A 53,031-nucleotide genomic window follows, 5' to 3' on the forward strand; every position below is an offset into this window, starting at 1 on the left:
AGGATAGCTACCGTCAGCGGTCACGTTTACCCGCCAGCGTTGAGGATGAGCACCGTCAGCGGTCACGTTTACACGCCAGCGTTGAGGATGAGCACAATCAGCGGATCCGTTTGCCCGCCAGCGTTGAGGATGAGCACCGGCAGCGGCCACGTTTACCCGCCAGCGTTGAGGATAGCCACCGTCAGCGGCCACGCTTACCCGCCAGCGTTGAGGATAGCTACCGTCAGCGGTCACGTTTACCCGCCAGCGTTGAGGATGAGCACCGGCAGCGGTCCTGTTTGCCCGCCAGCGTTGAGGATGAGCACCGGTAGCGGATCCGTTTACCCGCCAGCGTTGAGAATGATTCCCCTCTACCGACCCCGTTAACACGCCAGCTTTGACACTACCAGCGACTACAGTCGACATTAAAATCGCCGTGACCTGCTGCAGCGTGATATACGCCCGGCTGGCATCAAAAGAATCTTAACCAAACAGCACACATCCAGCGGTACAGGAGGCCAGGTTTAACCCGGGGCAGAAACAGATTGATCTATAGCGACTTGTTAGGATCATTTAGCAAAAACCAATCCCGAAAGGCCTGCTTGCTATCGAAGGTGGGAAGGTTATGTATGGACAAGTTCCAGTTAATGATTTTCACTATAAAAGACAAAAATTCAATTTCAGCCTCATTCAGTACACCCTCTCCTTTTTTCCGTATATAGAAGTCATACCATCGTTCGTAGGCGGATACATTGATAGATTCAGATGCTTCCAGAAGCCGGGGGATATAATAAACCAGTTCTTCAAAGGCAATACTGCCTTGAGGGATATCAGAACGGCTCAGGCGACAAAGAAGGTTAATCGTGGCTCGAAGGTGATGCCACTGCTGTGCCGGGGAGGATGGGAGGGCGTTCATGCTTATCGGAAGTTCATGAGGAATTAAAGCAAGGATCTGATTTCCACTGGTAGACAGCTCACGCCGGTACTGGTGTAAAGTATGGTGTTTAACCTTCTTCATCATAGGATGGTAGATCCATTTTTTCGCTTCCTCAGAAACGAAAAGTAACTTTTCTATCGCATCCATCATCTTTATGCCTTCCCCATTCTCACGATATGGAGCGATGATACTTTCAATCCGAACGGCATCGATCTCCACCAGCGCCAGCTGGTCTGTTTGCGCTAACAGGTCTGGATTGGGCTGGATATCCTCCGACGTATCATTAATAAATATCCCGATTGTCGTATCGTTACATAACCCTGTGAGGTCAGCATTAAGGCCACAAACAATCCCACCACCAGCGAGATTTTTGAGGTTAACTATCCCTTTCTCCTTACCCTGCAGAAGATGAGGGAGAGCAAGGTATTTTTTTTCCTGTATTTTCACCTTTATGTATTTTTTTATATGTTGTAGTGTGAGCTCACTACAAACCCCTTTTACTTCTGTGCTGTGGGTAAAATGCCATTTTTTATTTTGACCCTGTTTGGCAATCAGGGAGGTCCCACAGATGAGGCAGATACAGTTACACGAAAGCCCATTTTCAACGCTGGCGATATCAACAATTTTATTTGAATCCGTATCAAATCCAAACGGGATCCATTTTTGTGCATTACGTCGCATGTATATTCCTCGTTAAAAATGAGTAAAGGAATTCTACATCATCCGTTTTTATCAAACCTGGAATAACAGCGTCTAATTACATTATTCATATCTCATCGGGGATGAGATGCCACACGGAAGCAGGTATTTTGTCATAGTTTTTTTTCATGTAGATCTCAGCCCTGCGGTGATCATAAGCTCCGTTCAGGCTGGTTATCTTATTTATATCCCCACCTTCATCATTTAATTTATCCAGGATACGCTCAAACACTCGGTCAAGGGTTTCAGTCGTACTGCACTTTCTGAACTTCAGGAGATAGGTTTCTCTCAGGCTACTGTGCGCATTTGGGCTTTTCAACAACGACGCTCCGGGGCATGTTCAAAAACACTGGCTATTTTCGAAAACAGTAAACGAAGTTCCACGCACAGGCAAGAGAAGCCATTTGATTAATTCACGTTCTGCCTGGATTTGAAAAAAAACAATGTTACTATACTGGTTATAAAAACAGTATCAGTGAAAAGACATGAGATCTTCCCATGACAGATAAAACCAAACTGGTTGCTATCTCACGAACCGATGACATGAGTGCTCTGGATGCACTCAAGCTGTTGCGGTTTCGCCGGTACAATACGGCCAGAAGTCAGTTAAGGGTCACGAGTGTCTGGTCTGCATGGTGCGCCAGGCACGGTCTGACCCCCTTCCCCGTCACAGCGGTTGATGTCGAGCGCTATATTAATGGGCTGAATGGATCCGTTAAAATGGCGACTATCTCTCATTTTATTGCATGCCTTTCAAGCGTTAACAGCAGCCTGGGTTTTCCAGACTTCCGCAACGTTCTGATAAAAGCACTGGTTCAGGTATGGCGGGCGCGGGAGAATGAGAAAAAAATCGTCACCGGTCAGGCCCTGCCATTTCTTATATCCGATCTCAATATTCTTCGCCGGTCGCTGCATAAAAGCGACGACCTGAGAGACATACGGGACCTTGCAATGATATGGGTTGGGTTTGAAACCCTGCTGCGTAACGTGGAAATTCGAAGGATTAAAACCGGCGACCTGAAATGGCAAAATGACACGTCCTGTTACCTTCTGGATGTCATGCGGACCAAGACAAGCCTTTCAAGTAACCTGACATTTCAGCTCTCACCACAATGCAGTCAGCATGTCAGACGGTTGATTGAGACGGTGGAATACACCGATACCGAAACCTTCGGGCACCGTTTTCTTTTTCAGCCTGTAAACATCCATACGAACCGATATTTCCCGTCCACCAGCAGTAAGCTATCCCGGGGTAAATCCATAGACAGGATGCTGGTCAAAGCAGGATTCAGTGAGGGGTTACTGACGCAGTTACAGAATGAATCAAAGGTATCACGGGAAGATGTTGGTATGCTGTCGTCTAATTCACTGAACCAGGCATTTGCACGCCTCTGGGGGATTGCCGGAAAGGTCAGCGACAGTAACCGACAGTCCGGGCGGTACCGGACATGGACAGGACACAGTGTGCGTGTGGGGGGAGCCATAGAGCTGTTTAAGGCCGGGTACTCCCTGGAAAAGATTACCGAGATGGGGAACTGGTCTGATCCAAAGATGGTCTTCCGTTATATCCGGGGATATCTTGCCAGTGAAAAAGCCATGGTAAGCTTTATGCGTAATCATCTGGACGACATATAGATTTTACGGAGAGAAACACCAGCACTCAGCAACATGTTTCTGAGCGCTGGTCACTTATGAACTTTTCAGATATTCAGTTCTTTCAAATCTGTCACAACAAAATCCCCTTTACCTGAAAGACTGTCAAAATCATCGAGTGTAAATTCATGGGTGTGATACCAAATGACCCTGCATGTGGGGCAGGTAACAGGTAACAAATCTTCCGCTAATTTTTCGCTGTTATGGATAACCTCACCCATCTCGTTATGTTCGACAATATAACCGCTTATGCAAAGGGTTTCGTACCCATGAGCACCGGTAACAATATGGGTTGCTGTTCTCTCACGAATTTCCCCATTAATTTTAATCTGCTCTCGAGTGGTAATCGTTCTTTTATTATTCATGAAAACTCCGGATGATATTTAAAAACGGCTGACATTGCTCCCTGCTTCGGAATAATTGTGAAGGCAGGCAGGAAACCGGAAAATGCGTTACCCTGTGCCTGAATCAGTTCTGGTGCGTCTCACGAAGGAAAATGAGAGGCGATATCATGGATTATCCTTTTTGAGCAGCTTTTTCTTCTTTTCTTTGTTTTTTTAATCTCCGTTTTGCCCGGAAATTTGCAACGGTATAGAGAGTGACAGATGCAATGAAATTCACCAGTGCAGCAAACTCTACTGCCAGATTGATCACGGCAGGTTTGACAGGAAGCCAGAGTGAGACAAGGAGAAGGAGGAACGATGTGATACACCGTAAGGCGTGTACATTAGAGCCTCCACTCTGGTTAATCATACCCGTACCGGAACAGATTTTGTTTGTCAGATAATTTAATCCGAATGCACAAACAGCAGATACTAACAAGAAAATCGCGTAAGTCATTTTTCCTCCAGAGGTTTTAATCTTAATTTGACCACGTTAACCAGTTTCATTATTCCCGCCTCATCCGGTACGAAAATGTAACGACATCTCGGCCATGTTGCGTGCGTAAATATCTTACCAGCGGTGTTGATATTCAGAGGCATAAGCCTTTCGGTCTTGCTCAATGGCATTTTCTCTATCGGGATCAACCCTGACTTAAAACTTTTTATCATTAAGTCGAGAGGGGTTTTACAATCTTTATTGCTCATCGTTTCTGTGTAACGGATCATCCCGGCAATCGTTACCTGTATCGTTCCTATATCAGATTCGAATTTCGGCAGCACCGGCCAGTAAGGAATTTCAAAATCCACACTGGTAAGCGCCTGTTCGTAACCCTGCTCATTTGTTTCTGCAACCGTTTTAAGGCCTGGGAACCGGGCGTGCATAAATTTGATAATCTTTACCACATTGGGCGTGCTGGCCTGACGCTGATATATCTCTGGCAGCCATGTGGACGTGGTGGCCCATGTCGTGGTGCATGCATAAGTTTTTTGCTCCATATGCCATAAAATAGAGGTGTCAGCCAGGAAGTGATGAACAGTCAACAGCTCGGCCAGCAGCCGATCTTCATCTGGATGTGTTATGGCATTTTTGAAACAGACCTGTACGCGGAAACGTTCTTTTGCAGACAGAAAAGTGTTTCCCCTACTGACGGCCACTTTGTATAACCTCCTGGCCGGATCAGCTTCACAAATCCCGGTTAGAATCCGGCTCATTTTGACTCCCTGATGACTTCCACCAGCCCTATACGGGGCAGGACAGAACGATATTTTTCATTAAAATCGCCGCGCTTCTGCCTTTCACCTTTTACGTAATTTTTTAACGGATTAAACCGTCCCGGTTCGCTGAACAAAATTAATGGTAAAGGCGCGCGAAAGTTGAGTTTGTACGGCCCATGAACATCATCTGGATCTTCAGGACTGGTGTACCGGATATTGACGTTAACAGCCGGAAAGTTACTTTCCCGGATGAGCCGAAATTTTCTCGAACTTTCATCGTCATGACTCACTTCATCATTGAGCAACGACAGCATCATGATTTCTTCGGTTCGTTCCTGTTTCAGCCGTTCAATATCCTGTTTTGTCAGACTGATATCCGGCTGGAGCTCAGTTATCTCCCTGCGCAAGCGGTCGATAACCGTTTCCAGCCGGGTAAATTTATGAATGACAGGGATTTGCCAGGTGAACCCCAGGGAGCGAATTTGCTCAGTAACGATCCGGATATTACGGGACACCTGTAAAGTCACCAGCCACGGGTAAACCTGATGCAGAATTTCTGACCGGGAGTCCTGGTAATGAGTGATAGCTTTTACAGCCTCAGCAAATTTGTCGCGAAGCCGGTTGATTTCACCCACCAGCGACATCACCTGATCATGATTGTTTCTGACCACAACGAACCCGGGATATTTTCGGGTGATTTTGGTTGAATAATGCTCATCCCTGACATGGACTTTATCAACCCGCTGCTGCCGGTAAATATCCACCAGGGTGTCGACGTCGGGTACCGAATGAGTCACATTGATTTCCTGTGGAGGATTCAACTCCTCAACACTACGGGGCTCCGGGAGCGTGGCAAGGTAAGATGAGCCGATATCGCTGTGACGGAGTAAACTGTGCAGCTCACCGAGTTTGCGTAGTTGCTCTTCGTTGTAATGGGCAAAGTCAGTATTCATATCGTCTCCCGTATCGTATTCCTGAACGTGCGACGGTAATCGTTAAACAAACTCTGGTAAAGACTTAAACGTCAGCCATACAGGCTGGCGTCGCCCGTCCCTGCATACTCTGACGAGGCGATAACGGTTTTTCTCCATCGTGACCAGCCAGTACCCATCGGAGACAGGGCGATCGAGAGTGAACAGTTTTAACCCGTAAAAACCCATCGAGGTAAACAGACGCCCTTCCCGCTCCCGGAAAGAGACCGTAAAGGACGGGAACAGAAGCCAGAATGCAGTGAAGAAAACATACCAGGTATACGGAACAGTCAGTTGTAGAATTTCATAGTTCCTGACGGTAGCTGTGACCAGGCCAAGGCTGAATACAGCAGCAATGCTGGCATATACTTTGAAAGACGCGCTATCGGAGTTTTTCCAGGTAATACCACTAATACAATGCACTTTGCTCATCGCCTTGCCTCAATGTAGTTGTCTGCGCACTTTCATCCGGGGAAGAATTTCTTTCTCCCACAGAGACCTTGCATTCCCATGCCCCCCCAGGAGTTGCATAGCACAAACCCTGTTAAACACAGTTACTTCTTTCCTGATTGCCTGGGTTTGACTGTCTGTGAGCTCAATGCATTCCGGTACCAGCTGCATAACACCGTTCATCATTTCGGCCTTTATGAGGCCTGGACCGTCTTTTGGGTCAGCCTCACAGGATTCCTTTACATTAAACCCGAATGAACAAAGAAGCTGGCCCTGTGCCTTAGGCCCCATCTGGACCCCCCGGCTATCGACGGTAAAGCGGACGATCGCGTAATCCCCTCCCTGATCGCTGGTTATGTTTCTTACCAGCATGCTGACCGGAGTCATATGAAGCCAGCTGTAGATACCCAAAACAATTTCTTCTTTTAAAATCATATTCAATTTACTGGTTCTCATTTTCTCATTTATGAATATGAAAACATAAAAAAAAGCTCTGTAAAGCCCTAATCTGTAGAAAGCAAAGGTTTGGTGGCTTTTAACTTGTATTCAATAAAAATTCCGGCTGCATCTGCAGCTGTTATTTCAGACAATATGGCATCAATGATTTCCGGCTCCGTGATGTTATTGAACCCCTGCTTACGAACCATCTCTTTAACGCACTCAAAACGTCGGGCTGTTGCCGGGTCGATGACAAATGTATTTAGATGCACATCTTCGCATACGCCAGACGTCTCATTTAGTTTCATGTTCACTCTCCAGATCAGGGATGAAGTCAAAGTTGTACGCAATCGCTTTTTCAGGTGATTCACCCGCGATGAGTTTTAACCAGGAGTAAGAGTCTTGCTGGTTAAGAAAAATAACGAGATACCCTTCATCTGCACTGTTTCGCTGTTTAATGAATTCAATCTCATTATCCATTCCGAAACCAAATGGCCCATGTATAACACGCGACTGCTCTGGAAGCATTGAGCTGAACATTGATACCACGACTTCCCTCAGCTCCAAATTTTGGTGCGCAATAAAAGCCACTCTTTTACCTTCCTTGACGGAAGCTACAATTCGTTTAACACTCGACTTCACGTTATAGCGATACACAATCAACCGGAGCCGGGTCATGCAGAGGAAAATAATACATACGCAGCTGACAAGAGCCCCATAAGCTGAGCCTTCAATGAACCAGTTAAGGAATCCCAAAACAACCAGTCCCAAAAAAGTGACTATACTCAACAGGAAAATATAAAAGTTAATTTTACGGTCTTTTGGATACCAGGTAGATGCAACGGCTATGATAGCCATTACGCCGACTAATGCATACATTGAAAGATCAAACGGGTTACTCATCGATAGTCTCGCAATCGTGCCCAGGGCAGCCCTTGACAGGTGAAAATTCAGGGCATTCTTGAGTAGTTATAAGTCGCTCACCGGCGTTAAAGCGTATTTGTAAGTCACTACGTAAAGCTTCTGCATTCTCCCCCCCCAAAAGGTAGAGCAGAAACTCATCATCAGCCAAAAGTAACTTTTCCAGGTCATAGCACTCATGTTTGTAGTCCATCATTCCTCCTTGAGACTATTAAATCACAGAGGAAAGACAAATTTTCTGTACTAAAGGGCTAAATCTGGAAGATCAAGTAAATTTTTTGGCAAAAAAAAAGCGCATAAAATATGCGCTCTTTTTTTAATAGACAACAATGGGTAATTAGTTCATACGGAGCATATGGTTCTCAACTCTTGCTATGAAGTTACTCATTGAGGGAAGGTTTAACTCGTCTCCTATGCGTTTACAGTCAAAAAGTGACTTTGCAGGGGAAAAGTTAAAGCCTTTATTATTAACAAACTCTAAAATCTCTTTCAGATACGAGTTTTTACTTCCGGCACTGAAGGAGTTGAGTAAAGGCCCACGATCTAAAAGTTCACCTGCTGCTTTTTTGGTCAACTTAATACCTTGTTTACTTATCATCTTACAATGATAGTACTCAAAGCTTTCACTACCTTCCCAGTCTAGAGACCTGGAGGAGTGAAACTCAGAAAGCAAAAGCAACATTGTGCCATGATCACGAACAACATATAAAAATTCAAAATTACCATTTATCAACGCTTGCTTAACTAAGCGCAAATCTATCTCTATGTCGTAGTCATACCAAGGGCTATTAACAAGAGAAGCGGAATGCTTCAGAATGAAGTGTTCCTTAACCCAGTTAAAAACCGATTCGATATCATAATCATAATAAACGTTCATAATTAGCTCTCCTAAAGTAAAAAAGGGAGAGCCCCACAGGGAGCACTCTCCCTGTATGGGTTATGAAATTATTTAATCAAGTCAAAAAATCTTTCTTCCAGTTTGCCTGGGAAAGCTTCATGACCCTTGAGCATTAATACATCATTCCAATCGACACCTTTCGCACCATCAGGTATATCCAGTTCAGGCAAATGAATCTCAACCCGGACTGTTGCTTCAGGATAGCGTTCAGCAAGTAAGGGCTCCATACGGCTCTTGAGAACACGTGCAGCGGACTCACCAGCTGAATTACCGGTGTTTGGATTTACCCGATCTTTATCTGCCCAAATCGACAATTCAATAAATTGGCAATCAGAAGGTGGCATTAAATACTCAGGTATTTCCAGCATTTCCATAAATGTTGAACTTGAAGATGCCCAGCAAGGAATTGAAGTCGCCTCAGTTACTGATAGCGCATTCTCAATACCTTCACTAACCCCCAAAAACCATGATTTTGTTTCATCACAGTAAGTTGGTTTAAATAACTGCATCGAACCACCATTCATCTGGTAGACCGGTTTCATCATTAACTTTGGGTTTTCAACATCAGCTTTTTTAAGTCCATCATCAGTAAGATGAGTTTTATGGATAGTGCAATTGCGACCGAATTTATCGTTAAAAATAGCAACCATCGTTGGATGAAAACTGGCTGGCTTATTAGAACCGGGCCAGTATCTCATCTTAGCATTAAACCCCAGACTAGCTGGAATTTTTGTGAGCATCCGTTTTATACCGCGCCCTGATAGATATCGAGCAACCAATGAATCGGGTGTCACAAACTTTGTGTATTTATACACGGCTTCTAACTTATTTATACGACTAAGTCTCTCTTCCTCACCAATATCTGAAAAAGATTGAGCTTTTTTGTCATAAAGAACAATATTAACACGGTCGGCTTCAGTTAACTTTCTATCCTTGGAAACACCAAGCATTTCAAGAATGTTTTTTGCAGCCTGCGTTTTACTAATGCTTTTTAGTTCAGCAATTAAATCAATGCCATCAATAAAAGTATTATGGGGATAATCCTCATGAATAGCATGAACACTTTCTAGCGTCCTATCTTTAAATCTGAATTTCGTTTTGCCACTACCAGTAAACGGGCATTTGACAGAACGTGGAGCTTTTTCTAAAGCCTCCTGAAACTCAGGATAGTACGTTAATACATTACGCCATCCACCCAGCTGCTGCACATGAGATTTGACAAGGTCAAAAGTTTCTTGCGCGTACTGCATAGGGGTTTTAGCCGGTGAATTATAATTTGTAGAATGACTCATAATACTCTCCTAGCTGACATTGTGGGTTTCACAATGCCTACTGCAATGCAGATAACATTGAGAAACCCACAACGCAGAATGAAAGAAGTGCCACGAAGTGGCACAATCATTTATAAGACTTCGAAACCATTAGCAATATATTTCGCCACCAGTCTTTCAACTGCTGAATCCATTGCTTCGGAATTGTCTTCGGAAAATGTGGCATCACGAACTAATCGTTCAACCGGCATAATTCCATTAACAACTTCCCCTTCTGTGACGTATACCTTGGTTCCAATCATCCCACTGTCTAATTGACGAGAGTCAACGCGAACACGTTTAATATACTTATTACCTTTCATATGTTTGCTCCTTAAAGGCGAGCAAACATACCCATGCGGGTATATAAGCCCGCTTGGGAAGATAATAGAAGTTAAACTAGGCTTCTGATTAAATCTTTATACAAAGAATTTAATTCAGAGATATCGTTTATTTTTTTAAAATAAACACCATCAAAGCCTAGAGGTTTATCAATGCCATAACCGACACAAACAATATCTATGCCATGTTTTTTAGCATTTTTAACTGCTGAGCATACATCATCTATTGATTCAGATGGGTCACCATCAGTCGCAATAAAGATAACTTTACGTGAGAAATTCAAACGTGAGAAATATTCCACGCATGAATTAATCGCTGTCGCAGTTGGGGTATGTAATCCGCTAGAAACATTTTCATAATTTGAAAAGCAACTAGATACAGATTTATTAAAAAACTTAAGTATATCTATATAACCTTCTTTTTGAACTGGATAAACAAGATCAGCAACATCAATATTGTTCACCGATTCACAAGCAAGGGTAAATGCAAGATTTGCTTTTAAGGCTAAAACTGATACGTCATGCATTGATACAGAGATATCACGCAGGTTTATTACACCTACATCAGACCTTTTGTATCCCTCCCCGTTTTTCTTAAACACAGAGGTTGCACCCATAGGTACTTCAACAAGCTTTCTACTATGAATACGAGATCCACGATCAGTTAGCCTGTTGTTACGCCGTACAGTTTGCTTATTTAAAGAAGAAAGTAACTTTCTTAGCTCACGAGAGTGAGCTAGAGCATTATTATAGTCCTCCTCGGTCAGAGTGATAAAACCAAAACGAAAACCAAAGTTTTGAATTTCAGCATCACTGAAAGAAGATGCCATTTGAGATATGGATTTTTTTATAGCTTCATGAAAATCATGAGAATTATCCTGTTCAGCCTCTGTGTCTAGGTATTCATCAAGATCTTCAATCGCCTTTCTTAATTGCGCTGGTGAGAAACTTTGTGTTGTACGTGCAGAAGTTACAGAACCATCAGAACCGTCAGAGCCATCAGAGCCATCAGAGCCATCAGAGCCGTCAGAGTCATCAGAGCCGTCAGAGTCATCAGAGCCGTCAGAGTCATCAGAGCCGTCAGAGCCGTCAGAGCCGTCAGAGTCATCAGAGTCATCAGAGTCATCTAATCGGTTTTGTTCTTCTTTATCTTTTAGATCATCACGTAACTTTTCTAGTTCTTCATATAGTTTCAATCCTAACTCACATGCCATAAGAGTTGAATTAACCCCTGTGGCTTCGAGAATCAAAGAATCAAAACGGTCTTTCATGTCGAATAGAACAGTATCAGCAAGAGCAAAAAAATCATTCAATATTTCAGGAACGCCTTCTTGCCCAAGCTGATTTACACGAAGCTTGTTTAAAATATACATTTCAATGTAGGAAACGATATTAGAACCGTCACCAGTCATGTTTCCATCACTAACCATAAACGAATACATTTCAGCAAGCATTACTTTTGAAAGCGGAAACTGATTACCAGTTTTCTCTTCCATCTGAATGTCTTCGAAGAGGTTAATAGAACGATGAAGCCTCTTAAGTTTTATTTCCGCTTTTTTCTCCTCTTCTTTAGAGGAAAAACTAGCGGTTCCGTCAGGCATTATACATTCGAAGCCAGGTTGTTTTGATAAATATTCATTTTCAAAATCAACAGTAGTTTCGATTTCTGTATAACGATTATGACCACCTTCATGACATATCCAGCCGCTACATAGCTTCCAGTATTTGTCATTACTAAAGTCACCGTTTGGTAAAAAAATAGTTTTAGATCTCATGTTAATGCATGGTGTTGCATGTGGCCCCAAAAAAAGAACATTGAGTTCAGGATCAGCACCAATCACACGAGCAAGATTATCTACAGCCAACTTACTACGAATAGAATTGTTTAGCTTAATAGTCATATAGCACCCATAAAGTTAAATGGGCGCACCCATGTGGGTTTGCCCACAAGGGATTAGAAGATATCAAAAATTAAATGGAGTCGAGAAAGTTACTTTTTTCTGGACTACATCATTATTTGAGACCGGAGTTATCGAAGAATTAGATGTCTTAGCAGGAATACCATTTCCAGTAAAAGGATCAACGAAAATGGAACCAGTATTATTAGCCAAATTATCATCTAAATCGTTAAAACGATTTTTAATTTCGGCAATAAAACCTGTTACAAGATCGTCACCATCCATAATTCTGTTCAAACGATTCGTATCACTTAGCAGTAATAACCATTCGCGAAACAAACTCATGTGAAGGGGGGAATCCAAATTACCAGAAGGAAGATGGTTTAGTACGCTTTGGATAGAGTCAGCAATTTTAGTTGCACGATCATCCAAAAACATAAAACTCACAACCTTATCTTTTAAATTTGACAGTTTTTCTACGAAAGTCTGGTCAATTTTAGGTTTTGTGCAGGAAGCATAGATAGATTCAGCAGTCAGAGCAATATCCTGTATTAAACCAACTGAATAGCGGTCTCCTAAATCCTCTCCATCAATTGACATTGGTGTGAAAGGGATTGGATGGCTAATCTGGAAAAGAAACGATTTTTCGAAGTCATCTTTAGTCATTCTTAATTTTTCAATTAATTCTGCCAATTTAGGACTTCTGTCTTTTTCCATCTGAATGTATTCTTCATAACGCTCTAGAGCATTCTGAATGCCTTCCTTGAAATATTCTCGGACGGCCTCTACTTCAATCAAATACTCTTCCAACTTAGAGGTTGGCAGTATATTCATGGAGCTGAAAGGAATGCAATATTTACGTTTGAGATTACTCAATCTTGTATGAACAGCGCTTTTAAAGTTCAAAGCCTTAGTAGAAATCCATTGGACTTCAACCTTACTCACACTCGATTGGTCCGATACTTCATCTTCATCAAGAAACTGTCGAATTTCATTCGTTCTACGGCGACCCTGACATCCTTCGACATCTACCTTAATAATAACGGCACCATCTTGTAATTCAGGATTGCGGTCGATGAAACTTTTTACAGTGTTACTGATTTGAGTGGTATCAGCAATAGCAGCGATTTTGATATTAGCCATGATATTTCTCCAGTATGCACCGGAAAAATATCTCCCAAAGGGAAAATATTTCCCGGTGGGGGGGGGGGTAGGTAAAATTTAAATAAACGTATCAATTACAATTGTGAAATTGAACGTGATACTTCTTCCGGGAAAAGTTGCTCAAGCAAAATTTCAGCTTTACTACATGCTTCAGAAGATAACTTAGACGTGAATGCAATTTTAAACCCAACAGAAATTTCTTCATCAAGGACTTTGGAGGTAGAAATCCATGAAATCAATTCACGAATATCCATCACCAGTTCGTCATCTTTCAGATTGTTAAGTTCAAAAGCAACTTTTGCAAACATTCTTAAACATGAAGGTTTCAAATCAGGAAAATGAGCCTCAGCTGCACAATACATAGCTTGTTCATCAGGTCGAATCATCGGCAATATTAAAAAACGCTTAATAAATGCAGAGTCTTGGGACTGTGATGAAGCGAAACGCATATCCTCTCCACTCATGTTAGTGTTAGCTGTACCAATAAAGCGGGTGTAGCGATTTGCATAAATCAACTCGCCACCTTCTTTACCGGTTGCCCACGGTTTACGCTCAAGCGGCATATGAAGCTTAGCTGCCGTATCTGGGTTTATTTTATCTATCTCATCAAGAAGAATGATATGCCCATCACGATAGCCTTGCACAAGGTCACTATAAACATACCGTGTATTTCCATTTTCTAGCGTTCTCATACCTTCAAGATCATCAATCGATAACTCATTGTTGATTTGTTTGATGGTGATAGGCCAGTTCAGCATATGGCTGATATATAATGCTAACTCCGTTTTACCAGATCCAGATTCTCCTTGCAGGCAGATGCCAGCAGTTACTTCATTATTTAAAAGTAACTTCACCATACGGCGTAGAGTGATCGGATTTGGACGATATTTACTGTTTAACGGAGCACGAAAAGGAGTAACTCTTTTGAAAATAGGTATAACGTCATTTTCTCCAAAACAGTCAACATTAAAGTGCTCGTTTGCACGGACAATAATGTATTCCTCTTCATCTTGATATTCTATAGCCTTGGTTAACTCATGAGGTTCGAAATATTTAATTTCTAAGTCAGAGTTAACATTCAAAGTTAGAATTTTTGCATTGTTGTTAGCAGTAGTAGCGGGTGTCATATATAACTCCGTTGGATATTTATGAAATTAAAGGTTTTTGATAATGGCTTTCGAAGTGCTGAAAAGTAATCCGTAATCAAAACCGTATACATGAGATATTACCTTACATGCATCGGAATATAACCACTCAACATAATCCACAGCTTCGGTTTTAAGAACATAAGAATCGGTATTCTGATCCAAAGTCCAGGCACCATTTTCACTTAGATTTTCAAGGATAATCATTTGCTCATCGAAAATCTTTTTAAAGAGTTTCAATCTGTCAGCTATTGACCATTTAATGATCAATGATCTCCTTGTATAACAGTATCTATCATCTAAGAAATCTGACCATTTAATCGGGCCTATAATAGGATGAGAAAATGTTAAGTTGTCAGTTTCTAAAGATTTAATAAGATCTTGCCTTGACTCTCTTGAACGTATTGCAAGAAGAAGTCTTGACTTAATAAAATCAATAATTTCATCTGGGTCATATCCGAAGCGATGACACACAATTTGAAATTGTTTAGTACAATACCAATCTAACTCCAATTTTAATTTCGGTGTTAGATATCGAAACCCATTGGCATCAATTTTATAGACCATCGATTGGTCTATATGGTACTGAACGGTTACAAAAGATGACTCCATTATTTTATAGAAGAACGTACATATATGTTCATCTGTCCAAATGAAATCATCTAGCTCTTGATAATCATGGTTCGGTACTTTGTTACCATGATCTTCAACGATTGAGTTTGATTCCACAGGTATATATACCTTTTCTTTAATTCCATCATCCTCAAAGAAGAATCTGAAACTAAGTTGGTTTTCATTCTCAATCTTTCTTAATTTACTACTTAAATGCATGATAGGTTTCTCCATAGGAGAAACCCAAATGGGATTTCTCCCAATAGGGGTTAAAAAATTATTAACGTGTTAAGAACCTTGAACCGCCGAAACCTTCAATAGGCTTAGGAGCTCGGTGAATCAATTTCTGGGCCTGGACTCTAACAACCGTCAATTCACCAGAGTGAACTTTATCAGTCACCAGACAACCAGTTATCATCAGGTTATCGCCTCGAATAATCTCTTTAAACTCCTTATCATACAGGTCTTGAGGTATTTTCACTTGGATCGATGAAACTACCATTTCTATTTTACCATTTCTTTCCATTTCCTGTTTGTTATCCAGTATTAGCATAATAGTGTCATATTCATTACGAACAATCACCTTATTAACCTCGCCGGAAACGCAAACAGTATTTATGTGATTTGTAAACATGTTAGGCCTCTTTTAAAAAATAAAAAGAGACCCAAAAGGAGTCTCTTTTTCTCCTTGTGGATGTATGATTAAACTGCAAAAGTTCGAGATGTCCAGCCCTTATTATTAAGTTCAACTTATAAAGCCACACTTAAGGAATAAGATTGTCATCTGTAATAGCTAATGAAATTCATAACACTGGCAAATCCGATATAGAGAAAAGCAAGACAAGCAGCACCCTTGAGCACTCTTGATACCGTAACATCTAACCTCTTTCCAATGCTATTATTTTCAACAGTTTTAATTTCTTGCGCTTGATTTGTTTCCATAACTGCTTTGGCTTTCAATTCATCATCTTTCAATGATTCTTCAAGCTTAAGCAAGCGTGGCATTAAATCAGCAACTACAAAATCAAAACCATTAACTTTGTGAATCATCATTTCTTTAAAAGTTAAGTCATAATGCTTATCTTTAAGGCCAAACTCCTTCATCAAAGGCTTCAATTTACCATACAGATCATTGAGGTCATGATGACGAGATTCAACTGTTTCAACAAAGTGCTCACGTTTATAAAACACATGCACCTCATCAATAACCAGATCAAGCCATTTGCTTACTTTAACAGCTCCAAGTTTCATCAACTTATCTTTTCCGAAGTTAAGAGTTTCTGACGTAACAATGGAGCTAATATTCAACTCAATAAACTTTTCATCTAGAGATGATAAAAAAGCATCGAGTGTTTTTTCACGTGGAATATCGGGAAACTCTTCAAGAAGTTGTTCAGCCTCATCGAGGTTGATCTCCTTAATGAAAACATCACCGACATTAACGCTGTAGATTACAGAACGTTCACAACCAACTAAATGCTTCAGTTTAGAACTTTCTTCAAGCGCCTTTAACTCGATTACGCGGCTTACAGACTCAGTCATATACCAGACGTAGGTCTTATCGTTATCGGTGCCCTTTTCTATTTTAGAGATATCACTACCAGTATTTGATGGTGGAATTTCTTCACCATAAAATGCTTTGGCATGAGCCATCAAAATTGAATCTTTTTCAATTTTTCTAGCCGCCGGGCGTGATGGTTTAGCTGATGTGGATGTTTTAGCACGAGTAGCAGTTGTAGCGTTAGTTTTAGCAGTAGTCATTTTATATACCTTTAAATTGTTAATTAATTCAATAGAACCGTATGTCAGTTCTGGTTGAAATTGGCGAATGCCGTCGTTTATCACCCTGAAGCAACAAACCGCCTGAGTTTATACTTTTCTGGCATTAGAAAGTCCGTAGAAAGTTACTTTTAAAAAAGCAAATTATCTACGATTTGTTGGAACACAGATGTGAGTCATCGCACCAGCGCCATTCTTTTGTAAAGAGGCTCTGGTGTCGAAACTCAAAAATTGAGCTATCCATTTATGGATATCTTAGAAGAGATAAAGGTATTAAACTAAAGCTATTAACAAATTTATACATCAACCATGATTCATTGTAAACACATATCTTCACTTCCATCAATACATGGGTTTTCTTCTGATAATTCAACTACTTTCGGGAACGACTCCGTGATGAACGCTGATGGTTTTCCATGCCAGGTTATGTAAAGTTCAAGCTCTGCTCTTGTCATACCAACAAAAAATAAACGTCGTTCCTCTTCTACTCCTTCATCACCGATAACTTTTGGTGAGGGTATTTGATCATGGTTGCAGTTAATGATTAGTACTTTTTTCCATTCTAGCCCCTTGGAGCCATGGAGCGTGCAGAGACATATGCCGCTTTGCTCTGTTTCACTTGATTCCTTCTTGTTACCCATGGTCATGCCAGCTGCAATATTTAGCATCTTAAGCCATCCATCTTTCATTGCCCAACGGTAACATGACATTAATGAAATCCGGGTTACTGACGGTTCACCTTTCGTATTGGACATCTTATACCCGGCCATTTCTAACCATTCTCTGATTTTTTTAAATCGGTTTTCAATTTCTTCTTTGATACGTGTATCAGTCATCATCATTGCCATGTGCTTGTGAAGCGTTTTGGTAAGAACTGATACATCAGGGGGTAATTCAATTTGTTGAAAAGTTACTTTTCTGGAACTCATCTGCTTCCAAACAGTGTCCAGAATTTGCTCATCTTCATTGAGGAAAGATAGAACTCGTTTCATAAGGCCGATGTTACTTGGCTGTCGGAAAAAGGAGAAGAGGTGAAGGATGTTGCTTGGTTCTAATGCTTCCCAAAAGGATTTCCCCCCTATCCTCGAAACCGGCACTTCAAGATAACTTTCCATTTTGTCGAGCGTGGTGTTGTTTCGGCTTAAAATAGCCCAATCATGTGGGTTTTTCTCTACCAACCCCTTGATCACTTCAAATTGGTCTTCAGCGTTATCCGATCTTATAAAAGTTACTTTTCCTTTATCCCCATGCCTGCCTGATACAAGACTCTTTTCATAGCGGGCTTTGTTCTTCCTGATCACAGTATCAGCAAATTTTAGTATCAATGGTGCGCACCTGAAACATTTGGTCAGGTGAAAAACGTTTGGGTTATACGTTTTATCGAATTGACGAAAGATTTTAACTCCCCCTGCATCTCTGAAGCTGTAGATTGTCTGGTCATCATCTCCAACGATAGTGGTGTTAATGCCTCTCTTCGCGTGCTCAGATATCCATGTGAACTGAATACCATCAGTGTCCTGTACTTCATCAACAATCAGATGGGTAATACTTAAAGGCCTCATTTTATCTGCACTCAACATGCCCACTACGTACCTTGAAAGCGAGTTAAAATCTGCAACATTATCCTTTTTGCAAAATCTCATGTACTCGTTGTAGAAAGCCACCTGGTCACGAGTATATTTAATCCTGATAATGTCCGGGTTCAGCTCACGGCCAATACCGTCAATGAATGGCATGATGTCGTTCACACTTTCATGATAGTTCAGATGCTTTTGTACACGTGATACCATAGCCATCTGCTTGTGACCTATCAAAAGCCCCCCATTCCAACCGGTCTGGGTTACCATTTTTTTTATAAACCCATGAAATGTATCGACTTCTATACGGTTGATAAACCTTGGTTCTATCATTTTTTGGAGGCTATTTTTTAAAGAGTCAGTTGCTGCACGGGTAAAGGTCACCAGTGATACCCTGGCCAAAGGATGGCGTTGAAAAATTGCTTTTGTTCCCTCCTTCATCGTGAATGATTTGCCACTCCCAGGACAAGCAATCACCATCGTGTTTTTATCCATATTCCGTATAACACGTTCTTGTTCTTCAGTACTTGACGACATCTTAACTCCCTCATGTTTCTGCATAGATCATGTCACATTCAGGAATTTTTTTTTGGATATATAGCCTTTTTTGAGTTTTTTTCATGATTTTATATCACCACCAATACTTATCCTTGTCTATGTCGAGTGTTTATCAATCACTCATGAAATTTATGGCTACTTACACGTCTTAAACACTCATGGCTTATGCCTGTTATTTTTAATGGTATCTAAAATACCCCCTTGCACCGGTGTTTTATTATGAAATAATCAGTTTAAACAAACCACTGGGACGCACTAATGAAAAGAACACTGACAGCTGTACTGGCCTGCTCTCTTCTTGCAGGATGCGCAACACAACCATCGAGTCCAGAAAATCGCATGTTCACTAAAGAACACGGTGTTTATTGGCATGCAGATCAAAAAAAATCCCTCGCCGCGAATGCGTATTCCCTGGCTGGGGTTCAGGTAAATGTCGAGGAAGCGGAGAATGCTTCGGGAGGCGTTGATGAAGGTCTTGCCTCCAAGATGCTTTTGAACACTGCTACTGGAGCAATCACCGGCGGACTTAAAGCAGGTATTGGTATGTTTACGGCCTCACTATACAGTGAGGCGGATGCTGAGTACCTGCAGGTGCCTCAATTTGTTGTTTTTGTAAAGAACCCACACAACCTTCCGATCGACGATTCGACACTAGTTAAGTCTGGCGCATCAATTATTATTGAAGCCCTCAAGGATATACCCAAATATAATAATTCGAATTATGACAGTCAGAAAGTAGCACTCAATCAATGTGTCGTCGTCAAATCTGTCATAAATAAATGGGATACTTGTGATACACCTTCTGCTGTAGCTGGCGCAGGTGGCAGTGGCAAAGAATTTCTCACATTCCAGGTCATACGCCCTGCTACCGGTGATGAACTATCAATTTTAAACTTGCCGAAGGGAAATTATTCAATCATTCGCTATATGGGGTTTGTTCCTAAAGATTTGGTTTTCGATACATCTTCGTTTCCTGGTTTTCGGTTGATGCCTCAAGACTCACGAACGTCTCCTGGCTTCGCAAGCGTAACTATTAACGGAAAAGAGTACTATTTCATTAAAGGTAGTCTTGGAGAAAGAGGTTTCCCTCTCAAAAAACGCATTGGATAAAAATACATAAAAAAGCAAAGCAACTATTAAAAAAACCGGGTTTCCCCGGTTTTTCTTTAATTTATTACAGCTCCGGTAACAGGGTCAGTGTAGACAGTCCCTACTTCACAAATTGCAGGTCTCGGCAAGTACGAGCAGTCGACATTCTCTGCTTTAAGTGCCTGAACATTCTCCTCTCTTGCCTTCGTCATATTGACATTACCACCCATTGATTCTAAAGCTCGCTCTGAAGGTAACTGTGCATTATCATTCTTATAAGGGCCCATATTAGCGACAGAACTCTCGGTGAAGGCCGCGTACTCATCAGGGACTTCTCCAGCTACAACTGCTGATTCAATATATTCAGTCATATCGATTTTATCCCAGTTAAGTTGCCGTACCTGTGAGATAGTCAACCCTACACAACCACTTTCTACAGGATTTATTCCTAATTGCGGATACGCCTGCTGCATAATAACTCTAGATAATAACGAGTTATAGCAACACATATCTGTCGCTTTTTTTATGCATTTCTTTGTGAAACCGACGTTGAGATATTTAACACAACGATCTGTATCAATGACAAAACATGCCCCTTGGTTTTTGTGAATTGATGCTTCCATTTCTTTTTGGTCGCATGCCAATAGCATCTCTAATAACATTTTAGTTATTTGATATGCTGTATAAATCCACCCTATTACGTTTAATGCAAGCATGAAATTTGTTACTGCCGATGAGAATACAGCCTGCCCTCCTGTTTCTGCTGCATTTTTAAAAACAAAGTCTCTGATCGTATCCGGCAACATGTCGTAAGCTTTATTCATCAACTGCTGTTTTATTGCAGCGAGACCGCCGGCCTGTAATCCGTCTTTGGTGAGCTCAGTTGTAACAGCGGAACCTCCACCTTCAACTGTTGATGAGCCAATAAGTCTCGATACGTTTCCTGTTATCGATTCATATGCAGAAGTTAGTGGTTCTGTCACACGTTGCCACATTTGTCCTACACTTGAAGATACACCGGAGGTCCATTGTCCGACGGCGTTCGTCATCGATGCCCACGTACCTGACTCACCACCAGTCCAGGTTGTCAGCTTTGCTGATATTTTTTCCCAGTTTGTGTTTCTGAGCATTGTCCCGGCTAAGATAATTGCCTCTAGTTTTCCGGCTGCACCTTTAGGAGCTTCGCAGCAATCTGTTTTTGCCAACCCGTTTACAAAGCCTACAGAACGGCCACACCATTGCTTCTCTCCGGAGAAGACAATGCAACTATTGGGGTCGTTAGGGTCACTACACATAGCATCGCCCTGCATGTTCTGAACCATGCTGCTATAGGCTGCGACCTTACCGAAATCACTGTTTTGTTCATTCGCACCGGTATTACAAGTACCTCCTGAACATGGGATCATGCCCACGCAGGTGTTTGCTTCGTTTGTTACTGTCACAGTCCTTGTTATTCCTTCATCACAGGTCCACTTTTGTTCGTACATGTAACATTGATTAGTAGCAGAATCGAACCATCCCTCAGCGCATGTTTGGCTGGACATGGTGCATGCAGAGTTTGTCGAGTATTTTGAACATGCATCAGGCATATTCTTTATCTGGTCATAGTTGTAACAAGCCTCATTGCCTTTCTCATCTTTAAGAATATTTCCTGATGAATCATACTGACATAATTTTTCTTTCCCTAACGGATCGCAAAAATATCCTTCTAGATTAGTTTTCCAGGTTAAGTTACCTTGGTCTCCTTCATATAAAGGTGATGCATATTGCAATATCGATTGTGGTAAACGTTTAGTGCCTACATCAAGATCGGCAAAACGATCAAACCTGCAAAATGAACCTGTTTGTTTAACAACATCGTAGCAGCCAGGTGGGTCCTGTATATGTTTATCTTCAAGTTTGATATTTTCAAAAATTAGTTCTACTTCAAAGTACCCTTCACCGTTACCCCCGACCCATACAGTAGATGACATTTCAACTTCGTGGTCACTTTCTTTGTACACGGATTCTGAAACTTGGCGCGTTATATCAATAGGTTCCTTTAATTTATTCGATTTATTTCTCTCCATGCCATTACGTGGTGGGCCATAACCAGGTTCGCGATATTCACCATCGATATGAGCAAAAATCTGCTTGCCATCAAGATTAACTTGCATGTGGTCATCCCACTCAGCATTTACTATGCTTGCTGATTTTAAGATAGCGTCCTGGTGGAAATGAAGCGTCATGCTATTGTCATAAACACCACCAGACCAGTAGTCATTACCACGCTTTCCGAACCAGATACGTATACAATTATCGCCACATACGCTTAGGTCACCATTACCACCAGAGATGTAAACTGGTACACTGAAGTCACGTGTAATAGTGCAACTACCATAATTATCTTTTTTAGGTGCGTTACAGTAATATTCCTTATAATCAGGAATATGTTTTTCTTTTGTTGTAGTTGTGGTCTGTGTTGAACAGTTTTGCAACCATTGACCCGTACCAGCCGCTGCGTTTGCTATTTCATTTCTGCCACTTGTAAACATTGGGTCATTTGGCGAAATATTAGGGGCTGGATTGGATTTTGTTGCAGCCACCAGCGAACGATATGCTTGCCCATCATAACTATTAGCAGTGAATAATTGACTCTTACGAGTTTTTATATCGTTAATGAATCCTTTCTCGTCACCATAACTATCACCGGCATTAAACTGAACATCAGCATTATTTTGCTCTGAACTATACATTTCAGCTGTATTGGTACTAGTGATCGCGCCTCCAGGATTGGGGTTGTTACTTATAGATATACTTCCATCTTGGTTACGTGAAAGTAACTTTCCACCGTTTTCTGAACCTTTTATGTTTATATTATTACCGTTCATGTTGGGTAGCATTACCGTACCAGCTATGTCCGAACCATCAGTTTTGGCATAATTCAAAACATCATCATTTGTGAATGTTTTTCCACCATATTTCTTCAGGTCCATTGACGAACTGTTAGTACTATCAAAACCATTTATTTTGTCGGTATAAGAAGGATTTTCACTATTCTTATATTTTTCTAAAATGTCCTCTGTAGTTACTGTTGAAGTTCTGTTCGCTGCAGGATTAGCAAGATCAAAATTGTTTTCCAGTTGTTCATAAATTTCGTTTGCCGCATAGACTTTCGGTGCCATCACTATATTGATAAGCGTGACATAATACGCCCAACTGAGCGTATTAGTTACGATTGACACAGCTACGGCTAAGGAAACTGCCCTTTTAAATTGCATCTCGACTCCTTAACCCAGCCACCTTACGCAGCAATCGTTATAACGCCAAAGCATGTATACATAGTTATTTACACCTATACGTTTTCGTCCGCCCTTCCGTGTCGACCAGTCATGAACAGAATCACCAAGCCTATGACAACATTCCGGTCCTTCCGCTTCCGGTACGGGATACAGCATCGAAAGCCTGTACTGTGATCTAGGCATGAAATAACTGAATCTGCGTTCGCACATAGCATCCTGGCCCATGGTTTTCATCAACATTCCTTGCCTGTGCAACTTGGTAATCATTCGTTGAGTTAATAATGAGGAAACCCTGACTGAATCGTCGTTTGCAAAAACATGGCCGGTTAGCGGATAGAGGTTACCATCACAACCTGCACAAAAATGGGCACTCAGATTGTCAGCCCCAGCTGTAACCTTCACACAGTCAGCCGCGCACCACATTGAAGCAATAGGATTTGCGAAAACAACTGCCTCAGGATTTAATACGAGCGTAAGCAGGTCATTTTCCCAGAGCGGGTCTACTTCACTAATGTAGGTAAGAGATGGGTCAATATAAGGCTCAGCGGTACAATCCCCCATAATGAGGAGCTTAAGCATCACCAGGATCGGAAACTCCCATAAGTGAACATCATAAAACCCTGCCTCATTACCCCCTTTTGGCCTGTTAGTTGCTCCTTTCCCCATATCGAAGCTGGAAGACTGAAGACTCACCCCTTCAAGGAATGGCGAACACCATGGGGACTGTACAACCTCTACTATTTTTACTGGTTGGAAAAACGACAGTTGCCATCCTACCTCTGGGACCCCATTTTGATCTGTGCAATAGCATACTGGCTGAGATGGTGCAGCCCCTTCTGGTGATGAGCCTACTCCCATAATGCGCATTGGAAAAATACAGCTCCAACAGATGTTTTTAATCAAACCTTTCCAAACACCAGCCGATTGACAGATTCCGCTACCCGTCTCCGCCCCAATCGCCATTCCTGGTAAAGCCAGGCTGAGCATGACAGCAGTGAATGCTGACAAAAGTAACTTTCGAATCATTGAGCGGCCTCTTTTTCTGATTGCTGATTTATACGCGTATACTCGCGTACATCTGCCTGAGCAAACTGCTGTACTTTGAAGTAGGTTCCTTCAACCGATATGATCGTAGGAGTGGACTTAATCAGGAACCGGCTAATTATTTCAGGATTGATTTTGTACATCTGCCCATAGAACTGGCCGCGCAACTCCTCTAAATGCTTCCAGCCATCATCACGTTTGATCCGCGTAAAAATGGGCATCACTTTTCCTTCGCCAAAACGGTGACGAAACTGTATTTTGGCCCATGTCAGCTGCTCGGAATTCATTGGGTCAAAAACGATCATTGTCAGTTTCTGTGGAAATTGAGCAAGAGGATTTCCCTTCTGCCCTGCGGCAGCAATGAGGTTACCTTGGTTATCTCTAATATCTTGGTTTACCTGAATTGTTGGGTCGATATACCAGATTTTATTCTCGTCAGATACGGGAAGGGACGCCATCCACTGATTTTGCCAAGTTGATTTTATTGCGTTCTTTTTGGCCGCCTCCCAGTCATATTTATTACTTCTCTCCTCAAGTTCCTGTACAATACTTTTCTCTTTTATAGGGAATGTTTGGGCTGAAACCGGGAAGGTTGTTTTTTCTGGGTTTTCCTCGATCTGTTTCATGAAATACTTAATGTTAATCGACCCACTAATCTTGTAGGTTTTATCATCTTTTCTGTACACCATCGTTGGAACTTCTTTTACGCTATACTGGGTAAAACTTTCCGGATCGAGGGTGACTAAAGGTTCTTTTTTTATTTTTGCTTTAGATATATAATCACGCAGCACTACCTGCATCTGAATAAGGTTTTCTACACCTTCCTTAAGCCCCCTGAACACCACGCGCGCATTGTTTTCCGATGCTGTTTTAATCAGGTCTATCAATACATAGTCTGGCATGCTGAATGATGCAAATATTGTCAAGCCATTATCAGTCGATAGTTCTTCATTTTTGTTGTTATCTAATTTACGTTCGAAGTCCTGTGCAGTAATCCCCGACTTCCCAAACATTTTTTCAACGTTGGAAGACTGGGTTCGCATTGACTCGTTTTTTGACTTGTTAATTGTGTCTGCCTCTTCAGAGAAGGCCTCTGTAGACTGATTCTTTTTTATGTCCTGCGCAATATCACTCATCGCTTCCGCTTCACGCAGCTTACCTGTGTGTTCTATCACCGCACGCACACTGTCGGAGACAGAGCTGGGATTGTACCGGGGTGTGCCGACAATCGACTCTATGCTTTGAGTCTTTGCATGATCAATAGAGTCATCGGCATATGACAGAGATGTAGCTAACAGGCAGCTAAAAAGTAACTTTTTAATACATTCAGAAGATGGCATATGCTTTTCCTGTGATTGTCGTTTCTGGTATTGTTCCCCAAAAACGGGAATCCCATGAGTAATCGGTCTGGCCAACTACGAAAATGTGTCCAGCTGGAACCGTGATTTCACGGTTCAGAATTTGCGGTTCTATATGGTATTTTTTAGCAATACGCCTTCCGTCAACCCGGAAAATACGGTCGCCATTTTTAACGTATGTTTCTGTAATCTGGATTTTGTCCCCACCCTTACCAGCAACGATTTTTATAACCTTCTCACCAGGTTTAATGAATCGAACATCTCTGTCCATGGTGAAGTTAATCATATCCCCAATTTCATAGCCCTTATCATATTTATCCACCATGTAATAATCAGCTGGAATACAGCCGTGCAAGAGTCCATGCCCCAGAGTGAAGCGGGAAAAGAACAGATGCATTAATACCGAGATGATCACCAGGTGCAGAATCAGTGATTTATCAACTCGTAAAACACCTCTTCTGTGCGGAGAAAGATATCTAAGGGACATCAACATGAGATGGGTCCTGAATGATTATTTCAGGATATTATGCCCGAAAGGAAGAGACCATTTGCTGAATAACAAGATGATTTTAATCATTTACCAAAAAAAATAGCCCCTGACTCAGGGGCTACTCAAGAGAATGACTTATGTCAGTTATTCAACGTAATGAAACTTGTCGCTGAATCACCGCTGTCATCGTAAGCAGTTATAGACACCACCAGCTTACCCTTATTTTGAGCTTTGGACAGTGTTGCAGTACTTCCGAACACACCACGAACCTGATCATTCACCTTCCAAACATAACTGGAAATCTTGCCGTCAGGATCACTGCATTTTGCAGTAAATGCCCAGCTCAGTTGCGTTTCAGTGTATGTCAGGTTACATGTAGGAGGCGTGTTCGGTATCACGTCAAAATCAACCACAACAACCCCTCTCTGACCCTGCGTACTGACAACGTCCATTTCCAGTTTATAACTACCTTCCATGATGTTCTCAAACGTCTGTGACCAGTAATTTTTGCCACCATCGACAGGCTTACCATTCAGCTTAAACGTTACATTGTCAATTGAGTCTGCCGAGTGGGCCAGCTTAACACTGGACCTCAAGGACAGGTCCAGCGGGGCCCTCATGAACTTGTTAGAGTATTTGGGAGTAACGCTAATTTCCATCGGACTCTGTTCGTTTACGATAAAAGTGTAATCAACCCGGGCTTCATTGTTCCTGTTATCCTTCAGGACATACGTCAACGTATGTGTACCCGATTTTGTTACCTGGAACACTTTCGTCCCGTTATTGTCGCTGGACAGCGTCATCACATTTTTGTCGTATTGCCAGTCCTGGGTGAACACAACTCCAGGATAAGAAACATCCACACCAGAGACTGATACGGTGAGTTCCGAAGGTATCATGGTGTATTTCAGTTTTGTATTCAGGCGTGGCTCCGGGAATTTGTATACCCAAGATTTTACGCTGATTTTCCGTTTTGCTATGGTTCTGTCTTTTGCCTCCGGCATGTAGGCCTGATACGTAAACGTTGCATACCCACGTTCATCTAACATGTCTTCGGTCAGGACGGTATCAAGCAGCCCCCCCTGTTTTACGCTTCCATCAGGGAGCACCCACTCCTGGACAACTTTAGCATCAGATGAGTACTCGATATTAGGGTTCGTGTAGGTACCCTGCAAAGTAACTTTTTTACCTACCTCTACCTGCGAGTTCCCCTCAACCTTAACCGACAATTTCTTATGCTTAATGACAGTGACACGAGCACGAGTTTCTTTCCAGGCCGATTTCCCGGCCATCTCGTCGGTTTCGGTATACCGTACTTTTGCAAAGATATACTTGGGCACCTCCGAGGACGTAATCATGTATTTAACCCCCCCCTCAGTCCATTCCTCACCATCCTCTGACCACTGGACTTCAACTGCACTACCTTGTACATCTTCATTGTTATCAGTCAGTGTCACCGGGATGCTGTGCCCCTCAAGAACCTTTCCAACCGAGATAACAGGTTTAGGTTCCCGGTAAGCAACCACCGTGAGATTATCGGTATATGAGACCTTACCTGTGTATTTGTTGGTCAGTTTGGCGCGGTAAAGCCACTTACCTACTTCTTTTTGTTTGATGCTTACGCTTCGAAGTCCGGTCATATCTTCAAGCGTATTCCAGGTTGATCCATTGTTACTGGACATCTGCCATTCAGTCGGACTCAGGGAATCATAATCATCGGTACTTTTCGTTCTGAATGAGACCATTGCTGACAGAGGAACTCGGCCTACAATAAGCGATTTAGACAGCCCACCTTCGAGGTTGGCCCCTTTATACACCCTGATACTTGTTGTTGATGTCTCACGTTTGAGTACAAAATCTTTAAACGGACTGCGTACCGTAGCCACTGCGATGATGCGGTGACTACCCAGAGTCAGATCGTCCATGTTGAGCTCACCGGTCGCAATCCCCTCAGAGTTAACGGGCAGATCACCGGTCAGAGGAGTTCGCTCAGTTACCGAAACATCTTTACCGGTTTCTTCATCCGTAACCCATTTAGAGGTAACTTTGTAAACCACCACATCCCACTGCCCCATTGTGGAGGCATCGTACAATGTACAGTTACAGCTGTTATTCCATTGGCCGATGTTTACCGATACCGGTACTTTCAAACTCGTTGCTGATTTACGCTCTGCAACTTTCATATAGGCACGAATACTGAAGTTTGGAACAGTATAAACTTTGAGCACACTGGATGACTTTATACTGGCTTCATTTTCGTAGGAAGCTTCGATGTTTACATTCGTTTGCGTCCACAATGGCGCTGCAGGTACTTTTATACGCTCAGAATAAGTTACCGGCGTATCACCACCTGATTTATTCTTGTAGGTTTTAGTTTCAGCGTCCTGGCCTTCAACCTTAGTTGTTAGGACAACGTTAGCCGGTACTGATTTTGCAAGCACCTTAGCTGCGTCTCCACCAGTGATATAAACCAGTGCTGTATCCTTACCAAGAGTCTCTACCGTTTTACTCATCTTGTATGAAATTTCAGGTGCAAACGGTTCAACGGCTTTAACGGTTTTACGGTTATGAGTGGCAATGGCTTTAGAGCCTTTTGTATTAATCACATAGACGTTGTAGTCAAGGACGTTATCGCCAACTTTAGAGAAGTAACCCGTCAGGCCAGGAACTTTAGACTTCGAGTAAAATTCGAGACCAGATGGAACGTTGTTCCACTGAACATAACAGGCAGTTCCATAAACCGCAGTTCCGAACTGGCTAAGAAACGCCTGAGCGTCTTCTTCAGTAGAGAATATCTTACAGGTATTCCCTGATTGCTGAGTAACCAGCGAAGTGTAAGGACGGACGTAACCGTAAATCGTAGACGCTGATTCGATGGACTTCAGAGTGAAAGTCATCGGCATATAGGTAAAATCGATTGAATAGGTTTTGGATATACCGTTAACATTCTCAGCAACAACCGTCAAAGTATGGACTTTGTTTGTTTCGAGTGACGGCATCGGCTTTAACCGGTAGATCCCTTTGACGTTTGTGGGAGTGTATGAAGCCATGACGTTATCAATGACAACGCTCTTGATGTCGGCAACACCCTCTTCGCCCTGGAATGCAGCAATAACGATCTCATTCAGGAAGTACACCTGGTCCCGCTTAACAAGCTCTGAGCCGTCCTTGAAAACGGAAACAGATGGTTCATCAGACAGTATAAGTTTAGATTCCGGTTCGGTATAACTGGAATCATTGCCCGCTGTATTAGACACAGAATATGTTGCAACGTAAGAAGCGCTGGCCAGATCGCTTATATCAAAAAAATAAACAAATTTACCCGCAACTTCCTGATATCCGGCGACAGGTTGAAGAGTTCGACGGGACGGAGTTGACCAAATTTTGTTAAAATTAAGCTCCGTACCATCATCTAAAGTAACTTTTGTCATTGGAGAGAAGCTACCATCAGGAGCAAGTGTGAGCGACATTGCAGCAGGTTTCCACCAGTCATTGGTATCTGACCGGGCAGGAACCGAGACAGCTACAGCGATCGTCTGCGGAGCAACGTAGATATCTTTATCTCCGATCTTGAATGACCGAGCTTCTTTAGAGACGTTCCAGAAGGTATTGTCTATCGCTGGAGCGCGGTAATCCCAGCTTAATCTCACCTTAGAGGTTACTGGTGGGGAGAAGTAATTATTGAACGAGTTTAAGGTTACGCCTACATCCCTGCTTCCGAAATCGGAACTCCCATCACTGATGCCTACGCTTCCGGTCGTTATAGAACATTTTGAGGCTCCTGCAGCAATGGCGCAGGATGTCCCAGAACCGACAGACGCGACCATATCGTAGTCTCGGGGTTCAACGGTTATATCAATATTTGAGAGTGTCTCGTTTTTAATGTATGACGTCAGTGTTGAACCGGAAGAACCGTTGCTCATTGAACCTTTTATAGAAGTAATCACAGGAGCTACAGGCGCAACAGTCTTGAAGTTGTACTCCCCTTCCTTGACTATGACTTTTTCACGTTCTGAGCCCGAGTAGTAAACGATTTGCCATGGAAGTTTGATATCCCCAGCGATGGCAGGGATGCCCTTCAGTGAGAACCCATTAGCAATCGGCATACCGGAATTATTAGGTAACCATTCAAACACACATTTCAGGCTACCAGCCGTACTTTTGACATTAGGATCAGAGGACACCTCGCATCCCTCAGATACCGGAATAGCTGTAACCGTACTTTCTTTCACGAAGGCCGTATTTACTTGTGAACTGGTAGAAAATTTGACATCTGGTAATGACGTTTCCAGGGTACCGGAAACCATTATCGATTCTGCGTTTGAAAAAGCACTGAACACAGAACAGAACATCAGGAAAGAGATTTTATTAATTTTAGTCATGGAACGCTCTGATCGTAGTTATGCCATAGTTACATCTAATGTATCCTATGAACAGAGCGTATTTTTCCCATTAAGGGAAGTATCTTCATTGAAATTCCCGTAAAACGGGAATGGCTGGACAGAAAAGTTACTTTTGTAGTTGAGCATTTGCATTAAGACGCATGCACGTTAGAACCGCGTCAGATGGAACCCCTGGATTTCGGGCCAGTATGACGGATAAGAGGAAAAGACCTAAGCGAAGGCAGGCGGCAGGATCAATACTAATTTTATGTATAAAGTTAATGTCTCGCTCGTCTTTGTTGATAGCTACAACGCCCCCCTCCAACATTGCTGTGGATTTACCATCAAAAGTAACTTTTACGTTTTTGTAGACTTGCTTATTATGGTGCTTTGTTTTTTTATCTTTCAGAACAGCCTCACGAGTAAGGCGAAGAAACGCCATACACAAAGCGATCACTTCATCATCACTCAGCTTTGTTGAAAAGGCCTTTTGCCCAGTCCAGTCAAACGCGCCCGGCTTAGATGCTAAAGGCCCAGCAAGGATAAGATTCACACTGCCATTTGTCTCAGAATAATTGAGCTCAAGTGCAGTCTTGCCGGAATTAAATACCTTTTCATTTCGGTAAGGTTGATGCTGTGGAACATCATTATTTATATTTTCCACCAAATATGTCCTTCACCTTCGTTGATTAAATCCTTCACCAGACCAATGTAGGTATTCCCTCCAGATTGCTTCATCGCAAAAATATAAGCACTGGTCTCTAGCATTAGATAGTCTCCCGATGGAGCACCAGGTGGAACCTCTGTAGAGCTAAGACTTTTAATGTACTCCTTTTTAACAATAGAAGGAATGTTGTTTATCATTATTGTTTTTTCATCAACGATCTTAAAATTCATACTGGTTTCAGCGCCCGCCAGACTTACGGCATGAACCGAGTTTTGCTTAAAGCTCGACAGGCTTGGTTTATTCATAGTTAGAGAATAAATACCTAGCAGGGTAATAAGTGGAACTATGAAGAAACTAACTTTTTTAATACTCACTATCTTCATCGTCATCAAATCCCCCTTGGGTCTGGCATGCAGTAATGTAAAGAATTCTAAGTTGATGTAGGAAATTTTCTGCTGTAGCACCACCTACAAATGTTATCATTCTGTTAATTCTGATGCCTGCATCTTCAAGTTCAAACTCAGCTATTCCACAATCCGACATTATTGTCATCGTGTTTTCATCTGGGTCTTCATCAAGCGAAGGGGGTATAATAATGGATAAGATAACAGTATCTACTGGAGCTATTTCCCAATTGTGTTCCTCTCGGGCCATAGGAATTATCTGAATAAAATACCCATCCAGGATCAAAGAAAGTGGATTGCGGGTGTTGTCAGCAAACCCAAAATTACTGGTTGCTTCTTCGAAGTTTAAGCCAGAGCGCTCAATAATCTTGAGAAGTTCCTGCTTTCGTACCCCATGGTAAATCATGCCATCTGTCATCTGTAGTTACTCATGTGCTTTGATGGATAGTGTGTCGCTAAAAATCATACCAAAAACAAAGTATTCCTACCTCAGCCAGAGTGAGAAAAAGTTAACTTTCGCTCTGAACCTGTAGGTTTATCTAATCTTAGCTTAACATGTAAGCTACCGATATCTGCACCGCTCATAATTCTAAGGGCTCGTATTATTCACTTGTTGAACTAGATCATCAATCGAAAGGAACACATTACAACGCGCCAAAAGTTACTTTTATCAGAATGCACACAATTTAGCTCGAATAAGAATCTGGATTGTGATTTGGTAACAGGATCTTTAACTTTAGCAATCAGAGTATGCCTTGCTTTTACATTGCAGTATCACCATTTAAAACAATAAGTTATAACGAAACGCCAAGTGCTGATAACATGCCTTTTCACTGGATCTGCGCTTACGAATGTGGCACTGAGGCAATTCTTTAACCTTGTAAAGAATGAGTGAGCCCGCGCTGGAGGTCAGACCTGTGGTTGCATTTAAACCACGTGTGTTACATGCCTACATGGGAATGATTCTCATCAACTATTAAAAAGTCACTTTTACATAAATCTAACAATGTACTGAAAAAAAATATTGTAAAAATAGCTTTTTTCCTCTCTGGCGACGTCATCACATCCCTCATAAATGTATGATCACACAGAGGTGATAAATGACTATTCTTTCAAATCTAAGTATTGACCTTACTGATTTTACAGGACGAATTCTTATCGTCAGTGACCTTTATGGACATTTTGAACTGTTACTCAAGGGCCTTTCAAAACTGACCCAGTCCGGTGATGAAGTGGTTGTTATAACTACTGGTAATTTGTTTGACTGGGGCCCTTCCCCCTGTCATCTGCTTGAGGCAGTGGTTTACAAAAAATTTGGTGACAGGAAAGTTCATTTTTTCACTGTGGTAGGTTTTCATGAATTACTTATGACTGATGCTATTACTCAAAAGTACCTTAAAACCTTCAGGTACTTTCCGGATACACATACTCGTAAACACTGGAGAAGTTTAGGTGGAAGCTGGCATGACTCTTACGACCAGATTTTGCTTGAACGTGATATTTATAAAATCGATTACCCACTGGTAATAAATCTCAAAACAAAACTAGGAACATACATAATTGGTTCGTCAGATATCCCCCACGATGGTGGTGACTGGAACACTCTCATGGCAACCTTGAACAAGTTGGATAACCAAAACTTACGCATTATGGCGAGTAATATAACCAGAACTAGGTATTTTCTAGAATCAGGAAAGACAATTGATGATATATCGCTTGTAGTATTAGGAGTGCATCAACCTGATCAATTAAAACGAATTCTATCAGGGCAAACTGAACTAGCTAAATCAACCTTGTGTCTGTTCCCTAACAACTGGGATGGACTCTCAAATGCACCACTGGATTTCAAAATTAGATTTCTTGACATCACTGAAAGTGAATATGGGAGTTGCTATGAGTTTTAAGAATTTAGCTTGTGTTATCTTATTGTTACCAAACGCAAGCTACGTAATGGCAGGCTCTCAGCTCCAGCTAAGTTCTGATGTTATGGTTGACCAGAAAATGAAAAACATTGTTGTCCAAACAAGTTATTTTAAAAACAAAATTGACAACACAAAATTTATTCGAATTAGCAATCACACAAGATCATTCCCATTAATCCTCTCCTTACCGGAAATTAAATACTCTGTCATCATAAAAAATGGACACAGTACGCTTCTCTCAGAAGATGATGGCATGATTTGGGTAGAACCTGGGAGTAACGTCATACTAAAAATTAAAGAAGCTGAAAAACTCTACGATTTCATTCCAATAGTCTACATTACAGGGAAAAAGAAACCAAATGTACTTACTGTTTTACCCGGTAAAGCAATTAGTGCTGCAAAAGAGACAAAGTTAATTGAATATAAAGTTTCACCTAATCAAAAAAGAATGTCACATGATGACAAGGTTGTTAAGCTATCAGGCTTTGCTAATATAAATAAACTGAAGAAAGGTATTTATGAAGTACAGGTCGACAAATTTACTTCTGTGAGCTTTGATAAGGAGGCTTTTATAATTACCCGAAATGATATGCTTGCGGGATCACAATATTACACTAAAAATCTTGTTGCCTATCCACATGAAAAAATAATAATGAACATTAGCGGAGAAACTCATGTTGAAAAATAGTCTGATGTTCCTTGTAATAATTTTACTAACAGCTTGTCAGCACACCCCAGGATGGCATAAAACGCTACCCGCGATTAACTTTAGCCCTGTTAAAACAGTTGAAATGCCAGGGAAGGTTACAGGGGAATATTCTGTTCGCGTAGTCAATGCAGGTATCGACGTATATATAATAATTGACAATGGTTATAATGAGTTTATGACTGTAGATAAACTTTCCTTATACGGGAATCGTTGCGGATATGAGTCTCAGGGGGAGTTGCTCATTCCTCCCGCTGCAGTCAGTACATATATGGTTCCTAATGTAGCATTATTAGGTCTGTGCTATACAGATGATATAAAGTTGATTTTCATTAACAATACATTCAATGGTTTGTCCAAGGATAAGAAGGATACAACTGTCCCTATTGAAGTGATGATGCAGTTTAAGCTTACTTCTGCTAAAGAAAAAGAGGAATTTAATGATGTTATTTATAGCTCGTGGAATTAAAAAAGTTTGCTTAGCTGGATTCGCTATTGTTCTGACAACAAGTGCATCATGGGCCTTTACCTATACGATTGACTCAAATCCCCAAGGAGCTGTAGTCATTAATGTGATCACAAAGGAAAGAATGGGTTTGACACCAATTAAAGTGGATATACCAGATACACAGGAAGGAAAAACATTTGGTATCCTTTACAAAGACTACCGAAATGTTGCCCTCATGATATACAAACCAGCACCAACCGCAGAGAGAGCTTTTACTAATAGTCCACCCGTTGTGGTCACTAGCGCTCTTCCTGGTGAATATCCCTTAAGTGTAAATATTGATGAAGTACGGGATAAAGTTGTTGTGGATTTGCGTCCAGTCATGTCACAACCTGTTACTTTACAATAAAAAAGGGGCTTATGCCCCTTTTCTCTTTAAGCAACCTGCCTTGTTTTCATGCCTAACTGTACTAGCTCTTCTTCATAAACCCTGTCAATTGCTTCGGCATACGTATATCCGTCATTAACAAGGTTCCATATTTTACGTCGGTCAGACGGGTCTGTAGTAAAACAAAGTTCCATTTTACGATCAACATAAAGACGGACGATTTGTTGCACGTTCTCAAAACGAATCATAATCTCTGAAAAAACATACTTTACAGTCCTGATCATCTTCATCCGTTCATATTCTGATGCTGATGCTGAAATATATTTATTTTTCTCCATTGAATCAATCGCCTCTGGGCTCTGCTTCATAATAAATTTCCATGGTGAGTTGTTGGCTATCGCTACACCGATTGGCGACTTGTAGAAGTCTTCGAAGCTCTGTGTAATACAGATCCCTGCACAGTTTGTTTTACGGAAACGACGCCATGCTGCTTCAAGGAATTTAGTAAAAAAGTTAACAGCAGCATCATCACCATTACTTTCGCCGATATACTCCCAGGCCTCATCAAGTATAAACAAACGACGACGACCATCCTTTTTAATAAACATAGCATGCTGTGCTGCCTGGATTATCGACATTAACACAACCCACTGAAGATGTGGTGTAGGTTTGAGTTCTTCAAGTTCAAGTACAATGAAGCGGCTATTAAAATTAATGGGTGGCAATGATGTTGTAAACCTCCTACCGTAAATGCCGCCTTCACACCAAGGTCCAAGTTGAATGCCTATATCTTTAATTTCTTGTTTCTCATGCTTCATGCATTTTTTAGCGAAGCCAGTAACTGAAGGAAGATATCCATCTTCAGGGCTATTTGATTCCTCAGCAATAAGACGAAGCATTACTGCTTCCTGTAAAGAACTAATGTTACCATTACTTGAAGCCATTAGTTTTAGTTGATTCAGAACCATGATTGTTTGAGCAATAATGTCTGATTCTTTACTTTCTTCTCCTGAATTTCCCGTTAATCCCTCCAATGATTCATCTCCTGTATATTTTCTCACCAGGAAAGCGAAAGGGTTAAGAGAAAAGGTAGCGTCAACTCCAAAATCAATAAATTGAGAGTCCTCAAATTGCTCAGCAAGCCCTTGATATGAACGTCCGATATCAACAACAAACACCTGAGCACCATCTGGTGACGCATTAAATTTGCCATTCAGGTCCAGAGGCGGATCGTATTTATCTGCCGTAAGCAGATCTCTAATATCATCAAAATGATAAAGCGGATTTATATGCTCGCCAGAACAAAGATAGTTGAGAATAATGTTGTTTGCTGCAAATGATTTACCTGCCCCTGAGGTAGCCCCAACGCATACGTTGTAACTGGCTGAAGTTTCGAAAATATCAATCATAACCAACTGTCCCTCGCGGGTTACAAATGGAATGACTGGATTTGTGGAGTTTCCTTTCCACGGGCCAAAGATAGGAGCTAGGTGAGCCGCACCCGTATTAGTCATTACATCACCACGATCCATATCTCTAAAAGTCGACGGATCATTACATAAAGGTAAAGCCGACATGACACCTGAAAAACAAATATAACTATCATCAGCCACAACGATTTTTTTCTCGCTGTAATAGTTAATTAGACTTTTTGCAGCTATTTTCACTTTTTCCAGTGTATTATCCATGACGATAAATGTCATGTAAGTTTGTAGTAGTTTAGCTTTATCCTCCAACTCTCTAGTCAATGCCGAGTAATCCTTGTCCATATCGGCAAGGCGAGGAAGATATTTTAAAACAATAGGTATTTTTGACTGATTATCTGTTATCGCTTTATAACGAAGATACTCTTTCTGTATTTTCTTTTGATGCGGGAATTGTATACAGAAGTTGATAATAAAAGGAGAGAAAATGGTTTTGCTTCCAGTCATCCAGTCAACAACCAACTCGTAAACAGCACCAAAGTTGACATATTCAGGGAATTTTGTCATCGACAAATGCTTAAAATATCGTTGAGCTGTCTCATCATCATCAGCAGACAATGACGCGAAATAATCCTCCCCCACCTCATATTTCCTTCCTGGAATGTTGACCTGATTATTTAATGGCATTAATGTACTAGCTTCAAGTCCACCATATTTCCATCTGGAGTCTTTTCCGGGGTTTAATATTTTATCAACACTGTACAACCATGTGTCAGCATTACCAACAATTGGTGACAAGGTTAAACCTTCTAGTTTAGATAGAAGGTCTTTAAAAAGGCCATCCAGTCGCATGGATTCGGATTCATTAGGAGAAAAACCTTTAATAGGTATCCTAACCGTTACCCACAACTCGAAATTCCTAAGCTTCAAATCATCAGCTTGCGTGATCTTAATGCCATCAGCTTCTTTCAAAGGCTCATATTGACTTTTTGTCAGGTAATCCAGTGAGTATACGGTAAGAAGATCCGCCTTTTCATTATCCCTACCTCCCATCCTGTTACCTCTGCGACGTAACCAACGGGACAATGATATGTTGACATCCGGTAAAGCAGCCAGTGTCATTTGCATAATGGACTCCGCAGGAAAATCCATTTTAAACAGATCCGTCAATAGGTTTTGTTGGTTATCATACAATCCAGGAGAAGGGTTGCAGACAAAAAAGAAACCTACCGCGTTATCTTCCAGCAAAAAATAAGGGGCATCCACCATTCTGTCGACCACGGGAATGAAGTGCCCTAAGTTATATCTTTCAAGTTCTTTTGCGAGACGTGAATTGTTCATACTGTTACCTTACATTCCGTGGAACACTATATTTATGCGTGTGGCTAGAAAGAACTACCGGTAACCCCATTCGCCGTTACGCCTTTAGTACTACGTTGCTGCTGCTGCATGTTGTCACGAGCGCGTTCCTGAATTTCCAGTGGGACAATTCGCGCCGGATTTTTTAATGCTGAATCACCTGCCACCCACGTTTGAGGCTTAACATTGACATATACATAGCCAGGGAGGTTCAAAGCGTCGTTATCGTCTGTGTAAGGCGCGATAAGCACACGCATAACTTTGCCTTGTCTTAACACAGCCAGCGGCTCAGGAGCGATAACAGCTTGTCTCGTACCCTGTACCTGATACTGACGCTCTTGATATGAACTCAGCGTTGGGTTTACCGGCTTGCCATCAAATTCTGAATACAGTCCCTTTCCTGCTGGTACGCGCTGCTGCGACACATAACTCGCTGTTGTCAGCGGCTTCACCGGCTTAGAAGTTCCGGTGAACAAGGGTTTAGGGCCAGCACTTACTACCGGTTTCTTTGGGTACTGCACGCCCGGTGGCGGAGTCAACGACGTTGGATATTTGCTATCTGCAATATCCTGCTTTCCCTCATCACCTTCCTTTTTTAAATATTTGAGATCGTCATGATTGTTAGTTGCTTCCATAATTGCCCGTGGCCCCATACACAGCACACCTTTTTCAATACCTGGGCAGCTGCTCTCAGATTGACCTATGCACCCTGATAAAGAAGACACCGCAGCAACAGACATGAGAAATTTCGTGATGTTGTTCATTTATATACCTTATTTGTTAAAGGGATTTTTAAGCAAAGGTTGTAAGTTCAGTTTTAACCAGTTTTTATAATCAGTCGGTAATCCATTGCCCAACACTCCATCTTCACGAACTACAGATGGGATGCCTTGAACGTTATAAATGGATGCCAGGTATAGACCTGTAACGATAGGTTCTACTGAACAATCTTTCAGATTTTCATGAGGAATAAGCCGGTTGTTTATATCTTTTGATTTTCCTAATAACGACTGAAGAATATCGTAATTGGTAATTTTACCAGCTTTAACAGAGCACCACATTTGTTTTACCCGTTTAGCTGATTCGCCAGGGCTGGGTAAAATAACAATATCAAAGCGAACAAGTTCCCTTTCTTCATTCATCTTTTTCAGAAAGTCAATACAATCTTGACAATCAAGAGAAATGAATATAACTGCCTGTCGTTTGAGGGACGGATTCCCGAACTGGATAGTAAAGGCATCCTCAGGTTTGAACGGTGCTTCGTTCAATGGTAAAAAGTAACTTTCTCGGATATCTGATATCGATTGAACTTGTTTTTTCCTGAGAACATCATAAACTTTACCTTCTGAAAAAGAGTAGCGACCCGTTGTGGTAACTAGGGTGAGGCCACTTCGCTGATCCTCAAATAAAAAAATCCCACCCGTCGGTAAGTAGACAGCATCCTTTGGCTGGTAAGGACTAAGCTGGCTAACTAATCCCCTTGACGACTGATTTAAAGCGAGGCCATTTTCAGCAGCAGCGTGTGTTAACGCCGCAGCTTCTGCATCATACTTATCAGCTGCAGCAGAATGAGTTGAATTGAGTAGTGCTATACACACGAGCAACTTGATAAGTAACTTTCTCATAATCACTGTTTACCCTCAAAATATTTAGGGTCTATACCATATTCAGTCAGTTCGCTTTCTACTTCTGATTCATCTATGTAAGCTATTTCATTTACTGTTGATGGTCGTGTAATGACATAATTCATATCGAGCACCAGGAAATCACGCGCTCGGTAAAGTGCCATCAACTTGCGAATATAAGGGAGATAACCTTCACCTTTTCCATTGTGTGCTTTTAAATACTGTTCATTTAAAGCTGAAGGGTTAAGAATGGCAATTTTTACGCTCTTATGAAACAGTCCTACTCCTTCATTCATTCTCTTCCCAATATACACTGAAATACATACCAGGATAGCGACGACAATGATGATTTTAACTGCCTTTTCGACTAAAGAATAAGACAGTGAGAATGTCAGGCTTTTCTGTTCGCTTGACACTTTTTCAAAATCAGCGTCATGATGGTCTTCATCTTTTACTGGTTGAGTCATGTTTATTTCGCCGATAAATTGGTTGGGATGGATGCACCACTAAGAACGACAAAAGTCGCATTAATACCCGGAGAAAGCTCTACAACTGGCCACTGCTGATCAATAATGTGGGTATACCAGTCTGTCAGCTTGTTTAATCCTCCCGAGACCATACCGCTTGCACCCACAGCGCCCAGAGCACCAATATTAGGTCCCTGGTATTGTGCTTGTGAGTTAGGGTCGATATTCAACTGGCTAACTTTGCTTGGGCTAAGTCCCTGCGCCAGCGCACTAAGTCCACCTGCAAAAGCACTACCCATAATGGCGTTACCGTTTCTTGAGATAAGCGTACCTTTGATACCGGCTTTACCATCGATTTCACTAACAGCGTATGCCTCCAATTTGATATCAAAGCTTTTGCCTTTAGAATTAACACAGCTCAGACTAGTTGTGCGGATATAGACTCGTTCAGAAGCCATATCTCCACGAGCAGTACCTAAGAGGTTGCAGTCACGTAGATCCATTCTGTAGTTATTGGGTAAAAACACATCGCGTTTAACCCTGAACGTTACTCCCAAAGGTTCTTCTTGAGACGACAATGATGTCGGCGCTTCAACACCTGTCACCAGAACTGCATACAGTTGAGACGTAGCAGGCAAATACTGGTCTTCAGCACGCTTTGAGTGGCGAGCATTGCTATCTACCGGCTTAGTACCATCGCCTGCGATAGCAGCTCCAAGTCCAGCTTTAACGACCCGCTTTTGATTAGCGTTAGTAATGTTCTTTTCAACAATTGGTGTCACTTCAAGTACACCGTTATTGGCAGTGGTAATGCTGTTGCTGGTAATAGTGCGTACCAACTGAGTACGTTGAGGCGCAATCCCTCCGGCAACTGGTATTTCCTGATTGCGATTCCCTTCTGCATTACGGTTTAGCTGATAGGCTGGATTTTGCTGCTGATTTTCATAGACCGGCTGGCCTACGCGATTATCAAGACTACGATTGCTCGCAGGTCCCTTTCCATTCTGCATATCAGAGATCTGTTGGTTCAGTTGCTTAATTTGGATTTTAAGTTCAGTTAGCTCACTGGAATTTTCGGCCTTATATTTTTCCATTTGCTTAACCTGATCCAACATGTTTTGTTGATCTTTACGGTTTTCCTGCTGAACTGTTTGCAAAAACCTTTTCTGACCTTCTTCATCCATATTGACGATGGAAGAAGTGTCAAGCAAGTTAGTCACAGGCTTAATTTTTTTAGCTTTCTTGCTCGAATCATCACCGCCCATAAGCGTGAAGGTTACCATCACAAGAGCCGCTAATGCTAGGACAAGCAAAAAAGCAATTCGAATTGCTTTATTTTCTTCCCACAATTCCTTCAGCTTCAAAGTTTTCATTATGTTGACCTTTATTACTTGGTGGTAAATATCTCTTTACCCTCAATGTCCTGACCTTTTCATCTATCTGCGGTACAGAGTAAGGAGGCTCAGCCCGTAAATTTTTGAAAACGTTATTTTCGAGTTGCTCATAGAACTGACTATCACTATCCAGTTCAATGTGAGGCGACTCTATTGCCTGTTCATTGGTTTTCTGATTAAGTGTGGTGATGTTTTTTTCATCATAACTTTCATCCGGTCTTGAATCAAAGCTACCCTTTCGAGTGAAATCCTTATCAGATAGCAATTTGTCAGAGTCATATACCTTAAAATCATCAAAGCCAGGGGGCGCTGATTCTTGCACTGTATATTCCGATGGCACAATTTGAACCATCGCGGTGCGTTCCTTTGCAAAATTCCCTATAAAAAAACCCATCCCTAGACCGACACTGAACAAAATGCCCCAAGTGAAAATTGAAAAGTTACTTTTTTTTGTCATTCATTAATCAGACTTGGTCGTTTAGTTACACGTGACTCCCGTTCCTGGTAAAGCTTGTCACGAAGGATATACAGCTCAGTTTTTTCACCCGGTTGTAAGAATGCTTTATCAAAGATTGCGGTAGCAATCACACCTGGTGTTATGCATTTTTGGTCATCAACAACCGATGGATATGTCAGTGTGTTTTGCACAAGAATGACATCAACCAGTTCACGAGCCCCAATAAGACGTTGCCCAAGTTTTGCGTAAAAATTAAACCGGCAAGGGGATTTTTCGTTATTAGGTATAACCGAAAGTTTATCTAGTTGGAGTGCAAAACCGGTAGGTACCTCACCGTTAGCAACTGGATAAAGAATATCGATTATCCTTTGTTTGCGGTCATCCTGAGCAATAGCTTTTTCGTCAAGCTCACCCGATTGCGCTTTTTCAAGAAGTTCTTTATTTGTGTTTTCAGCGATATGGCGATCACGTTCAATGGCCATGTTACGCGTTAACTGTGTTTGAACACGAATCATAGCTCCCGGTACATCGATGGGGATCAATGTCAGGTTATATGTTGATTCAGGAACCCCTTCTTCGGACAACATGATACCTATAGGCGCATCTTTTACAGTTGTTATAAAGACACTGCCACCTTCTACATAGATGGTTGTATCTTCTGACGGTGCAGTTGTAGAAACGCTTACGTTCTTAAATGTCGTCTGGATACGGTTTTGTAAACCTAATGAAACAGGGAGAACAATGTTTCCACCCGGCGGCACCGTGACGTTTTGCATTGGCTGATACCGTTTTTTTGCTTCGTTTACCGCTTTCTGCCCAGGCCCCTCAGAAGGGGTATTGTTCAACAGGGAATCGGTCATTGACCGAACCGCTGGTGAAGAAGCACTCGCTGGTGAAAGTCCGGGGGCAGCAGGTAGTGCAGTTGTTGGGCGGTTCGAATTAACAGGCGGCTGATTGCTGTCAATTGGAGGTTGATTAACGGCCACTGTCCCCGGAACTTGTTTAACTGCATTAGTTACAATATTCACAGCTTCGGCGGAATCTGGTGGTTCATCGAAAGCTTGTGTATTCACTGCCGACGCCGGAATACTGAACGGTTCATCTGCATGAACAAATGGAGCCAGCACGTTTAATGTGATTAGTATACCTAAGAGTTTTCTTTTCATATTATTGAGCTTCTGCTTCGTTCAGTTGCTTGTTCATATCGGTATTTTCAGTGAACTCTTTTTCCAATACCTTCCCGTTAACTGTGACTTTTTTGATATTAGGGGTCCCTGAATACTGGTTCAGATACAGTATTCGAGGTCGCCCACTTTTCACACTCAAAACCATCTCGTAGGTCCAACGCTCAGTTTGTTCCTTATCAGAGACGTTTAGGAATTTAGTTTTGCGTGTCCCCCATACATAAAGAACATTATCACCGGGTAAAAAGTTGACGTCCTCTGCAACAAACGTTTGATCAACCTTTCTGGCAAGCATTAAATCCGAGGCTTTTTTGAGTTCTGCTTCTAACTCGCTCTGTTTAGATGCCGGAAACATCTTAAGAATATAACTGGTAACGAAAGTAACATTCTTAGGATTAATGTTCCCCAATGTGGTTGCTATAAATAGCCCCCATTGCGTCTTGTATGACTCACTGGCCTTACTTCCGGCAACGGAAACTTCCTCAGTCATATCCGGAGGGATGGCAATGACCTCTGTTGTGGAAAAAAAAACCACTTTAATTACCAAAAGGCCAGCAATTACCGTCAATAGTCCATTGTTTAAGATTAATTTTTTGTCACGCTGAATTAACTGACTGTAGGTAAGTTCAGCCCCCGTTTTCTTCACTTCTTTGGGAGACTCGAGTTCTTTTGACAAATTCAGGATGGACTTATGACGCTGAATTTTATCAGTGCTGTAACTTTCAGTCTTTTCATGCTGGACGTCGTCAGCCTCATCATTCTTTGATTTATCAACTGTCTTCTTCTTCGGTACAAACCTGAAGAAGTTCATGACGTTCTCTAAAAGTGACTTTTTCTCGTTCATTACTTCTCCGGGGTTCATTTAGCTGTACAGCACTCTCATAAAGGGATCAGAGAAATATCGACTCTGGAAAACAGTTCTTCCAGGAAGAAAACCATTCCACCAAAGTTTATGTTTCAATCTCCCCCGTACAGAGCTTTCCTTAGCTTTGTTGTATGAGACCCAGTAAACAACTGCGGTTACTGTGGCTATCGTCATGCATTCAAAAATGTTCCCGAATGCCAGGAGTCCCATAACAACACCAATCTGCTTTGCATCAAAAAAGAGAATCAGCAAAGGTAAATTAATCCGGTACGGAAAGCGGTATGTGTAGTTATTTTCCATTCAGTTACCACCAGTAGTCATCATGCTCTCTATTGTACAGGTAATAAAAAGGGGACTTTCGTCCCCAAATTGTTGTTTTGCTCGTTTAGCAAAAATTTTTTTTAAAGCACAACACCCGCATCAAGGAATCCGGTGATGATTTTTTCGCCGTTAGCCAAAATCATCATCATAAGGAATGAAACGAGTGCCAAACCCGGGTTCGGACGGCCGATGGAGAAGTAGAATGCAGAGATCAGCATACATGCGGCCAGGGCCTTCCCGGGCGCGCCACTTAAAGCTTCTGAAAGTTGGGTCCAAATTTCACCCAGGGCACCGTCATCCCCGCCCGCCAAAGCAATAGATGAGAACAACGCAGCGCACAACAGCGCAATAAATACTTGGAACATTTTATTGCTAAGCATATTACGCAGGCTTTCAGCCAGAGTGTAGTTAGCAGTAGTGCCGCTCATAGCCATTGATTTCTGGATCATTGTGAAACTCCTGAATGCGAATATTGTATATGTGTTCTGGTGACTAACCAGCAATTGGAGAATACCCTGGGTTAATTTTTTATTTTCAAACTAAGGAACAAATTTTTTAAACAAAAAAGAGAAAACGCTGAAGTTATAAAAGTTACTTTTCAATGAGTTTTTTTCTTATCGACATGTCATTATCAATTAGTTACAAATTTCGCTCTGTTTCATTCATTTCACTTTGCCAAAGAAAACATATTGATTTTAAAGTAGATTTTGACAACCTCTTTTCTCCCGTAATCCTTTTTATCCTCCTGTACATTCTTGGTTTCTTCGAAAAAGTCACTTTTTTGTCCATGCAAACACTGTTTTTGCGATCATAAAAGTAACTTTTGGACCTGATAAATTTCGATGTCCTTTAAAAAAGTGACTATTGGTCACCATCTTAATGTTCACTTCTTGAGCAAGGACAACCAGGGAGTTGAGAAAAGTCACTTTTTGGCTGTGATACAGTTCAGGTGTTAATTTTCCCCTTCCAGCTTAACTACCATAATTAGTGGGTCATCAAAAGAGGCGCACAAATCCTCCAAAAATGGTCCTAGAATGTAGAGAAAATGGAGAAATTTTGAATAATTTGTAACCCACATAACATACTGATCTTTAATAGTTTAATGTTATTTTTGGAATAATTATCTAAATGACTACGGTTACACATAGCACTTTGGAACATAATCAGCTATAGAAGATAAAACTTATGCTTTTACCCTCTTCCCATGGGCCATTTCTAAATGTAAATTTAGGAGAATTCTTATGTTTGTCATGAAAGGAATATCATGAAAAGTCGGATGGTAGAGGTCGCTGGGTTAAATCTTAAAATTACCATACATAACAACATGTTAGCTTTGAGTTATAATATTGACGGGCTCAGTATTTACAATTCAAGTCGTATTATTCGCAACTCAAAACTAACCGAATCTGAGATTTTCGCAAGAATTGACGCTGATTTGGTTAGCAAAGTTTTTTCTGTAAATATCAAGCAGATAAACAACATCGTACACTCTAATGTCTGCGTAATACCTATACAGACTCAAGCTAAACAGGTTAACTTTGCGGCTGGAGTAATGGCGTCTTGTTTCAAGAATTTCTGATTAATAGTCTAGATACCATAGGGATAATCGGAAGTATTATCGCTCCCCTGCTCGTGATGTCAGCTGGTTCTGGTGACATAAAAATACCCCCTTACCTAGCGATCTTTTCCTGATAGGATTGGAATATTTGTGAGGGGGGTAAATATGTGGGTCACAAAAGATAATGAAATTATCTCAGATGCTGAACCGGATTCAGACGGTTTTATGGAAGTTCGCCGTCCATGCCCTGACTGTTTAGGTTCAGGTATAAACTGCCTCCAGTGTGCGGGTTCTGGCTCATTGCCGGCTGTTATGGAAAAAGTATATCCTGTGTACGAGTGGGCTTCTAAAAACTCTCTACAGATGCCATTTAAATCACCTGAACAAGCACTTATTAAAAGCTTTCTTAAAGTTATTTTAGAGGCACCCAATCAGGGTAAAAGTAATTTTTACTCAGCACTCATCCAAAAATTGGATAAAAGTTACTTTCCTACAAAGTTACAATTTCGATGTCTGAAACCTAATGGATATAGAAAAAGTTCAGCAGTCAGCCTTCAAGTACGGCCCTTTACTGCCAAAATCGGTACCAAACTGTATCTGGCTCTAACCGTAATTAAAATTCAGGTGCTCACCAGAAAATGCTCTTCTGAGAGTTTTTCATCTTTACTTTTGGAGACCTCTGACCACCGCCATTTTATTGCTTATGATACGCACCCATCAGGGTTTATTCTTGGTAATATAATTAATTGCAATGTCCAAGTTGTTAAACGACTCTGGGTTAATAATATGAGTATATTGCTGGTGAAAATGATTTCATCTTCTCTGATTAAGTGACAGTGGTTACCAAACAGAAGTTATAAGTCTTTTAAAGAGGCAATACTTACTCGTTATGAATAGTCATAAGAATTACAAAGAGTTAGGGTTATTGCAGGATTTTTTTAGAAAAAACCATAAAGCTACCTTTAATTGTGATCAAAATAAAGTTGAGATCACCTCTAGTGATATCACTCCACTTCTTGTTAAAGGTAAAAGTAACTTTCAACAGGCTAAGTTTTGTTTATCCGGACCGGTGATGCATTTACGGTATCAACCTTTATGGTTTGCTATTTTGCTGGGACTGAACGCTAGACAACCAATCCATCAAGAACTTCAGTTCAATATTTCACTTGTTGAACTTATAGAAAAATCGGGACGTGTTTGTCAGGCACTCGGAATCAGGCAAGTCAACTATACACTTGCTGAAGTTTCTTACTTTTTGTTGCTACTCATAGAGTTCAGAATCGAGATACAAAAAAGTAATATCTGTCAGACCTGTTCGGTTTTTACAGAAATCAGTCACGATATAGATTTTCAGTCTATCAGCATGGCTAGTGTTACTATCAATCCTAGAGTGGTTGACAAACTTTGGGAACTGACTAATTCGGCGTCAGTTTTTTTGACAACTCTCTTTTTTGCCAAGCGCCCGGAACTATACAGCCTACTGCAAAAGTTACTTTCAAAAACTGAAGAGGTTTCCCTTAGCGACATTGCTCCTGCAACGTTGCAACACGTACAGTTGTTATGCCGTCATGGCCTCGTCACCTACACTAAAAAGCATAAAATACTTGATATTCATAGTGTTAGTGTTTTAATTGAAGGTCTCCACCCATTGTAAACAACCAGTAAAAGTAACTTTCATAAAAAATTTACCAAACTGGCTTTTTTGACCACATAGCGAGAAACTTTTACAAAATAATACTGTACAGTCTAATTTCAGAAATGGTTCAGTCATAGGTAAGAAAATGAAACAAACAGCTGACTTTTTTATCTCTACAGAGCGGAACGGGAGGCTAGTCAAAAATTTGCGTGAATTTAGTGACGCAAATCCTGACATTTGCCACAAAGCGGTTAATGGCCAACCGTTTATGATCGACCCAAGGGCATTAGTGTTAGTTCCAAACTGGAACTGCCGTGAGATGGGTCTGGGAGAGGCATACTACAAATTACCAAAACCTGCCGAGCATATTCAGAATCTTAAAAAAGCATTTCTGAATGGGGCAGACATTGACCCTATAACTGTCGTTATTGTTGACGGTAAACCACTTGTTCGACAGGGGAACTGTCGTACAAGAGCTGCGCTTTTGGCTCAACAAGAATCAGGTCTCCCCATCCTAGTTAGATTGCGTGAGTTCCAGGGTGACGAGATAGAACAAGAATGGCATTCTCTGGATGGGGCGAAATCTCTCCCCCTTTGCCCCGTAGGTCGCGGCATTGCCTATAGCAGACTGGTAAATGATGCCGGGATGTCTGTTGAGCAGGTTGCACAACGGGAAAACATTTCTGAAATGGCAGTTCGCCAAATCATTTCTCTTGCAACCATCGATGACGAATTAAAGACGTTGATTAGTCAGGATGTGATTTCGTACACACTCTGTCTTGAATTAATTCGTGATCTTGGTGAAAAGGAAGCTCTTGATAAAATTCGGGCAGACCTAAACGCAAAGATAATGGTTATTAATAGTTCCACCGGGAGTGATACCCTTCCTCTGAATGTTGCCGAAATAATTAAGTCTCATGGTAGTCCTAAGGCTGTCAGGGTCACTAAATCTTCACTGGGAGTGCAACCAATTCCTCGTAAACTGGCACAAAATCTCGCAGCCAGTACTAAAGAGGTTTGCAACAGATTACGAGCCTCACTTCCCTCTTCGTTTGATCTCAATCAGATTGGACCCAACGAAAAAATAAATATTGAAGTTGACAGACATCTAATTGAACTTATATTTAATTCAGATGACTCTATTCGTGGCCATGAAGCTAAGCTCGAGCGTAAAACAACAAAGGGAAAACTTTCTAGTTCTGCCCCATCAGTAACATCAGAGGTAAACTCTAATGCGCTGCCAGCTAATGATCCTATGGAGGAGCCCGCTTCAGAAAGTCAGGAAAACGAATTTTCGCTATTGAATTTACATTCCGCAGTTTGAATTTAAACAACGAGATAATTTAAATGATAGAGGGTTGGGCTATGTCTGATAGTAAAATCAACGAGATGCAGGGAATTCCCCCTTTTCCAGAAAATGGAGAACCTATTGCAGTATTGGTTCCCCCGGTAGCAATGAATAATTTTCCGTTGGCTAATCCAGAAGAGGATTAACTACTCTTTGAACCTACTCGTCTTTAAAGTAAGGGGCTATTTTACAGCTCCTTATTTTATTGTAACTTAACCTTAAAATAGCCCTCTATCGTTATAGACACTGAATAAAATCAATTCCGCTGTTTTTATTGAATGTTTTTGATTTCTATAGATTAACTCCTTGTTCTCCCTTTTTTGTATTTTTAAAATAGGGTATGTACAAGCCTTTTTCATTTGATTTAATTGTGTCATACATAACGAGATGGTGGGGCCTATCCATGACACATTCGAATGAAAGATGGTATTCAGTTGACGGTCAGTTAATTGATAATAAACTTGTTTTCAATATTAATGAATTCAACGGCACTGCTCGGTACGAAAAAAATTTTATCTGCTCATATTGTAAAGGCTCAGGTCGTCATCGTATCAGTTATGCAAATTCTTCAGGAAAATGTTCCGCGTGTAAAGGTACGGGCAAACAAGGTACCTTAATAAAAGAGTGTTTCACCCTTCAAATGCTTTTTAAAAAGAATTATCTAGCTGCTAAAAAGATTGTTTCTTCACGACACTGGCGTGAGAGTCAAGGAAAAAATTTATCAGCCCTTGAGAGACAAATCATGTCTTCAAGCAACAAAAACCCCTTCCTTAAAAGCCTTACGCTTACGATTCAAAGTGGTCGTCATCTTTCAACAAAGCAGATTGCTGTAGCAGAAAGTATCCTTTCCCAACTTAGCTGAACCTCCGAGTTAAAATGTCACTATCAAAAGATGGTGACATTTCTTTCTTTTGCTCTCTTATGTCGGAAACCCAGAAATATCACATGATACTATTCTCGTATAGACCTATGAGTGTCTTTGAAAAGTAACTTTCGTGGCTTCTCACATAAAAAGGTTTCCTATGCGCTTTTCACTATTCTTAAATCATTCTGCTTTAGCTTTGAGTCTCTCAATAGCCACGAGCATGTTTTCCAACGCCCAGGCCCGGGTATACGAGTACACCTTTACAGATATCAATGGGGCGCAAAAAAGTGTCCCTGAAAGTGCGCCCTATCTTAATCCACATGGGAATTTTAACGCTCTCCTCATTGGTGGCTTGGACCAACAAATCCGCTTAACCGTAACTCGCGATGCTGATAACAGTGCTGTTTACAGCACAACAACAAGTATCATCTCAGTTGATGACAGGATTTCTTCCGCTAATGGAAATATGTTTTACGGAAAGACTGTCACTATTCCACCTATCAGTGATGGTCGTTACACCATAAAATCTGAGATTTTAGACTCAAAATCGACCGTTGTTTCAACAACATCCCATCCTTTTATAATAGATACGGTTGGCCCTACGTCTGATAACTTCTCTGTACCATGGATTCCTGGGTACAACATGGTTGTAACGGGACCTCGCTGGGAACTTGGCCAAGGTCAAGAATCTGCCATAAATCTTGCAATTAAGAATATCAATGATCTATCTGGTTTTGATAAGGCTATTGTTCAAATAATAAAACCAGATGGATCAATACAATCCAGCTATACAATGGCCTACGACGATGGGTCAAGAGCTGCTACAGCCCCTATAACTAAAGGTGGTGGAGCGATAGCTAAAGCTACATGGATGCCAGTGTCGGATGCCGATGTAGAGTTTCGCTTTCGAGCATTCCTTTATGATAAAGCCGGAAATGTTACTCAAGTCCCCGACCAAAAATTTGTATTTGATTCTTCTGCAGGTGAATATGAGCTATTTGCAGTTGCAGACCCCAATTCTTCAACTAGTGTTGTTCCCGGCATTTCGTCTGGCTACATTAAATATTCAGCAGGGATGACTGTTAATACTAACCCTGTTACTCTTGTGTACAAGATTCCCAAACATAATTATAGGGCTTATAACAAAGCTGGTTTATCCTTCGGTTCTTTGCTTACTGAAGATAATAGTTATGTATATATAAAACAATCCACCCCAGTTGGTACATCATTTACTATTCATAATGGATACCAATACGGAGGAGGTAACGCTTCGTATAATGTTAAGTTAAGTTCAATCGCTCCGAAATCCCCATCAATAAAATCCTACTCAGCAAACTTTTCAACAATTGACGATTTTTCTGCTGGCACAATGAAATTCACAAACATAGATTTGCCAGGTGAGTATCAAAGTATAACTGTGTTTGTAGACCCTAGGGATTATGTGCAGTCATTTTATAACCTTACACAAGGCTACGAAGTTTGTACTATTGAGCCCGGAGAAAGTTCTTGCACTGGTCCTTTTTCATACGCAATAAATAAGGGGAATGGCTACATAGCTCATTATTTTATAGTTCGCAATCAAGATAAGACACTTACATCAAATCAATTTGAGATTCGTAGCATCTGGAATACGGATTTAATACCTAAGATCACAGGGTATGATTACAAAGAAGAGAATAAATCTGTCCTTGTTTATGTCACACAACCCGGCAATGGCAATTGGCGTGATGTCTTGATGCTTTCTAAGCTAGAGATACTGGATACAATTTCCAATACGGTTCTTCTGACGGGCACAAAAGCCGCGATGTCTGGAGAGGACTATACTTATGCATTTGATTTATCGGCTATACCTGAAGGGAAGTATGATTTAACCTTCAGGGCCACTGATACTTTTAACAACAGTTCTCAGTTGCCGTTCAGATCTCTTATTATAGATAACTCCCCTCCTTCAATTTCATTTTCGTATGAAGGGAAACCACTGTTATCAGAAAGTACAGTCTATGGATTAGAAAACATCTCAGTAGCTGTATCTGATGCTTTAAGTAAGTCCAAGATCTCTCAAATGGTTCTTCAAGGAGGCCCTGCATCAGATGATGTAGAATTAGGATTTACCCATAACACAGATGGTTCATACACACCACTTTATCCTCGTTTGTTTCCTTCACTTGATGAAAAAACTGATAAATACACACTTGTAGTTAAAGCTATAGATGATGCAGGTAATGAGTCATCAAAATCTATCCGTTTTGCATATTATCCTAAGAATCTCATTGTTCTTGATAAACTTAATACCCTTGCGGTTAACAAACCTTTAAACCTTTCTTCAGGTGAACCTCTGGCTGTTCTTAAAGCAAGTCAGTTACGCCGTAATGATGGTTCCTTAGCAAAAGGCGTACAGACAGCTTTAATTACTGTTAGGGGTGACTCAGCATTCCCAATTAGTGTTATTGGAAACCTTGTTTCTCCAGGTGAAACGAAAGAAATTCAAATAGATTTAGGTTCTGTAGGAAATGACGTTGTTGTCCCTATATTCCCAGGAGTATCTGGCGTTGTCGGTGCCTCCGGTTTTATTGTTGAATTCCCTCAACTAAAATAATTATTAACCACGCCAAAAACCAGCTTCTGGCTGGTTTTTGTATTTTTTTAATAAAGATGGCTGATATGCCTAGCCCCCTCCCCTTTTATTTTACATGACCTGAAAACCCATCTTCTTTTTTTTTCACATATCCTCCCCCTTCGATATTTACCAGTCATCCCCTGAGCTTCCGCAATTACCTGAAGTGATAATATGCTGAACACCCCCCCTCTTCCCGGTGATTTACTTGTGACTTAACTTACTCATGAAGACCTGTATGAATAAAATCATCCCGTTATTCGCAGCTACATCCCGGAAGCCTCTAAATTCTGATGATGCCCCACATATGCAGTACGATCCCTGTTCGCAGTCGTATATCTTAAGCCTCAGCGGATTCCTGATGCGCAGCAGCTGAAAACAACCCCCTTGTTCGCGGTCAGATACCTTAAGCCTCATCAGACTCCTGATGTGCAGCAGTTGAAAACAACCCCGTAGTTCGCAGTCGGATACCAGAGTCACAGCAGACTCATAATGTGCAGCTGGTGAAAACAACCCCGTTGTTCGCAGTCGGATACCAGAAGCCACAGCAGACACATAATGTGCAGCCGGTGAAAACAATCCCGTTGTTCGCAGTCAGATACCTCCAGCCTCATCAGCCCCCCGATGCGCAGCAAGTAAAACCCCATGTTCGCAGACGCATACCTGAAGCCACAGCAGACTCATGATGTGCAGGAGGTGAAGACAACCCCGTTGTTCGCAGGATGATACCTGAAGCCACACCAGACTCATAATGTGCAGCCGGTGAAAACAACCCCGTTGTTCGCAGTCGGTTACCAGAAGCCACAG

The 53,031-nt window shown here is 41.4% G+C and carries 52 protein-coding genes; 13 read left to right on the plus strand and 39 right to left on the minus strand.

Features of this window, described 5'->3' with window-relative positions; genetic code table 11:
* Positions 1-311 (plus strand): hypothetical protein (locus ABLV64_RS04745; RefSeq protein WP_348851550.1); only part of this gene is annotated, 311 nt, incomplete at its 5' end.
* Positions 312-529: 218 nt separating this feature from the next.
* On the opposite strand, the gene ABLV64_RS04750 is transcribed toward ABLV64_RS04745, so the two are convergent.
* Entirely contained in the window at positions 530-1,597 is a 1,068-nt protein-coding gene (locus ABLV64_RS04750) for a hypothetical protein (protein ID WP_110437867.1), read from the minus strand.
* Between the two features lie 85 nt (positions 1,598-1,682).
* Complete coding sequence (locus tag ABLV64_RS04755; RefSeq protein ID WP_016946352.1) at positions 1,683-1,937, minus strand: Hha/YmoA family nucleoid-associated regulatory protein; 255 nt, start codon at positions 1,935-1,937, stop codon at positions 1,683-1,685.
* A 176-nt stretch (positions 1,938-2,113) separates the two neighbouring features.
* On the opposite strand from ABLV64_RS04755, the gene ABLV64_RS04760 reads away from it, so the two are divergent.
* On the plus strand, positions 2,114-3,250 hold the full coding sequence (locus ABLV64_RS04760) for a tyrosine-type recombinase/integrase (RefSeq protein ID WP_017901102.1): 1,137 nt from the start codon (positions 2,114-2,116) through the stop codon (positions 3,248-3,250).
* Positions 3,251-3,315: 65 nt separating this feature from the next.
* On the opposite strand, the gene ABLV64_RS04765 is transcribed toward ABLV64_RS04760, so the two are convergent.
* From ABLV64_RS04765 to ABLV64_RS04855, 19 genes are all read right to left on the minus strand, one after another.
* Positions 3,316-3,633: a hypothetical protein gene (locus tag ABLV64_RS04765; RefSeq protein ID WP_004026552.1), complete on the minus strand. Its 318-nt coding sequence runs from the start codon at positions 3,631-3,633 to the stop codon at positions 3,316-3,318.
* Positions 3,634-3,784: 151 nt separating this feature from the next.
* Entirely contained in the window at positions 3,785-4,108 is a 324-nt protein-coding gene (locus tag ABLV64_RS04770; protein ID WP_080861579.1) for a hypothetical protein, read from the minus strand.
* Positions 4,105-4,863 carry a hypothetical protein gene (locus ABLV64_RS04775; RefSeq protein WP_042934801.1) on the minus strand — a complete coding sequence of 253 codons (759 nt, stop codon included), beginning with the start codon at positions 4,861-4,863 and terminating at the stop codon, positions 4,105-4,107. Before ABLV64_RS04775 ends, ABLV64_RS04770 begins: the two co-directional genes overlap by 4 nt.
* Entirely contained in the window at positions 4,860-5,819 is a 960-nt protein-coding gene (locus tag ABLV64_RS04780) for a DNA replication terminus site-binding protein (RefSeq protein ID WP_105329861.1), read from the minus strand. Before ABLV64_RS04780 ends, ABLV64_RS04775 begins: the two co-directional genes overlap by 4 nt.
* Positions 5,820-5,861: 42 nt before the next feature.
* Complete coding sequence (locus ABLV64_RS04785) at positions 5,862-6,269, minus strand: hypothetical protein (RefSeq protein WP_004186937.1); 408 nt, start codon at positions 6,267-6,269, stop codon at positions 5,862-5,864.
* A gap of 9 nt (positions 6,270-6,278) precedes the next feature.
* Positions 6,279-6,743 carry a hypothetical protein gene (locus ABLV64_RS04790; protein WP_004181762.1) on the minus strand — a complete coding sequence of 155 codons (465 nt, stop codon included), beginning with the start codon at positions 6,741-6,743 and terminating at the stop codon, positions 6,279-6,281.
* Between the two features lie 47 nt (positions 6,744-6,790).
* Positions 6,791-7,033 carry a hypothetical protein gene (locus ABLV64_RS04795; RefSeq protein ID WP_004181763.1) on the minus strand — a complete coding sequence of 81 codons (243 nt, stop codon included), beginning with the start codon at positions 7,031-7,033 and terminating at the stop codon, positions 6,791-6,793.
* Positions 7,020-7,628, minus strand: a complete 609-nt coding sequence (locus tag ABLV64_RS04800; protein WP_004181764.1) for a hypothetical protein — start codon at positions 7,626-7,628, stop codon at positions 7,020-7,022. Before ABLV64_RS04800 ends, ABLV64_RS04795 begins: the two co-directional genes overlap by 14 nt.
* Positions 7,621-7,842 (minus strand): hypothetical protein, encoded by a 222-nt coding sequence (locus tag ABLV64_RS04805; protein ID WP_223175070.1) that lies wholly within the window; start codon positions 7,840-7,842, stop codon positions 7,621-7,623. The genes ABLV64_RS04800 and ABLV64_RS04805 overlap by 8 nt, the downstream gene beginning before the upstream one ends.
* 141 nt (positions 7,843-7,983) lie before the next feature.
* Positions 7,984-8,523 carry a hypothetical protein gene (locus ABLV64_RS04810; RefSeq protein WP_004181766.1) on the minus strand — a complete coding sequence of 180 codons (540 nt, stop codon included), beginning with the start codon at positions 8,521-8,523 and terminating at the stop codon, positions 7,984-7,986.
* Positions 8,524-8,591: 68 nt separating this feature from the next.
* Positions 8,592-9,836, minus strand: a complete 1,245-nt coding sequence (locus ABLV64_RS04815) for a toprim domain-containing protein (RefSeq protein WP_004181767.1) — start codon at positions 9,834-9,836, stop codon at positions 8,592-8,594.
* Positions 9,837-9,946: 110 nt separating this feature from the next.
* Positions 9,947-10,177 carry a hypothetical protein gene (locus ABLV64_RS04820; protein WP_004181768.1) on the minus strand — a complete coding sequence of 77 codons (231 nt, stop codon included), beginning with the start codon at positions 10,175-10,177 and terminating at the stop codon, positions 9,947-9,949.
* Positions 10,178-10,248: 71 nt separating this feature from the next.
* Positions 10,249-12,096 (minus strand): VWA domain-containing protein, encoded by a 1,848-nt coding sequence (locus ABLV64_RS04825; protein WP_348843429.1) that lies wholly within the window; start codon positions 12,094-12,096, stop codon positions 10,249-10,251.
* 63 nt (positions 12,097-12,159) lie between these two features.
* The gene (locus ABLV64_RS04830; RefSeq protein WP_004026538.1) at positions 12,160-13,236 is read right to left on the minus strand and encodes a DUF3150 domain-containing protein; all 1,077 of its coding nucleotides are present in this window, start codon (positions 13,234-13,236) and stop codon (positions 12,160-12,162) included.
* Between the two features lie 95 nt (positions 13,237-13,331).
* Positions 13,332-14,384 (minus strand): AAA family ATPase, encoded by a 1,053-nt coding sequence (locus ABLV64_RS04835; protein ID WP_004181771.1) that lies wholly within the window; start codon positions 14,382-14,384, stop codon positions 13,332-13,334.
* Positions 14,385-14,411: 27 nt separating this feature from the next.
* Positions 14,412-15,233, minus strand: coding sequence for a hypothetical protein (locus ABLV64_RS04840; RefSeq protein ID WP_004181772.1), 822 nt, complete (start codon positions 15,231-15,233; stop codon positions 14,412-14,414).
* A 61-nt stretch (positions 15,234-15,294) separates the two neighbouring features.
* Entirely contained in the window at positions 15,295-15,648 is a 354-nt protein-coding gene (locus tag ABLV64_RS04845; protein WP_004181774.1) for a hypothetical protein, read from the minus strand.
* A gap of 146 nt (positions 15,649-15,794) precedes the next feature.
* Entirely contained in the window at positions 15,795-16,775 is a 981-nt protein-coding gene (locus ABLV64_RS04850; protein ID WP_042919284.1) for a hypothetical protein, read from the minus strand.
* Between the two features lie 332 nt (positions 16,776-17,107).
* Positions 17,108-18,907 carry an ATP-dependent helicase gene (locus ABLV64_RS04855; RefSeq protein WP_094339776.1) on the minus strand — a complete coding sequence of 600 codons (1,800 nt, stop codon included), beginning with the start codon at positions 18,905-18,907 and terminating at the stop codon, positions 17,108-17,110.
* A 279-nt stretch (positions 18,908-19,186) separates the two neighbouring features.
* On the opposite strand from ABLV64_RS04855, the gene ABLV64_RS04860 reads away from it, so the two are divergent.
* Positions 19,187-20,038, plus strand: a complete 852-nt coding sequence (locus ABLV64_RS04860) for a hypothetical protein (protein ID WP_048996106.1) — start codon at positions 19,187-19,189, stop codon at positions 20,036-20,038.
* Positions 20,039-20,094: 56 nt separating this feature from the next.
* Here the strand turns inward: ABLV64_RS04860 and traN are convergent, their stop codons facing one another.
* The 8 genes from traN to ABLV64_RS04900 all read right to left on the minus strand — a co-directional run bounded on the left by traN (position 20,095) and on the right by ABLV64_RS04900 (position 32,061).
* On the minus strand, positions 20,095-23,277 hold the full coding sequence (traN, locus tag ABLV64_RS04865) for a conjugal transfer protein TraN (protein ID WP_104457670.1): 3,183 nt from the start codon (positions 23,275-23,277) through the stop codon (positions 20,095-20,097).
* Positions 23,278-23,286: 9 nt separating this feature from the next.
* Positions 23,287-24,324, minus strand: a complete 1,038-nt coding sequence (trhU, locus tag ABLV64_RS04870) for an IncHI-type conjugal transfer protein TrhU (protein ID WP_004026524.1) — start codon at positions 24,322-24,324, stop codon at positions 23,287-23,289.
* A complete protein-coding gene (locus tag ABLV64_RS04875; protein ID WP_014386515.1) occupies positions 24,321-25,682 on the minus strand; it encodes a TrbC family F-type conjugative pilus assembly protein in 1,362 nt (453 codons plus the stop codon). Before ABLV64_RS04875 ends, trhU begins: the two co-directional genes overlap by 4 nt.
* Entirely contained in the window at positions 25,669-26,193 is a 525-nt protein-coding gene (lepB, locus tag ABLV64_RS04880; protein WP_004026522.1) for a signal peptidase I, read from the minus strand. Before lepB ends, ABLV64_RS04875 begins: the two co-directional genes overlap by 14 nt.
* A 137-nt stretch (positions 26,194-26,330) precedes the next feature.
* Positions 26,331-30,572: an Ig-like domain-containing protein gene (locus ABLV64_RS04885; protein ID WP_004181790.1), complete on the minus strand. Its 4,242-nt coding sequence runs from the start codon at positions 30,570-30,572 to the stop codon at positions 26,331-26,333.
* 127 nt (positions 30,573-30,699) lie between these two features.
* Positions 30,700-31,236, minus strand: coding sequence for a hypothetical protein (locus tag ABLV64_RS04890; protein WP_004181791.1), 537 nt, complete (start codon positions 31,234-31,236; stop codon positions 30,700-30,702).
* The gene (locus ABLV64_RS04895; protein WP_004181792.1) at positions 31,224-31,628 is read right to left on the minus strand and encodes a hypothetical protein; all 405 of its coding nucleotides are present in this window, start codon (positions 31,626-31,628) and stop codon (positions 31,224-31,226) included. Before ABLV64_RS04895 ends, ABLV64_RS04890 begins: the two co-directional genes overlap by 13 nt.
* On the minus strand, positions 31,603-32,061 hold the full coding sequence (locus tag ABLV64_RS04900) for a hypothetical protein (RefSeq protein WP_004196672.1): 459 nt from the start codon (positions 32,059-32,061) through the stop codon (positions 31,603-31,605). Before ABLV64_RS04900 ends, ABLV64_RS04895 begins: the two co-directional genes overlap by 26 nt.
* Positions 32,062-32,743: 682 nt before the next feature.
* Here ABLV64_RS04900 and ABLV64_RS04905 point away from each other — a divergent pair.
* Genes ABLV64_RS04905 through ABLV64_RS04920 form a run of 4 tightly spaced genes read left to right on the plus strand, consistent with a single transcriptional unit; the run spans position 32,744 to position 35,128 of the window.
* Complete coding sequence (locus tag ABLV64_RS04905; protein WP_065813431.1) at positions 32,744-33,547, plus strand: metallophosphoesterase; 804 nt, start codon at positions 32,744-32,746, stop codon at positions 33,545-33,547.
* On the plus strand, positions 33,537-34,253 hold the full coding sequence (locus tag ABLV64_RS04910) for a hypothetical protein (protein ID WP_110437869.1): 717 nt from the start codon (positions 33,537-33,539) through the stop codon (positions 34,251-34,253). The genes ABLV64_RS04905 and ABLV64_RS04910 overlap by 11 nt, the downstream gene beginning before the upstream one ends.
* Entirely contained in the window at positions 34,240-34,740 is a 501-nt protein-coding gene (locus ABLV64_RS04915) for a hypothetical protein (protein WP_038990199.1), read from the plus strand. Before ABLV64_RS04910 ends, ABLV64_RS04915 begins: the two co-directional genes overlap by 14 nt.
* Positions 34,712-35,128: a hypothetical protein gene (locus ABLV64_RS04920; protein WP_014386510.1), complete on the plus strand. Its 417-nt coding sequence runs from the start codon at positions 34,712-34,714 to the stop codon at positions 35,126-35,128. The genes ABLV64_RS04915 and ABLV64_RS04920 overlap by 29 nt, the downstream gene beginning before the upstream one ends.
* A gap of 26 nt (positions 35,129-35,154) precedes the next feature.
* On the opposite strand, the gene ABLV64_RS04925 is transcribed toward ABLV64_RS04920, so the two are convergent.
* The 10 genes from ABLV64_RS04925 to ABLV64_RS04970 all read right to left on the minus strand — a co-directional run bounded on the left by ABLV64_RS04925 (position 35,155) and on the right by ABLV64_RS04970 (position 44,652).
* A complete protein-coding gene (locus ABLV64_RS04925; RefSeq protein WP_038990197.1) occupies positions 35,155-37,872 on the minus strand; it encodes a TraC family protein in 2,718 nt (905 codons plus the stop codon).
* Positions 37,873-37,916: 44 nt separating this feature from the next.
* The gene (gene traV / locus ABLV64_RS04930; protein ID WP_004181797.1) at positions 37,917-38,654 is read right to left on the minus strand and encodes a type IV conjugative transfer system lipoprotein TraV; all 738 of its coding nucleotides are present in this window, start codon (positions 38,652-38,654) and stop codon (positions 37,917-37,919) included.
* 9 nt (positions 38,655-38,663) lie between these two features.
* Positions 38,664-39,515: a disulfide isomerase gene (locus ABLV64_RS04935; protein WP_029505578.1), complete on the minus strand. Its 852-nt coding sequence runs from the start codon at positions 39,513-39,515 to the stop codon at positions 38,664-38,666.
* A 2-nt stretch (positions 39,516-39,517) separates the two neighbouring features.
* Positions 39,518-39,982, minus strand: a complete 465-nt coding sequence (locus tag ABLV64_RS04940; protein WP_016947308.1) for a hypothetical protein — start codon at positions 39,980-39,982, stop codon at positions 39,518-39,520.
* Between the two features lie 2 nt (positions 39,983-39,984).
* Positions 39,985-41,355 carry a TrbI/VirB10 family protein gene (locus ABLV64_RS04945; protein WP_348843323.1) on the minus strand — a complete coding sequence of 457 codons (1,371 nt, stop codon included), beginning with the start codon at positions 41,353-41,355 and terminating at the stop codon, positions 39,985-39,987.
* Positions 41,315-41,833 carry a hypothetical protein gene (locus ABLV64_RS04950; RefSeq protein WP_029505576.1) on the minus strand — a complete coding sequence of 173 codons (519 nt, stop codon included), beginning with the start codon at positions 41,831-41,833 and terminating at the stop codon, positions 41,315-41,317. Before ABLV64_RS04950 ends, ABLV64_RS04945 begins: the two co-directional genes overlap by 41 nt.
* The gene (locus tag ABLV64_RS04955; protein ID WP_029505575.1) at positions 41,830-42,999 is read right to left on the minus strand and encodes a type-F conjugative transfer system secretin TraK; all 1,170 of its coding nucleotides are present in this window, start codon (positions 42,997-42,999) and stop codon (positions 41,830-41,832) included. Before ABLV64_RS04955 ends, ABLV64_RS04950 begins: the two co-directional genes overlap by 4 nt.
* A 1-nt stretch (position 43,000) precedes the next feature.
* On the minus strand, positions 43,001-43,861 hold the full coding sequence (locus tag ABLV64_RS04960; RefSeq protein ID WP_038990191.1) for a TraE/TraK family type IV conjugative transfer system protein: 861 nt from the start codon (positions 43,859-43,861) through the stop codon (positions 43,001-43,003).
* Between the two features lie 18 nt (positions 43,862-43,879).
* Complete coding sequence (locus ABLV64_RS04965; RefSeq protein ID WP_016947303.1) at positions 43,880-44,182, minus strand: type IV conjugative transfer system protein TraL; 303 nt, start codon at positions 44,180-44,182, stop codon at positions 43,880-43,882.
* A 101-nt stretch (positions 44,183-44,283) separates the two neighbouring features.
* Positions 44,284-44,652: a hypothetical protein gene (locus ABLV64_RS04970; RefSeq protein ID WP_004026504.1), complete on the minus strand. Its 369-nt coding sequence runs from the start codon at positions 44,650-44,652 to the stop codon at positions 44,284-44,286.
* A gap of 1,274 nt (positions 44,653-45,926) precedes the next feature.
* Between ABLV64_RS04970 and ABLV64_RS04975 the strand changes: the two genes are divergently transcribed.
* From ABLV64_RS04975 to ABLV64_RS05000, 6 genes are all read left to right on the plus strand, one after another.
* Positions 45,927-46,595, plus strand: a complete 669-nt coding sequence (locus tag ABLV64_RS04975; protein WP_014386506.1) for a hypothetical protein — start codon at positions 45,927-45,929, stop codon at positions 46,593-46,595.
* Between the two features lie 55 nt (positions 46,596-46,650).
* Entirely contained in the window at positions 46,651-47,415 is a 765-nt protein-coding gene (locus ABLV64_RS04980) for a hypothetical protein (protein WP_065813338.1), read from the plus strand.
* Between the two features lie 127 nt (positions 47,416-47,542).
* Complete coding sequence (locus tag ABLV64_RS04985) at positions 47,543-48,721, plus strand: hypothetical protein (RefSeq protein WP_004196657.1); 1,179 nt, start codon at positions 47,543-47,545, stop codon at positions 48,719-48,721.
* Between the two features lie 41 nt (positions 48,722-48,762).
* Positions 48,763-48,891: a hypothetical protein gene (locus tag ABLV64_RS04990; protein WP_004196653.1), complete on the plus strand. Its 129-nt coding sequence runs from the start codon at positions 48,763-48,765 to the stop codon at positions 48,889-48,891.
* A 257-nt stretch (positions 48,892-49,148) separates the two neighbouring features.
* Positions 49,149-49,607, plus strand: a complete 459-nt coding sequence (locus tag ABLV64_RS04995) for a hypothetical protein (protein WP_072072313.1) — start codon at positions 49,149-49,151, stop codon at positions 49,605-49,607.
* Positions 49,608-49,767: 160 nt separating this feature from the next.
* Positions 49,768-52,206 carry an Ig-like domain-containing protein gene (locus ABLV64_RS05000; protein ID WP_348843322.1) on the plus strand — a complete coding sequence of 813 codons (2,439 nt, stop codon included), beginning with the start codon at positions 49,768-49,770 and terminating at the stop codon, positions 52,204-52,206.
* Positions 52,207-53,031: the final 825 nt, after the last annotated feature.

It is taken from the genome of Klebsiella sp. JB_Kp031 (genome assembly GCF_040064295.1).
Lineage (GTDB): Bacteria > Pseudomonadota > Gammaproteobacteria > Enterobacterales > Enterobacteriaceae > Klebsiella > Klebsiella quasipneumoniae.

Excerpts from the sequence above, each read along its gene's own strand:
- ABLV64_RS04785 (WP_004186937.1), bottom strand. The coding sequence starts at position 6,269 with ATGAGCAAAGTGCATTGTATTAGTGGTATTACCTGGAAAAACTCCGAT.
- ABLV64_RS04945 (WP_348843323.1), bottom strand. The coding sequence starts at position 41,355 with ATGAAAACTTTGAAGCTGAAGGAATTGTGGGAAGAAAATAAAGCAATT.
- traV (WP_004181797.1), bottom strand. The coding sequence starts at position 38,654 with ATGAACAACATCACGAAATTTCTCATGTCTGTTGCTGCGGTGTCTTCT.
- ABLV64_RS04750 (WP_110437867.1), bottom strand. The coding sequence starts at position 1,597 with ATGCGACGTAATGCACAAAAATGGATCCCGTTTGGATTTGATACGGAT.
- ABLV64_RS04970 (WP_004026504.1), bottom strand. The coding sequence starts at position 44,652 with ATGATCCAGAAATCAATGGCTATGAGCGGCACTACTGCTAACTACACT.
- ABLV64_RS04965 (WP_016947303.1), bottom strand. The coding sequence starts at position 44,182 with ATGGAAAATAACTACACATACCGCTTTCCGTACCGGATTAATTTACCT.
- ABLV64_RS04905 (WP_065813431.1), top strand. The coding sequence starts at position 32,744 with ATGACTATTCTTTCAAATCTAAGTATTGACCTTACTGATTTTACAGGA.
- ABLV64_RS04920 (WP_014386510.1), top strand. The coding sequence starts at position 34,712 with ATGATGTTATTTATAGCTCGTGGAATTAAAAAAGTTTGCTTAGCTGGA.
- ABLV64_RS04845 (WP_004181774.1), bottom strand. The coding sequence starts at position 15,648 with ATGTTTACAAATCACATAAATACTGTTTGCGTTTCCGGCGAGGTTAAT.
- ABLV64_RS04975 (WP_014386506.1), top strand. The coding sequence starts at position 45,927 with ATGTGGGTCACAAAAGATAATGAAATTATCTCAGATGCTGAACCGGAT.
- ABLV64_RS04885 (WP_004181790.1), bottom strand. The coding sequence starts at position 30,572 with ATGACTAAAATTAATAAAATCTCTTTCCTGATGTTCTGTTCTGTGTTC.
- ABLV64_RS04790 (WP_004181762.1), bottom strand. The coding sequence starts at position 6,743 with ATGAGAACCAGTAAATTGAATATGATTTTAAAAGAAGAAATTGTTTTG.
- traN (WP_104457670.1), bottom strand. The coding sequence starts at position 23,277 with ATGCAATTTAAAAGGGCAGTTTCCTTAGCCGTAGCTGTGTCAATCGTA.
- lepB (WP_004026522.1), bottom strand. The coding sequence starts at position 26,193 with ATGTTGATGTCCCTTAGATATCTTTCTCCGCACAGAAGAGGTGTTTTA.
- ABLV64_RS04855 (WP_094339776.1), bottom strand. The coding sequence starts at position 18,907 with ATGTCGTCAAGTACTGAAGAACAAGAACGTGTTATACGGAATATGGAT.
- ABLV64_RS04860 (WP_048996106.1), top strand. The coding sequence starts at position 19,187 with ATGAAAAGAACACTGACAGCTGTACTGGCCTGCTCTCTTCTTGCAGGA.
- ABLV64_RS04835 (WP_004181771.1), bottom strand. The coding sequence starts at position 14,384 with ATGACACCCGCTACTACTGCTAACAACAATGCAAAAATTCTAACTTTG.
- ABLV64_RS04840 (WP_004181772.1), bottom strand. The coding sequence starts at position 15,233 with ATGCATTTAAGTAGTAAATTAAGAAAGATTGAGAATGAAAACCAACTT.
- ABLV64_RS04825 (WP_348843429.1), bottom strand. The coding sequence starts at position 12,096 with ATGACTATTAAGCTAAACAATTCTATTCGTAGTAAGTTGGCTGTAGAT.
- ABLV64_RS04875 (WP_014386515.1), bottom strand. The coding sequence starts at position 25,682 with ATGCCATCTTCTGAATGTATTAAAAAGTTACTTTTTAGCTGCCTGTTA.
- ABLV64_RS04915 (WP_038990199.1), top strand. The coding sequence starts at position 34,240 with ATGTTGAAAAATAGTCTGATGTTCCTTGTAATAATTTTACTAACAGCT.
- ABLV64_RS04795 (WP_004181763.1), bottom strand. The coding sequence starts at position 7,033 with ATGAAACTAAATGAGACGTCTGGCGTATGCGAAGATGTGCATCTAAAT.
- ABLV64_RS04810 (WP_004181766.1), bottom strand. The coding sequence starts at position 8,523 with ATGAACGTTTATTATGATTATGATATCGAATCGGTTTTTAACTGGGTT.
- ABLV64_RS04815 (WP_004181767.1), bottom strand. The coding sequence starts at position 9,836 with ATGAGTCATTCTACAAATTATAATTCACCGGCTAAAACCCCTATGCAG.
- ABLV64_RS04895 (WP_004181792.1), bottom strand. The coding sequence starts at position 31,628 with ATGACGATGAAGATAGTGAGTATTAAAAAAGTTAGTTTCTTCATAGTT.
- ABLV64_RS04995 (WP_072072313.1), top strand. The coding sequence starts at position 49,149 with ATGACACATTCGAATGAAAGATGGTATTCAGTTGACGGTCAGTTAATT.
- ABLV64_RS04900 (WP_004196672.1), bottom strand. The coding sequence starts at position 32,061 with ATGACAGATGGCATGATTTACCATGGGGTACGAAAGCAGGAACTTCTC.
- ABLV64_RS04780 (WP_105329861.1), bottom strand. The coding sequence starts at position 5,819 with ATGAATACTGACTTTGCCCATTACAACGAAGAGCAACTACGCAAACTC.
- ABLV64_RS04935 (WP_029505578.1), bottom strand. The coding sequence starts at position 39,515 with ATGAGAAAGTTACTTATCAAGTTGCTCGTGTGTATAGCACTACTCAAT.
- ABLV64_RS04960 (WP_038990191.1), bottom strand. The coding sequence starts at position 43,861 with ATGAACGAGAAAAAGTCACTTTTAGAGAACGTCATGAACTTCTTCAGG.
- ABLV64_RS04955 (WP_029505575.1), bottom strand. The coding sequence starts at position 42,999 with ATGAAAAGAAAACTCTTAGGTATACTAATCACATTAAACGTGCTGGCT.
- ABLV64_RS04985 (WP_004196657.1), top strand. The coding sequence starts at position 47,543 with ATGAAACAAACAGCTGACTTTTTTATCTCTACAGAGCGGAACGGGAGG.
- ABLV64_RS04980 (WP_065813338.1), top strand. The coding sequence starts at position 46,651 with ATGAATAGTCATAAGAATTACAAAGAGTTAGGGTTATTGCAGGATTTT.
- ABLV64_RS04775 (WP_042934801.1), bottom strand. The coding sequence starts at position 4,863 with ATGAGCCGGATTCTAACCGGGATTTGTGAAGCTGATCCGGCCAGGAGG.
- ABLV64_RS05000 (WP_348843322.1), top strand. The coding sequence starts at position 49,768 with ATGCGCTTTTCACTATTCTTAAATCATTCTGCTTTAGCTTTGAGTCTC.
- ABLV64_RS04850 (WP_042919284.1), bottom strand. The coding sequence starts at position 16,775 with ATGACTACTGCTAAAACTAACGCTACAACTGCTACTCGTGCTAAAACA.
- ABLV64_RS04990 (WP_004196653.1), top strand. The coding sequence starts at position 48,763 with ATGTCTGATAGTAAAATCAACGAGATGCAGGGAATTCCCCCTTTTCCA.
- ABLV64_RS04950 (WP_029505576.1), bottom strand. The coding sequence starts at position 41,833 with ATGACAAAAAAAAGTAACTTTTCAATTTTCACTTGGGGCATTTTGTTC.
- ABLV64_RS04940 (WP_016947308.1), bottom strand. The coding sequence starts at position 39,982 with ATGACTCAACCAGTAAAAGATGAAGACCATCATGACGCTGATTTTGAA.
- ABLV64_RS04805 (WP_223175070.1), bottom strand. The coding sequence starts at position 7,842 with ATGATGGACTACAAACATGAGTGCTATGACCTGGAAAAGTTACTTTTG.
- ABLV64_RS04770 (WP_080861579.1), bottom strand. The coding sequence starts at position 4,108 with ATGACTTACGCGATTTTCTTGTTAGTATCTGCTGTTTGTGCATTCGGA.
- ABLV64_RS04800 (WP_004181764.1), bottom strand. The coding sequence starts at position 7,628 with ATGAGTAACCCGTTTGATCTTTCAATGTATGCATTAGTCGGCGTAATG.
- ABLV64_RS04925 (WP_038990197.1), bottom strand. The coding sequence starts at position 37,872 with ATGAACAATTCACGTCTCGCAAAAGAACTTGAAAGATATAACTTAGGG.
- ABLV64_RS04820 (WP_004181768.1), bottom strand. The coding sequence starts at position 10,177 with ATGAAAGGTAATAAGTATATTAAACGTGTTCGCGTTGACTCTCGTCAA.
- ABLV64_RS04910 (WP_110437869.1), top strand. The coding sequence starts at position 33,537 with ATGAGTTTTAAGAATTTAGCTTGTGTTATCTTATTGTTACCAAACGCA.
- ABLV64_RS04830 (WP_004026538.1), bottom strand. The coding sequence starts at position 13,236 with ATGGCTAATATCAAAATCGCTGCTATTGCTGATACCACTCAAATCAGT.
- trhU (WP_004026524.1), bottom strand. The coding sequence starts at position 24,324 with ATGATTCGAAAGTTACTTTTGTCAGCATTCACTGCTGTCATGCTCAGC.
- ABLV64_RS04765 (WP_004026552.1), bottom strand. The coding sequence starts at position 3,633 with ATGAATAATAAAAGAACGATTACCACTCGAGAGCAGATTAAAATTAAT.
- ABLV64_RS04760 (WP_017901102.1), top strand. The coding sequence starts at position 2,114 with ATGACAGATAAAACCAAACTGGTTGCTATCTCACGAACCGATGACATG.